Genomic DNA, 55886 nt, shown 5'->3' with positions numbered 1-55886 from the left:
TCAGCTCTTCGTGCGCATCGGCGTCACGCCGCTGGCGCTTGGCACCGCCGACCCGGCCGCCCTTGGTGCGGAGGCCACGCACTGGGGCAGCTACTACGACCATCGACCGGTCGTGCTGGCCGGGCACCTCGGCCAGGCGCTGCACCACATGACGCGTCGCGCTGCAGCGAGGGATGCGCAATGACGGCGCTCGCCCTGGGCGCCACTGCGGCCCTGGAGGACGGCGAGCGCGCCTGGCAGCGCGAGGCGTTGCAGGCCGAGGTCGATGTCCTGCGCGATCGGCTGGTGGCCCAACGCACGCAGGTGCTCGCCACGTTGATGGACAACGGTGCATCCTGGGTCGTCGCAGACCTTGCGGCCGCTGCGGCTGGCGTCGTGCATGTGCCGCTGCCGGTGTTCTTCACGCCCGAGCAGATCGGCCACGCCCTGCAGGCCGCAGGCGTCGACACGGTGTTGACCCTGCCCATGCTGGCCGCCCGATGGGCTGGCGCCCCGACGGTGGACATCGCCGTCGCAGCGCAGCCCCTGGCCATGCTGCGGCTGCCGGGCGCCCCCGTGCCGATGCCCGCCGGCACGGCCAAGATCACCTTCACCTCGGGCACCACCGGCGCGCCGAAGGGCGTGTGCCTCTCTGGCGCGGCGATGCAGCAGGTGGCAGAGGGACTGGTCACGGCCATGGCCCCGCTCGACATTCAACGCCACCTGTGCGCGCTCCCGTTCGCAGTGCTGCTGGAGAACATCGCGGGCCTGATGGCGCCGCTGATGCGCGGCGCCACCTGCGTGGTGCTCCCGCTGGAACAACTCGGCCTGCGCGGATCGTCGAGCTTCGATGCCGTGCAGTTCCAGAGCGTGGTCGCAGCCCGGCAGCCGCACAGCATCATCCTGCTGCCGCAGATGCTGCGCGCCTGGGTCGGCCACCTGCTGCAGAGCGGGCAGCGCGCACCGGCATCGTTGCGCATGGTGGCCGTCGGCGGCGCGGCCGTGGGCGCCAAGCTGCTCGAGGCAGCGCAGGCTGTTGGCATTCCGGCGCACGAAGGCTACGGGCTGTCCGAGGGCGCCTCGGTGCAGACCTTGAACCTGCCGGGCGCGGCGCGCGCCGGCAGTGCCGGGCGTGTGCTGCCCCATGCGCGGCTGCGCATCGCCGCGGACGGCGAAGTCGAAGTCGCCGGCAGCCTCTTCAGCGGCTACCTGGGCCACACGCCAGCACCGCAAGCATCGCAGGCGCCACCGGCCTGGTGGCCGACCGGTGACCTGGGCATGATCGACGCCGACGGCTTCCTGCACATCCAGGGCCGCAAGAAGCACGTGCTGATCACGGCCTTCGGCCGCAACGTGTCGCCCGAATGGGTCGAGACGGCCTTGCGCGGCGAGAACGCCATCGCGCAGGCGGTGGTGTTCGGCGACGGCGAGCCGGCCTTGAGCGCGGTGCTGTGGCCGACGCGGCCCGACCTGCCCGACACCGTCCTTCAGGCGGCGGTCGAAGCGGCCAACGAACTGCTGCCCGACTACGCCCGTATCGAACGTTGGGCGCGCGGCCGGGCCGACTTCAGCGCCGCGTCCGGCCTGGCCACCGCCAACGGTCGCCCGCAGCGCGCGGCCATTCTTCAAATGCACGCGGATGCCCTCGAGACGGCATCGCGTCCCACCCCTTGAACCCTGGAGCCTTCATGACTTTCTACCCACGCCTGGTCCAAGAGACCGCCGACGCACGCATGGGCCTGCTGGGCACGCCCATCATCCAGGGCTGCCTGCGCGGCGAGGTTTCGCTGCCGAGCTACCTGGCCTTTCTGCGTGAGGCCTATCACCATGTGCGCCACACCGTGCCGTTGCTGCATGCCTGCCAGGCCGCACTGCCACCGGCCAATCAATGGCTGCGCGGGCCGCTCGACGAATACATCGAGGAGGAGCAAGGCCACGACCTGTGGATCCTCGACGACATCCGTGCCTGCGGCGGCGATGCCGATGCGGTGCGAAACGGCCCCCCCGGCCACGCGACGGAGGTGATGGTGGCCTATGCCTACGACACCATCGCGCGGCGCAATCCGCTCGGTTTCTTCGGCATGGTGCATGTGCTCGAAGGCACGAGCGTCTCGCTCGCCCTGATGGCTGCCGACCAGATCCAGAAGCCGCTCGGCCTGCCGGATGCGGCCTTCAGCTACCTGCGCTCGCACGGCACGCTCGACCAGGAGCACACGGCGCATTTCGAACTGCTGATGGATCAGGTCGAGTCACCGGCGGACCAGGCCGACATCATCCATGCGGCACAGGCGTTCTACCGGCTCTATGGCGACGTGTTCCGCAGCCTGCCGTTGCCCGTGCCTGCAGCGGTATCGACCACGGCCAAGGCGGTCGCGGCATGAAGGCGAAGGACGCGCGTGTGCTGCTGACGGGGGCCACCGGCGGCATCGGCCAGGCGGCCGCGGCCGCACTGGTCGGCGCGGGGGCCAGCGTCATGCTGCTCGGCCGCTCGCCTGCGCGGCTGGCCGCGCAGGCGCGGGCGCTGGCTCGCACCTGCACCGGTGCTGGTGCCCATGCACCGCCGCCCAGCATCGAGTGGTATGCCGCCGACCTCACCCGCACCTCGAGCCTCGCCGGCATCGCCGAGGTCGCAGCCGGCTGGGGCTGCAACGTCCTGGTCCACAACGCGGGCGTGCCCGCCTTCGGCCGCATCGAGTCCTTCGCCACGAACGAGATGGCCCAGGTGCTGCACCTGAACCTGTTCGCCCCCATGCTGCTGACCCAGGCGCTGCTGCCGCATCTGCGCAGCTGCACCGAGTCGCGCGTCGTCTTCGTCGGCTCGGTGCTCGGGCGCCTGGGCCTGCCGGGCTTCAGCGTGTACAGCGCCAGCAAGTTCGGGCTGCGCGGCTTCGCAGAGTCGCTGCGGCGCGAACTGGGCGGGACGTCGGTCGGCGTCCAGTATCTGGGCCCGCGCAGCACACGGACCGCCTTCAACAGCGACGCCGTCGACGGCTACAACAAGGCCACCGGCACGGCAATGGACGCGCCGGAAGTCGCCGCAAGGGCGCTGTTGCAACTGATCGAGAGTGGCGCGGCCGAGCGCTTCCTGGGCTTTCCCGAAAGTCTGGCGGTCCGCCTGAACGGCGTCGCACCCGGACTGCTCGACGGGTCGTTCCGCAAGCACCGCGAGAGCCTGCCGCCCGTCACGACATCCCCGACGGCGGTGCTGGATGGCACCTTGCCGAGGGACACCCCGGCCGAAGCCGACAGCCATTCGCTGATGCGCAACGCCCTCTGAATTCCCACCACGAAGACAACGAAGACAACGATGACCGCCACCCTGACCGATCTCCACGCCCCTCTGTACGCCTCGCGCTCCCGCTCGCGCCGACGGCTGACCGGATGCCTCGCCGCCAGCCTGGTCACCCTGACGCTGTTCGCTGCGCTGCCGGCCCGAGCCGCCGCCGTCGACGACGCCGTCGCCGAGCTGCAGCACGACTGGGAGGCGATCCGCTACCAGAGCCCCGCCGCCGAACGCGAGAAGGGCTTCGAGGCGCTCACCGCCAAGGCGCACAAGGTGAGCGAGGCCTTCCCCGGCCGCCCCGAACCGCTGGTATGGGAAGGCATCATCGTGAGCTCATGGGCCGGCGAAAAGGGTGGGCTCGGCGCGCTCGGCCTGGTCAAGCAGGCCAAGGCGCTGTACGAATCCGCCATCGCCATCGATGGCGCTGCGCTCGAAGGCTCGGCCTACAACAGCCTGGGCGTTCTCTACTACAAGGTGCCGGGCTGGCCGGTCGGCTTCGGCGACAAGGCCAAGGCGAAGGAACTGCTGACCAAGGCACTCACGCTCAACCCGAAGGGCATCGACCCGAACTTCTTCTACGGCGAATACCTGGTCGAGACCAAGCAGCCGCAGGAGGCGGTGACTTACCTGGAACGGGCGCTGCAGGCGCCGTCGCGGCCCGGCCGCCAGGTCGCGGACACCGGCCGAAGGGAAGAAGCACGGGCGTTGCTCGACAAGGCCAAGGCCGCCAGGTAGTTCACCAGCGTCGCGCTCAGCGGTGGGCGTTGTCGAAGCGCAGCAATGCGCGCACGCCCGTGCCGTCGGCACGGCTGCCGAACACCAGTTCGAGTCCGTGCAGCTGCGCGATGCGGCGCACGATCGATACGCCCAGGCCACTGCCAACCTCCTGCTGGCCGTCGGGCCGGTAGAAGCGCTCGCCCAGGCGGGCCAAATGCTCGGCGGACAACGGTGGACCGGCGTTTTCGACCTCAATGCTTTCTTGCCCGATGCGCAGCGTCACGGCGCTGCCGGCCGGCGCGTAGCGCACTGCGTTGTCCAGCAGGTTGCGCAGCAGCACGGTCAGCAAGTGTTCGTTGCCCAGCAGCGGCATCGGGTGCCTGCCGGGTGGTGGCCAGTCGCAGGCCAGCTCGATGTTGCGACGCTCGGCCAGGGCCAGGCAGTCGCTCATGGCCTGCTCGACGATGGGCGTCCACTGCACCTCGTCGAGCGTCGGTGCAATCCCGGATTCGACACGCGACAGCGCCAGCATCTGGGTGACCAGGCGGTCCATTCGGTCGAGGCCGATGCCGAACTTGGCCTCGGCCGCTGCGCGCTCGGCCGGGCTGCCGGCGTGCTGCACCACGTCCCACTGCGCGCGCAGCACGGCCAGCGGCGTGCGCAGTTCGTGCGCCGCATCGGCAGTGAAGCGACGCTCGCGCACCAGCATCTGCTCGATGCGCGCGAAGAGCCCGTTCATCGCGCCGAGCATGGGCCGCAGCTCGGCCGGTGCACGCTCTTCTGGCAGTGGCTGGAGATCGTTGGCGGGGCGGCGTTGCAGCACGCGTGTCAGCCTTGCCATGGGCGACAGCGCACGCCTGACCGCCCAGGCCATCACGCCCAGCAGGACGGGCAGCACCAACAGCCAGGGGACGACCTGGCTGACCGTCAGGCCATAGACCAGTTCGTCACGTTCGTAGACGCGCTGGCCCGAGGCCACCAGCCACCGGCCGTCGAAGGACTGCAGGTAGTAAACACGCCAGGCATGGCCACGCAACTGCTCGTCGACGAACCCGCCGCGCTCGGGGCGGTAGGGCAGCTGGACGCCTTCACGGTCGGAAATCATCAGTTGGCCGCTGCGGTCCCATACCGCCACTGCCAGGTCGCCCTCATCGGCATCGCCGGTTCGCACGGCACCCCCCTTCGGCGCAGGGGGTGGCGGCACCGCCTCGACCGGCAGGCCGTGGCCCAGCGTGGCCTGCACCTGGCGCGCCAGCCGGATCAGCTCGGCGTCGAAGAGCTCGTTGACCTCGAGCCGCGCACGGCTGAGCGAAAAGTACAGCGCCACGCCCCAGACCAGCGGTGCGCAGATGAGCAGGTACAGCAGGAGCCGCCGCTGCAGGCTCAAGATGCCACCTCGCAGGAACCCAGCGCATAGCCCACGCCGCGTACCGTGCGAACGATGTTCGGATCGATCTTGCGGCGCAGGTGGTGGATGTGCACTTCGAGGGTGTTGCTCTCGGGCTCGGCACCGCTCCAGTCGTAGAGCTTGTCCAGCAGGTGCGCCTTCGAAAGCACGCGCTGCGGCTGGCTCAGGAAAGCTTCGAGCAGGGCCAGTTCGCGGCCGGTGAGATCGACCTGCGCGCCCCGCCATCGGACCACCTTCGCTGCCGGGTCGTACGCCAGGGCGCCATGCTGCCAGGACGCCTGTGCCTGGCCCGCGGAACGGCGGACCAGCGCGCGCAGCCGCGCCGCGAGTTCGTCGATCGTGATCGGCTTGACCAGGTAGTCGTCGGCGCCGGCGTCCAGTCCCTCGATGCGCTGCTCGATGCCGTCGCGCGCGGTCAGGATCAGCAGCGGCAGCGTGAGCCCGCGCTCACGCCAGCGCCTCAGCCACATCATGCCGTCGCCGCGCGGCAGGCCGAGATCGAGCACGACGGCGTCGAACGCGGCGCCTGCGAGGGCGACGTCGGCCTGGGCGCCATCGCCGAACCCGTCGACCGCATGGCCGCGCTGGCGCAGGCCCGTGGCCAGGGCATCGCCCAGCAGGACATCGTCTTCAACGATCAGCAAACGCATGGTCGGTCTCTCCGCGCGGTCGGATCGAGCGCGCCAGACGCATTATGGACAGCCGCACAGGCCAGGCCTGCGCAGATTGAAGCGACCCGCTGTGCGTATCTCAGGCGCGCGGTGGCGCCTTGTGATTTTCAGCTCCGTCTTGCGCGGCAATGACGGCTTCGTCGGCAGCGTCGGCGAGGCTTGCGACGCGAATGAGGCTGTAACCCGTGAAGCCGCCACTGCACATGACGATGGTGACGATGGACCAGAAATGTCGAAACATGGCTTTCTCCCGTTGGCTCAAGGGACGCGAGTTTGCGGGCCCCAAGCTGAGGTGAAACTGAATGCGCGGCACCGCAATTGCAACAGCAAGAACAAAAAAGGTAAGGAGCGACCTCGGTCATCGCCGAGGGCGCCGTGCTTTGGCATGCCGTCCGTTCAGCGCAGACGCAGGCGCCGCATCATCCGGTCGAAACCCGCCACTTCCGTCTTGCCGGATGGCAGTCTGGCCCCTTGTGCGGCGGACGGGTCAGTTGCCGCCGGGGTGGCCGAAGGCGCGGGCAGCACGTGCTGAACCGATTTCGCCACGCGCACGCAGTCCTTGATATGCATCTCTCCGAGCGCGCGCATGGCGGTGTACCCCAGCGCAGCGGATACCACCTGGCCGGCGATCGGCACGTACTTGGTGGCCTGCTTGGCTGTCAATCGCATGCCCGCGTGGCGCGCCAGCGTGAGGATCAGATCCCGCGTGACCAGCCGTCCCACGAGCACGGCGCCCAGTGTCGAGGCGGCCTTCTGAATGCGCTCGCGTTTGTGCGGCGCCAGGTGCTCGACCTGTGTGACAGACAGGCCGAATTCCGCGCTGATCTGCGGCACCAGCCGAGTAAGGAGGGCCGCGTCGGCCGCCCAGTCGATGCCCGGCAGGGGCACGGCGCTGGCGGCCGCTGCCATGAGTGCCTTGCGGCCAATGAGTCGGCGTGCCCGCAGCACGGCGGCGACGAGGGCCGGGTCACCTTCGGCGAGTTCGAGGGCAGAGGCCATGCGCGGGGTCCTTTCTAGGCGGTCAGTGTCTCGAGTTGATCCGACAAGGCCAGCCAACGTTCCTCGAGCTGGGCTATATGGTCGTTGACCAGTTTAAGGCGCTTGCCGGCTTCGGCGATTTCCGCGGCTGGCAGCGGCTGGGCCAGCCGCGTTTCGAGTGTGGCTTTCTCGGCGCCGGCTGCCGAGAGCTGTTCGTCGATCTGGGCGATCTCTCGCTTGATCGGCTTGAGCTGTTCGTTGCGCTGCTGGCGGTCCTGGGCGCCTTGCTTGCGCTGGTCGCGGCCTGCGGGCGGGGCGGCCGTGGGCCCTGCCGCCGCCGTTGCCGCCGTCACGGAGGCAGCAGGAGCAGCCACGGGCACAGGAGCGGCCGCCGCCGCCGCGACCGCCTGGGCGGCTGCGTTCTTGACCGATTCCTTGGCCTCCTCGCGCAGGCGCTTGGCTTCTTCGAGCAGGTAACGCTGGTAGTCGTCAAGGTCGCCGTCGAAGTCGGTCACGCCGCCGCGGCCCACCATCCAGAACTCGTCGCAGACGGAACGCAGCAGGGCGCGGTCATGGCTCACCAGCATCAGCGTGCCTTCGAACTCGTTCAAGGCGACGGCCAGGGCTTCGCGGGTGGCGAGGTCCAGGTGGTTGGTGGGTTCGTCCAGCAGCAGCAGGTTGGGGCGCTGCCAGACCATCATGGCCAGCACCAGCCGCGCCTTTTCGCCGCCGCTCATGGTGCCGACCGGTTGCTTGACCATGTCGCCGTTGAAGTTGAAGCTGCCCAGGAAGCCGCGCAGCGCCTGCTCGCCGGTCGGTTCCTTGGCGGCGGCACCGAGCTCCCGCGCCATGCGCACCATGTGTTCGAGCGGCGTGTCCTGCGGACGCAGCACGTCGAGTTCCTGCTGCGCGAAGTAGCCGATGTTCAAGCCCTTGCCTTCGGTCACCGTGCCGGCCAGCGCGCCCATTTCGCGCGCAATGGTCTTCACCAGCGTGGACTTGCCCTGGCCGTTGGCACCCAGGATGCCGATGCGCTGGCCTGCCTGCACCGACTTGCTGACGTTGGTCAGGATGGTCTTGGGCGTGTCGTCGACGATGTAGCCGAAGCTGGCATGCGTGATCGACAGCATCGGGTTCGGAATGTTGCCCGGCTCCTTGAATTCGAAGGTGAAGTCGGCCTCGGCCAGCAGCGGAGCGACTTTCTCCATGCGCTCGAGTGCCTTCACGCGGCTCTGTGCCTGCTTGGCCTTGCTGGCCTTGGCCTTGAAGCGATCGATGAACTTCTGCAGGTGTGCGATCTTTTCCTGCTGCTTGCCGAAGGCGGCCTGCTGCTGCTCCATGTGCAGCGCGCGCATCTCTTCGAACTTGCTGTAGTTGCCGCCGTAGCGCGTCAGTTGCGCATTCGCAATGTGCAGCGTCACGGTGGTCACCGCATCGAGAAATTCGCGGTCGTGGCTGATGACGATCATCGTGCCTTCGTACTTCTGCAGCCAGGCTTCCAGCCAGACGAGTGCGTCCAGGTCCAAGTGATTGGTGGGTTCGTCGAGCAGCAGCAGGTCGCTCGGGCACATGAGCGCGCGTGCGAGTTGCAGCCGCATGCGCCAGCCACCGGAAAAGCTCGTCACCGGATGGTCGAGTTCGTGGCTCTTGAAGCCCAGGCCGAGGATCAGGGCCTGGGCGCGCGGCACGGCGTCGTGCTCGCCGGCGTCGGCCAGGTCGGTGTAGGCGTGGGCCAGTGCCATGCCGAGGTCACCGTCGTCCGGGTTGGCTTCGTAGGCTTTTTCGACGCGGGCAAGGGCCTCGCGCTGCTCGACCAGCCGCGTGTCGCCGCCCACCACGAATTCGGTCGCGCCTTCCTCGGTTTCGGGCATGTCCTGGGCCACCTGCGACATGCGCCACTGCTTGGGCAACGTGAAGTCGCCGCCGTCTTCGTGCAGCGTGCGGTTGAACAGGGCGAACAGCGTCGACTTGCCCGCACCATTGCGGCCCACGAGGCCCACGCGCTCGCCGGGGTTGATGGTGGCGTTGGCGCCATCGAGCAGCAGTTTGGCGCTGCGGCGCAGGACGACGTTCTTCAGAGTAATCATTGGCTTGGCGAAATGAGGCCCGGGGCTGCGATGGCCGACCGCACGGTCGCGGCTCGGGTGCCGTGGGCAAAGGTAAAGGGTGGCCGTCGATCACTCGTCCGTAGACGGATGCATCGGCGCCCGGGCGGCTACCGGACGGCCGATCGCGCTTCGATCATGCGGGCCTCACCGTGGACGACCTTGGAGGAAAGATCGCCGGGCCCGCCATTGTAGCGGGCGCGCCGTTTTTCAGGCGTGGTCGCGGGCCAGCGCTTCGCGCGTGAGCAGCAGGACCTGGTCTTCGCCAGCCGAGGTTTCGAGCCAGATGGCCTCTTGCGCCAGCCAGGGGAAGGCGGCCTCGAAGTAGTCGCGCTCGTTGCCGATTTCCAGCACCAGCACCGCGCGTTCGCTCATCACGGCCGGCGCGTCGCGCAGCAGGCCGCGCACGAAATCCATGCCGTCGTCGCCGCCAGCGAGCGCAAGTTCCGGCTCGGCGAGGTACTCGGCAGGCAATGCGGCCATGCTGGCCGCATTGACATAGGGCGGGTTGCACAGGATCAGGTCCCACGGGCCCGGCAGCGCGTCCAGGCCATCGGATTCGCACAAGGTGACGCGGCTGTCGAGCTGGTGGCGCGTCACGTTGATGGCGGCCACTTCGAGTGCGGTGCGCGAGATGTCGGCTCCCGTCACCTCGACATCGGGATACGTCATGGCGGCAAGCACCGCCAGGCTGCCATTGCCGGTGCACAGGTCGAGCACGCGCTGCGTCCAGGCGCCCAGCCAGTGGTCGATGCCGCCGTCGGCCAGCAACTCGGCGATGAAGCTGCGCGGCACGATGGTGCGTTCGTCGACGTAGAAGGGCACGCCCTGCAGCCACGCTTCCTTGGTGAGGTAGGCCGCGGGCTTGCGGGTGTCGATGCGGGTGGTCAACAGTGCGTCCACGCGCGCGGCGTCGGCCGGCGAGACGGGCAGGTCGGCGACCGTATCGAGGTCGTCGATTGGCAGGCGAAGTTGCCACAGCACGAGCCAGGCGGCTTCGTCGAAGGCGTTGGCCGTGCCGTGGCCGAACGCCACACCGGCATCGGCCAGGCGCGTGGCGCTCGCTTCGATGAGTTCGATGACGCTGCTCATGCGGCAGCCAGGCGGGCTTCGAGCCCTTCGATGGTGCGGCGATAGATGTTCTTGAGCGGATCGATGTCGGCCACCGCGATGTGCTCGTCAATCTTGTGGATGCTGGCGTTGACCGGTCCCAGCTCGATGACCTGCTTGCAGATCTTCGCGATGAAGCGCGCGTCGCTGGTGCCGCCGCTGGTCGACAGCTCGGTGGCCATGCCGGTTTCGGCCAGGATGGCCTCCTGCACCGTTTCCACCAGCTCGCCCGGCTGCGTGAGGAAGGGCAGGCCGCCGACCGTCCAGGCCAGCGTGAAATCGAGGCCGTGGGCATCCAGCACGGCCTGCACGCGCTGCTGCAGCGACTCGACCGTCGATTCGGTCGAGAAGCGGAAGTTGAAGTCGATCACCGCCGTGCCAGGAATCACGTTGCCTGCGCCGGTGCCCGAATGGAAGTTGCTGATCTGCCAGCTCGTCGGCTGGAAGAAGGCGTTGCCCGCGTCCCAGCCGCCCGCCGCGTTGATTGCGACCAGGTCGGCCAGCGCGGGCGCAAAGGCATGCACCGGGTTCCTGGCCAGGTGCGGGTAGGCGATATGGCCCTGCACGCCCCGGACCGTGAGCTTGCCGCTCATGGTGCCGCGGCGGCCGTTCTTGATCATGTCGCCGCAGCGCTCGACCGAAGTCGGCTCGCCGACGATGCAGTAGTCGATCGCTTCGCCGCGCGCGGCCAGCGTGTTGCAGACGATGACCGTGCCGTCCACCCCCGGCCCTTCCTCGTCGCTGGTCAGCAGCAGGGCGAGCGTGAGCTGTGGTTCGGGCGTCGTCGCCAGGAACTCCTCGCATGCCACCACGAAGGCGGCAATGGAGGTCTTCATGTCGCAGGCGCCGCGGCCGTACAGCTTGCCGTCGCGGTGCGTCGGCGCGAAGGGATGGCTGGTCCACTGCTCGACCGGGCCGGTCGGCACCACGTCGGTGTGGCCGGCAAAGGCCAGCGTCTTCGTTGCACCACGGCCCGTGCGCACCGCCCAGAGATTGGTCACCCGGAACTCCGCCGGCCCGCTTTCGATGGTCTCCAGCCGGAAGCCCAGCGCGGCCAGGCGCTCACCGAGCAGGGGTTGGCAGCCACCGTCGTCGGGGGTGACCGAAGGCAGCGAGATCAGTTGTTCGGCGAGCAGCAGCGTGCGGGACATGGGGTGGGCGTGATGCGTGGGGCTGGCGGGCGGGGAATCGAAACGGATCAGTCGCGCAGCAGGTCGTTCAGGCTGGTGGTCGAGCGCGTCTTGGCGTCGACCTTCTTCATGATGATGGCGGCGTAGGTGCTGTACTTGCCGCCGGGCTTGGGCAGGTTGCCGGCCACGACGACCGAGCCTGCAGGCACGCGGCCGTAGCTGACGGAGTCGGTCGCGCGGTCGTAGATCGGCGTGCTCTGGCCGATGAACACGCCCATCGACAGCACCGAGTTCTCTTCGACCACCACGCCTTCGACCACTTCGGAGCGCGCGCCGATGAAGCAGTTGTCCTCGATGATGGTCGGGCCGGCCTGCAGCGGCTCCAGCACGCCGCCGATGCCCACGCCGCCCGACAGGTGGCAGTTGGCGCCGATCTGTGCGCACGAGCCCACCGTGGCCCAGGTGTCGACCATGGTGCCTTCGCCCACGTAGGCGCCGATGTTCACGTAGCTGGGCATCAGGATCGCGCCCTTGGCGATGTAGCTGCCGCGGCGGGCCACGGCCGGCGGCACGATGCGCACGCCGGCTTCCTTGAGTTCAGCGGCCGACAGGTGCGAGAACTTGGTCTGCACCTTGTCGTAGAAGCCGAGCGAGCCGGCCTGGATCTGCTCGTTGTCCTTCAGGCGGAAGGACAGCAGCACCGCCTTCTTGATCCACTGGTGCACGGTCCACTGGCCGACCGATTCGCGGGTGGCCACGCGCAGCTTGCCGTTGTTGAGTTCGCAGATCACGTGCTCGACCGCTTCGCGCACCTCGGCGGAGGCCTGGGCGGGCGACAGGTTGGCGCGGTCTTCCCACGCGGCGTCGATGGTCTGCTGGAGTTGCTGTGTCATGACTGGGTCTCTGAATTGAAAGGTAAGGGGGACGGACGGTGGCGTGCGCTGCGCCTCAGCGAGGCGCTTTCCGAACGAAATCGACAATGCGGCGGGCCGCCTCGAGGCATTCCTCGGTTTCGGCCACGAGGGCCATGCGGATACGGCCGCGGCCGGGGTTGCTGCCCTGCGCGTCGCGCGCCAGATAGCTGCCCGGTAGCACTGTGACATTGTATTGAGCGTAGAGAGCGCGCGCGAAGGCCGCGTCGTCGCCGTCCCACTGCGCGGGGATACCGGCCCAAAGGTAGAAGCTCGCGTCGGGCAGCCGCACGTCCAGCACCTGTTCGAGCAGGGGCGTGACGGCCGCGAACTTGGCGCGGTATTGCGCGCGGTTGTCCACGACGTGCGCCTCGTCGCCCCAGGCTGCGATGCTCGCTGCCGCCACGGTGCCGCTCATCGCGCTGCCGTGGTAGGTCCGATAGAGCAGGAAGCTCTTGATGATGCCCGCATCGCCTGCGACGAAGCCGCTGCGCAGCCCCGGCACGTTGCTGCGCTTGGACAGCGAAGTCAGGGAGATCAGGTTCTTGAAGTCGTGGCGGCCGAGGCGGGCTGCGGCTTCGAGCCCGCCCAGCGGAGGCTCGTCGCGAAAGTAGATTTCGCTGTAGCACTCGTCGGAGGCGATGACGAAGCCGTGCCGGTCGGACAGATCGAAGAGCTTCTGCCATTCGTCCAGCGGCATCACCGCGCCGGTCGGGTTGCCGGGCGAACACACGAACACCAGTTGGGTGCGCGCCCACACGTCGGCCGGCACGCTGTCCCAGTCGACGGCGAAGTTGCGCGCGGCCACGCTGGGCGCGTAGTACACGTCGGCGCCCGACAGCAGGGCGGCGCCCTCGTAGATTTGATAGAACGGGTTGGGCGACACGACCACCGGCTTGAAGCCGGCGCTCGGGTCGATCACGGTCTGAGCGAGTGCAAACAGCGCCTCGCGCGAGCCGTTGACCGGCAGGACCTGCGTGGCGGGGTCCAGCGTCAGGTCGTAACGGGTCTTGAGCCAGTCCGTGAAGGCGGCACGCAGCCGGGGTTCGCCGGCGGTCGCCGGATAGGCTGCCAGCGCGCCCAGGCCGGCGGTCAGCGCTTCCTTGATGAAGGCCGGCGTCGGATGCTTGGGCTCGCCGATGCCCAGGCTGATGGCGCGCAGGTCGGCAGGGGGCGTGACGCCCGCGAAGAGTTGCCGCAGCCGTTCGAAAGGATAGGGCTGCAACCGGGCGAGCAAGGGATTCATGGCGTCGGATTATCCGTGAGTCCGGCGCCCCGGCGCACCGCCTCAGTTCAGCTTCTTGACCAGCACCTGGCTGCGGCGGTCCCAGTTGTACTTGCGCTTGCGCGCCTCGGGCAGCCAGTCGGGCTCCACCGGCGTGAAGCCGCGCTTGATGAACCAGTGCATGGTGCGCGTGGTGAGCACGAAGATGCTGTCGAACCCCATGGCCTTGGCGCGCTGCTCGATGCGCTTGAGGATGCGCTCGCCGTCGCCCACCGACTGCGCCTGTGGCGACACCGTCAGCGCCGCCATTTCCGCGGTGCGCTCCTCGGGAAAGGGATAGAGCGCCGCGCAGCCGAAGATCACGCCGTCATGCTCGATGACGGTGTATTGGTTGATGTCGCGTTCGATCTCGGTGCGGCTGCGCTTGACCAGCGTGCCATCACGCTCGAAGGGCTCGATCAGCTGCAGGATGCCGCCGATGTCGTCGACCGTGGCTTCGCGCAGCGATTCGAGCTTCTCGTCGATCACCATGGTGCCGATGCCGTCGTGCACGTAGATCTCCAGCAGCAGGGCACCATCGACCGCAAAGGGCAGGATGTGGCTGCGCTCCACACCGGCTTCGCAGGCCTTCACGCAATGCTGCAGGTAGAAGGCCGTGTCGGTCGGCCGCTGCGCCGGCGCCAGGGTGGCGAGCAGTTTTCTGGCGGCATCGAGCGGCAACTCGGTATCGATCGGGTTGTCTTCGCTCTCGGGCAGTTCGCTGTCGACGCGGATGCCGGGGATTTCGGTGAGGAAAATCAGCTTGTCGGCCTGGATGGACGTGGCCACGCTGGTGGCGACTTCTTCCATCGTGAGGTTGAAGGCTTCACCCGTCGGCGAAAAACCGAAGGGCGAGATCAGCACCATCGCGCCGAAGTCGAGTGTGCGGCGGATGCCCGAGCCGTCGACCTTGCGCACCAGGCCCGAATGCTTGAAATCGACGCCATCGACCACGCCCACGGGCCGGGCCGTGATGAAGTTGCCGGAAATCACGCGCACCGTGGAGCCGGCCATGGGCGTGTTCGGCAGGCCCTGGCTGAACGCCGCCTCGATTTCGTAGCGCAGCTGGCCCGCGGCCTCCTGCGCGCAGTCGAGCGCCACCGCGTCGGTGATCCGCATGCCGTGCGAATACTTGGCTTCGTGGCCCTTGGCGCGCAGCTGTTCATTGACCTGCGGCCGAAAGCCGTGCACCAGCACGATCTTCACGCCCATCGACTGGATCAGCGCCAGGTCCTGTGCGATGTTCTGCAGCTTGCCTGCTGCGATGGCTTCGCCGGCCACGGCCACCACGAAGGTCTTGCCCCGGTGCGTGTGGATGTAGGGCGCGACCGAGCGGAACCAGGGCACGAAGGTGAAATTGAAGACTGCGGACATGCGGGCGGGGCGAAAAGGCTTGGGAAAGGGCTTGGTTGGGGCGGGGCGCAGCCGCCGGGGCGGACTGGGATAATCCGCGATTCTCTCCGATGTCCCGGTCTTCGACCCGTTCCCGAACTGTCCGCCTTGTCTGCCGCTGCCGCACCCTCTCCGCTGAAGATCGAATTCCCCGAATCCTTGCCCGTTTCCGCACGGCGCCAGGAGATCGCCGACGCCATTTCGGCGAACCAGGTCGTCATCGTCTGCGGCGAGACCGGCTCTGGCAAGACCACCCAGTTGCCCAAGATCGCGCTGCTGCTGGGCCGTGGCAAGCTCAACGCGCCGCCGGGGCAGGGCCGGCTGATCGGCCACACGCAACCGCGCCGCATTGCGGCCAGTTCGGTCGCCAAGCGCATTGCCGAAGAGTTGAAGACGCCGCTGGGCGAAGTGGTCGGCTTCAAGGTGCGCTTCCAGGACCGCCTTTCCCGCGACGCCTCGGTCAAGCTCATGACCGACGGCATCCTGCTGGCCGAGACGCAGACCGATCCGCTGCTGAAGGCCTACGACACCATCATCATCGACGAGGCGCACGAGCGCTCGCTGAACATCGACTTCCTGTTGGGCTACCTGCGCGAGATATTGCCGCGCCGGCCCGACCTCAAGATCATCGTGACCTCGGCGACCATCGATGCCGACCGCTTCGCCAAGCACTTCGCGTCGCGCCAGGGCCCGGCCCCGGTCATCTATGTGTCCGGCCGTACCTTCCCGGTCGAGCAGCGTTACCGACCGTTCGAGGAGTCGCGCGAATACGACCTCAACCATGCGATTGCCGACGGCGTGGACGAACTCTGGCGCGACCCGCGCCAGGGCGGCGACATTCTGGTCTTCCTGCCCGGCGAGCGCGAGATCCGCGAGGCTGCCGACCACCTGCGCAAGCACCTGGCGCACCAGCCCGTGATGCGCAATGCCGAGGTGCTGCCGCTCTTTGCGCGCCTGTCGCCCGCCGAGCAGGACCGCATTTTCGACGGCCACACCGGCCGGCGCATCGTGCTGGCCACCAATGTGGCCGAAACCTCGCTGACGGTGCCGGGCACGCGCTACGTGATCGACACCGGCACGGCGCGCGTCAAACGTTATTCGTTTCGCAGCAAGGTCGAGCAGTTGCTGGTCGAGCCGATCAGCCAGGCGGCGGCCAACCAGCGCGCGGGCCGTTGCGGCCGCGTGGCCGACGGCATCTGCATCCGGCTCTACGACGAGAAGGATTTTCTCGGCCGACCGCGCTTCACCGACCCGGAAATCCTGCGCTCCTCGCTGGCTGGCGTGATCCTGCGCATGAAGTCGCTGCGCCTGGGCGACGTCGCGCGCTTCCCCTTCCTGGAAGCACCTGCGCCGCGCGCCATTGCCGATGGCTACCAGTTGCTCAACGAACTGGGCGCAGTCGACGATGCGAACGAGCTCACGCCCATCGGCCATGAGCTGGCCAAGCTGCCGCTCGATCCGCGCGTCGGCCGTATGATCCTGGAGGCGCGCTCGCGCGGTGCGCTGGAAGAGGTTCTGGTCATTGCCTCGGCGCTGTCGGTGCAGGACGTGCGCGACCGCCCGATGGAAGCGCAGCAGCAAGCCGACCAGGCCCATGCCAAGTTCGACGACGACAAGAGCGAATTCAGTGGCTACCTCACGCTGTGGAAGTGGATCGCCGACGCGCGGGGGGGCAACGCCCCACAGACGCGGCGTGAACTGCACGGCGACCCCGTGCGACGCGCCAGTGCCGCCGTGCTGCCGATTGGCCAGCGCACCGTGGCGCCGATCGCGCCACCCGTAGCCGAAGCGCTGCCCACGCACAAGATCAGCAACCGCCAGTACGAGCAACTGCTGCGGCAGAACTTCGTCAACATCCGGCGCCTGCGTGAATGGCGCGACATCCATTCGCAGCTGCTGACGGTGGTCACCGAGCACAAGTGGCAGCTCAACCGCCAGCCGGCCAGCTACGAGGCGCTGCACCTGTCGATGCTCGCCGGCCTGCTGGGTAACGTCGGCTGGAAGATGGAAGACCCGGCGGCCGGGCCGGGCGGTGCGCCTCCTGGCGGCGGCGGTGGCGGCGGGCGCAACAGCGAATACCTGGGCGCGCGCGGCATCAAGTTCTTCCCGCATCCGGGGGCCCATCTGCGCAAGCGCCCCGGCCGGTGGATCGTCGCCGCCGAGCTGGTCGAAACGACGCGCCTGTTCGGCCGTGGCATCGCCAACATCGAGCCGCAGTGGCTCGAACAGATTGCCGGCCATCTGCTGAAAAAGCAGTTGCTTGACCCGCATTGGGAGAAGAAGGGCGCCCAGGTCACGGCGCTGGAACGCGCCACGCTGTACGGGCTGGTGGTGTACAGCGGGCGGCGTGTCGACTTCACGCGGGTCGACCCGGTGGCCGCGCGGGAGATCTTCATCCGCGAGGCGCTGGTGGGCAACCAATGGGAAAGCAAGCTGCCTTTCCTGGCGGCCAACCGCAAGCTCATCAAGGAAGTCGAAGGGCTGGAGCACAAGTCGCGCCGCCAGGACGTGCTGGTCGACGACGAACTCATCTACGCCTTCTACGACGCACAACTGCCGCCCGACGTGGCCAGCGGTGCGTCGTTCGAGCACTGGTACCGCGAGCACTCCCGCGCCGAGCCGCGGCTGCTCTACCTGTCGCGCGAAGAGCTCATGCGCCACCAGGCAGCGGGCATCACCACGCTCTCTTTCCCGGCCACGGTCCGCCTGGGTGGCGTTGATTGCGCGGCGAGCTACCTGCATGCGCCGGGCGATGCGCGCGACGGCCTGACCGTGACGGTGCCGCTGTTCGTGCTCAATCAGGTGAGCGAGGAGCGCTGCGAATGGCTGGTGACCGGCATGCTCAAGGACAAGATCCAGGCGCTGCTGAAAAGCCTGCCGCAGCGCCCGCGCTCACGGCTCGTGCCGCTGCCCGAATCCGCCGCCCGGCTGACCGAGGTGCTGGCCGCGCCCGATGTGTTCGGTGCCGGCTCGCTCACCGACGCACTGCTCAAGCGCGTGCGCGAGCAGACCAGCATCGACGTCAAGCGTGCCGACTTCAAGCTCGACATGCTGCCGCCCCATCTGTTCATGAACCTGCTGGTGGTCGACGAGCATGGGCGCCAGCTGGGCATCGGCCGCAACCTCGGCGCGCTGAAGGCAGAACTGGGTTCGCAGGCGCGCGGTGCCTTCCAGGCGCTGGCAGGGCTGAACGTCAAGGCTTCGAAGCCGCCTGCGGTGTCCGGTGACGCGCCGGCGGCGCGAGGGGAGCGCGGCGCGGCGGCCGACCGGCCCGACAACGCGAAGCCCGCCACGCCGGCCCTGCCCGCTGGTGCGCGCTACACAGCCTGGACCTTCGGCGAACTGCCCGAGCTGATGGAAGTACGCCGTGGTGCGCAATCGCTCATCGGCTTTCCAGCGCTCATCGACCATGGCGACGGCGTGAGCATCGAGGTGTTCGATGAGCCAGCCGTGGCCGCCACCCGGCACCGCGCCGGGCTGCGCCGGCTCTTTGCGCTGCAGCTCAAGGACGCGTTGAAGTACCTGGAAAAGAACATCCCCGATCTGCAGAAGATGGCGGTCGCCTACATGCCGTTGGGCACCTCGGAAGAACTCCGCGCGCAGATCATCGACGTGGCGCTCGACCGCGCTTTCCTGCAGGAGCCGTTGCCGGAAGACGAACCCGCCTTCAAGCGCCGCATCGAGGAAGGCCGCGGGCGCCTGACGCTCATTGCCAACGAGGTGGCACGGCTGGCCAGCGCCATCCTCACGGACTATGCGGTGGCCGTACGCAAGATCAAGGACACGAAGATCCAGCCCGACGCCACAGCCGATGCGGCGCAGCAGCTTCAGCGCCTGATGGGCAAGCGCTTCATCGCTGACGCGCCATGGAGCCAGTTGCAGCATTTCTCGCGCTACCTGAAGGCGATCACGGCGCGGCTGGACAAGCTGCGCGCCGACCCGGCACGCGACGCGGCCAAGCTCGCAGAGTTCCGGCCGCAGGAGCAGCGCTATTGGCGGCTGGTGGCCGAACGCAAGGGGGCGGTCGACGACCGCATGCTGGAATTCCGTTGGCTGCTCGAAGAGCTTCGGGTGAGCTTCTTTGCACAGGAACTGCGCACGCCGCAGCCGGTGAGCGTGAAGCGCCTCGATAAGGCGTGGGCACAACTGCAGGCTTGAGAGCCCGGGTCAGTTCACACGCAGTCCTCGCTGCCTCGACTCCAGAACCGGCAACTGCAGCGGCCGTGCCTGGTCAACATCGTCCGAGAGCACGTCGAGAAAGTTGTTGTCCAGCGGCGCGCTCATCGGGCATGTGCCGGTCAGTCCGGTTGCCTGAGCACGATGCGGTCGCCGCCGATCACGCCGACCTCGACATCGTTCGCCACGAACTCCAGCAGCGCACCCGCCGCGTTGTAGGCGAAGCGCACTTCACCGCCGTTCGCGAACCTCAGGAAGTGCGACACCGAACCAAATGCGCGGGTGATCTGGTGCGTCTCCAGATCGGTGATGCCGTGAACGTCGACGCAGCGGATGCTGCGCAGTGTCACCTTGATACGACCTTCGGAAAGCAGGTGCAATTTGCCGGCTTCCCTGTGAGAGGTCAGTTGCTGGTCGGGTTCGACGCGGATGCGCCCGGGCTCGTTGGACATGGGGTGAAGTCTTTTGCGGTGCGCTCGGCTTCTCAACCAAGCCACCGGCCGTCGCCCACGAGAAAACGTACAAAGGCGTACAAGCAGCCAATAACCACAGCAATCACCGCGACGACCACCCACAACACCCAGCGCCAGAGCGTCCGGTCGAACTCTTCCTTTTCCGTCCGAAGTTTCAAGTCAGTCCTTCTTTTGCCCATTTCATCTTCATCCATGTTCGACAACGCCTTTCGTATCATGCAAGTCGCTCAATTTCACCTCGACGGTGCTGGCTTCGACCACCACAGGTTGAGCTTGCCGCCGCAGCACGTGGCCTTGGGGGATGTGGGCTCGGCCGGTGCGCTGCGCGCCGGGGGTGGGTTTCTCGGCAGGTTTGGCGACCAGGGGCTTGGCGGCGTTCAGCAGGGTCTCGCGCTTGCCGTCCCACATGGGCAAGGCGGCGGGGGGCAACGGCAGCACCTTGTCGAGGTTGGGGAAGCGCAGGTCGGGGTTGAGTTCGAGGGCTTCGTAAAGGACGGCGTAGCGCTCGTCACGGGCCTTGTCGATCACGTTGCCCGTCATGGGCCTTACAAGGCCAAAACTGACGGACAGAGCGCGCGCGCAATCCTTGCAGCCCAGTTTCACACCTTCGTGATAAACACGGAGTGCCCGGGCGTTGTCTTCGCCAAGTGAAGGATCGCTCCCAGTGATGGTCAGGGCCAACGTGTAGGCTGCATCGCCATTACTCTGCGCAAAACTGCATTCGAGCATCTTCAGCGCCACCTCCCGGTTGCCCCAGAAGCCCTGATCGGGATTGTCGTAAGTGCCTTTCAGTTTGGCGCCCAAATACGCCTGCGCCGCCGAACTCCCCATGTCCGCGGCCAGTTGCCAGAACGCATAGGCCCGGCTTGCATCGCCCTTCACGCCGATGCCGCGCTGGTGGTAGGTGCCCATCTTGTCGAAGGCGGCGGGCACGCCCTGCTTCATCAGCCCTTCGACCAGCAGCACGGCCTGTTCGCTGTCCTGGGCCACGCCCAGGCCGCTTTCATAAAGACCGGCCAGGTTCATGGCGGCCTTCCAGTGGCCCATGCCCGCGGCCTGCTTCCACAACTGCGCCGCCTTGGCGTAGTCGCGCTGCTCGAACATGAGGTCGTAGGTGGTAACCGCCATGCCTTGCTGGAACAGCGCGTCGGCCTCGGCCGTGAAGGGTGGGTTGGCATCGGCCTCGTACTTGCAGGTGAAGTCGGCCCGGTGCGGGTCGAAGGCCTTCAGGTTCATGTTGCGGGGCAGGTGGTTCATAGGGCAGGCCGTCAGATTCAATAGAACGAAGACGGCCGCCAGCAACAACGGCAACGCAGGCCCGCGACGACCTTCGTCAGCTTGATCAGCTTGCCGTCTGCGCATCATGCAAGTCGCTCAAGGTCACCTCGACGATGCCCGAGCGCTGGGGCTGGTTGGCGTTGTCCAGCCACAGCCACTTCACCTCATGCGGCGCGATGGGGATGTGCTGATGCCGGGGATCGGGGAAGGACTGGCCCTTCTCGACATAGGCGAAGCGGTCCCAGCGGTTGTAGAGCCGGGCCATCGGATGGTCCCTGGGCACCTGGCCACCCCAAACGCCCGTGCGCGGACAGGGCAACATGCCTTTGCAGTGCAGCAGAGGCACGGGCACACGGGTGCTGCGGGCGATGCCCTGCGCCACCCGGGGATGCGTGGGCACGTGCACGGGCGAGGCTTCGCCCAGGTAGTGCCAGACGGTGCGGGGCGCGTAGTTGGCGTACGCGCCCAGGCTGCGGCGGTCTGCGGCCTCGAAGGTTTCGCCCTGGGCGTAGCGCTGCGGGACCTGGGCATCTTCCCAGGCCTGCTCGTGATCGCGGTAGACCTTGGCCAGGCGGGCAAGCCAGTAGCCACTGTGGGGCACGAGGGTGCTGGCTTCGACCACCAGAGCTTGCGCTTGCCGCCGCAGCACGTGGCCTTGCGGGATGTGGGCTCGGCCGGTGCGTTGCGCGCCGGGGGTGGGTTTCTCGGCGGGTTTGGCGACCAGGGGCTTGGCGGCGTCCAGGAGGGTTTCGCGTTTGCCGTCCCAGAGGGGCAGTGCGGCAGGCGGCAGCGGCAGCACCTTGTCGAGATTGGGGAAGCGCAGGTCGGGGTTGAGTTCGAGGGCTTCCCTCAGCAGGCGGTAGCGATCCGACCGGGCCGTGTCGATCGTATTGCCCGTCATAGGCCTCACAAGATCAAAACTGACGGACAGATCGCGTGCGCAATCCTTGCAGCCCAGTTTTACGCCTTCGTGATAAACGCGGAGTGCACGGGCATTGTCTTCGCCAAGCGATGCGTCATCTCCTGTGATGGTCAGAGCCAGCGTATAGGCGGCATCGCCGTTACCCTGTGCAAAACTGCATTCGAGCATCTTCAGCGCCACCTCCCGGTTGCCCCAGAAACCCTGATCGGGATTGTCGTAAGTCCCTTGCAGCTTGTAGCCTAGGTGAGCCTGGGCCGCCGAACTCCCCATGTCCGCCGCGAGTTGCCAGAACGCATAGGCGCGGCTCGCATCGCCCTTCACGCCGATGCCGCGCTGGTGGTAGGTGCCCATCTTGTCGAAGGCGGCGGGCACGCCCTGTTTCATCAGGCCTTCGACCAGCAGCACGGCCTGTTCGCTGTCCTGCGGCAGGCCCAGGCCGCTCTCATAAAGACCGGCAAGGTTCATCGCGGCCTTCCAGTGGCCCATGCCCGCGGCCTGCTGCCACAACTGCGCCGCCTTGGCGTAGTCGCGCTGCTCGAACACCAGGTCGTAGCTGGTCACCGCCATGCCCTGCTGGAAGAGTGCGTCGGCCTCGGCCGTGAAGGGCGGGTTGGCATCGGCCTCGTACTTGCAAGTGAAGTCGGCCCGGTGCGGGTCGAACGCCTTCAGGTTCATGTTGCGGGGCAGGTGGTTCATGGGGCAGGCCGTCAAACTCAATAGGACGAGAACAAGGACCAGCAGCAAGGCCGGCCAGCGAAATGGATGGATGCGCAGGGCAGGAAGTGGCGCGTTCATGCGAGCCGGATGGTGCTGGTGCGCTCGTCGAGGAACTTGACGAGGAAGCTGGAAAGCGACTGCCCTTTGAACTTCTGAACGAGGTTGGCACTAGCCTCTTTTTCCCACTTGTCAAATGTCTTTGACATCGCAACCTGATCCGTCGCATCCCCACCCCCATCGAACTGCCCCTTCGTGTGCTGATGCCACACTCGCTGTCTCAGGTCCTTCGCCTTGAGCGCGTCGTCGCTGGCGATGTTGATCTCGCTGTCCACCGCGAAGCTGCGCAGGTTCAGGTTGGCGCTGCCCAGCGTGAACATGCTGTCGTCGATGATCATCAGCTTGCTGTGGATGTAGACCTCGCGGTAGCGCTGGGCGGTCGCGTTTCGGAGCTCCTTGCTGCGGTCGGGCGGCGGCAACGGCGGAACGCGCGTATCGGTCGAAGTGCCCCAGCCGCCGGCATGGATGCTGTCGGCCCTTGCCTGGTTCTGGGCGGCCTGGTAGCGGTCCCACTCCTTCTTCTGCTGCGCATAGCGCTGCTTTTCTTGGTCGATGCGCTGCGCGACGGGCAGCTTCGAGACGCGCCATTCGTCGTCATAGGTCCACAGGCTGGCGACCAGCGTGCGCATGCGCAGCGCCTGGCTGAGCATGTCGCGCACGTCCCGTCCGCTTTTGCCTTCGCTGGCTGCCTTGTGGGCCTGGGCCAGTTCGGACAAGGGCTGAGGCACCCCGGGAAACGCGGGCGGCTGGAGTTCCTTGCTTTGCCCCGATTCGTAGGCTTGGCGCCGCCGCTTGAACTCCGCCATGTCGCGCTCGGCCCGGGCATGACGATCCAGACCTCCGCGTCGGATTGGCCGGTGGGGCGCGGGTCCTTGCGGCTCTGCGTCAGGTCGGCTTTGGGGCGGGTGTAATCGCAGTCGCGGCTGGTGTACTGGCCGCTGGTCAGGCTGCTCGTGGGGACGAAGCTGCTCAGGTATTCGGCATCGGTCTTCCACCCCGGCGCGTGGTATTCCACCTCCTGGTAGGCGGCGCTGTCGTTGGGCTTGTACGCCCCCATGTTGTCGATGAGAACGAGCCGGTGCGCACCCTCGCTGTGCTCGAAGAAGTAGCTGATGCCCCATTCCTGGCACAGGCGGCTGAAGAAGTCGAAGTCGCTCTCGTTGTACTGACACTGATAATCGCGAAGGGGGTAGAGCTGGCCCTCGATACCGTCCAGGCCCATGAGGCGCTTGTCGACGGGGAAGGCATAGTCGGCCAGCAGTTCGTCCAGGATATGCACCACGCTCTGGTTCTGGAAGATGCGGCAGTTGGTGCGCAGCGTGGCCTTGTGCAGCCAGGGGCGCAAGGTGAGCTTGTACTGCAGGTGGCGGCCTTCCTCGCCCCAGAAGCAGGCCTCGGCGATGAGGGCGTTTATCTGGCGCACGCCGATGCCCACATGGTCAACCGAGGCGCCGACCGCGCCAGGGAGGAACTGGCCCATGCCGTCCAACTGGATCGTGCAGCTGATCTCGCGACCCACGAAGCTGTCGAGGTCCCAGTCGGCTGCACCGCTGGCACCGGGGTTCAGACCCTCGGGGGTCTTGAGCAGGAGCTCGTATTCGAACGGCGAATTGAGGCCTTCGCGGCCCGAGAGGCGAACCCGCTCAAGGGCAGGGCGGCCCAGGAACTCGGGGATGGCGGGGCTGCTGATTTCGAGCGTGTGCGTGCGCGCAGCACTGAATGCGGACATGGCGTTTTCTCCTTTGGTGACTCTGTGGTCTGGCGCTGTTCGATCCGAGCTTTCGAAATCTGAATGCCACGGAAGACAGCGGCTGCATGGCCGGATTCTGGGCGTGCAAAGCCACAAAATTCGTCAACAAGGGTCAAATCGCGCGATTTACACCTTAAGTGCCAGATACTTCACGCGCGGCAGCTTGATGATGGGTGCTTCGGCTTGCGATCGGTGCAATCGGCTGCGGGTCGATTGAACTTTCCTTTCCATGGACGCAGCAGGACAAAAAAAAGCCCGCAAATGCGGGCTTTTCATTTCAGCGTGGTCAGGTCTATATCCGACCCATCACCAGAAGCACGATCACGACGATCAGCACCAGTCCGAGGCCACCGCTCGGGCCATAGCCCCAGCTTCGGCTGTGCCCCCAGGTCGGCAGCACCCCGATGAGCAACAGAATCAGGATTACCAACAAAATCAACGACATGAACTTCTCCTAAGGGCTTGTGTTTGAAGCCCTCATGTTCGTCGGCTGCAGCGTCATGCCCTAGAGAGAACGGCGCCTTCGGCGGTCAGGACAATCCTACGGTGGGTGTCAGAGCTTCGCCAGCCGGTCGATCGCGTGGCGCAAGGTTTCATCCTTCTTGGCGAAGCAGAAGCGCACCACGCGCTGGTCGAATCCGTTGCCGTAGAAGGCCGACAGCGGAATGGCAGCGACGCCGATCTCGCGCGTGAGCCACTGGCAGAAGTCCGCCTCGCCGAGGTCGCTCACCTCGCTGATGTCCACGCACTGGAAGTAGGTGCCGCCGCTGGGCAGCAGCTTCAAGCGCGTGCGAGCCAGGCCTTCTGCAAACAGGTCGCGCTTGCGCTGATAGAACGCGCTCAGGTCGAGGTAGGGGGCCGGATCTGCCATGTAGCTGGCCAGCGCGTGCTGCATGGGCGTGTTCACCGTGAACACATTGAACTGGTGAACCTTGCGGAACTCGGCCGTCAGCGACGCAGGCGCCGCTACGTAGCCGACCTTCCAGCCCGTGACGTGGTAGGTCTTGCCGAAGCTGCTCACGATGAAGCTGCGTGCCGCCAGGCCCGGAAAACGTGCAGCGCTCTCATGGCGCGCACCGTCATAGACCATGTGCTCGTAGACCTCGTCGCTGATGACGAATACATCGGTGGGCGCAAGCAGCGCTTCGAGCTGGCGCATCTCGGCTTCGGTCCACACCGTGGCGCTCGGGTTGTGGGGCGTGTTGACGATGATGGCGCGTGTGCGCGGCGACAGCGCCGCACCGATCTTGTCGAAGTCAGGCCGGAAGGTGCCCGGCGTGAGCGGCACGCGCACGACCGTGCCGCCTGCCAGTTCGATGTTGGGCACATAGCTGTCGTAGCAGGGCTCCAGCACGATCACCTCGTCGCCTGGACGCACGATCGCCAGCACGGCGGTGATGATCGCCTGCGTGGCGCCGGCGGTCAGCGTGATCTCGGTGGCTGCACTGTAGCTGCGGCCATACAGTGCGGCGATCTTGGCTGCCACGGCTTCGCGCAAGGCCGGTATGCCCGGCATCGGTGGATACTGGTTGTGGCCCGCGGCCATGGCGGCGGTCACGGCATCGAGCAGCTTCGGGTCGCAGTGAAAGTCCGGAAAGCCCTGGCCCAGGTTGACGGCCTGCGTCTCTGCGGCGAGCGCCGACATCACGGTGAAGATGGTGGTGCCGACGGCAGGCAGCTTGGTGCCGACTTCGGGCGTGCGGGGCGAAGAAAGAACAGTGCTCATGGTGTGCGCGAAGACAGGAAGGGAAATCAGAGTTCGTAGTCCTGCTGTTGGCCGCTGAGGGCCTTGGCAATCAGGTTGCGGTCGAGCCGGTCGCTGAGCAGCTCGGCGAACTTGAAGACGAAATTGCGCAGGTAGGCGCTGCGCTTGAAGGCCACGCGCGCAATGTTCTGGCCGAAGATGTGGCCCATGGGTTTGACCACGAGGTCGGCGTTGGTGTCGTCGCGCACGGCCATCTCGGCCACGATGCCCACGCCCAGGCCCAGCCGCACGTAGGTCTTGATCACGTCCGAGTCGATGGCTTCGAGCGCGATGCGCGGCGTCAGTTTCTTCTGCGCAAACGCATGGTCGATGCGGGTGCGACCGGTAAAGGAGGGGTGGTAGGTGATGATCGGCTCGTGCGCGAGGTCTTCGAGCGACACGCGATCCTTGTTCGCCAGTGGATGGTCTTTCGGCAGGACCAGCACGTGCTGCCATTCGTAGCAGGGCATGGTCACCAGTTCGGCGTAGCCGTCGAGCGATTCGGTGGCGATACCGATCTCGGCGATCTCGTCGATCACCATGCGCGCCACCTGGTCGGGCGATCCCTGATGCAGGCTGACGTTGACCTTGGGATAGGCCTCGCGCAATCTGGCCACCGGCACGGGCAGCACGTAGCGCGCCTGCGTGTGCGTGGTCGCGATGGAGAGCGTGCCGCTGTCCTGCGCGCTGAACTGCTCGCCGATGCGCTTGAGGTTGCCAACCTCGCGCATGATGAGTTCGATGCTGGCGATGACGTGCTGGCCCGGCTCGGTCACGCGCTTGAGGCGCTTGCCGTGGCGCGCAAAAATCTCGACGCCCAGCTCCTCCTCCAGCTCGATGATCGCTTTGGACACGCCGGGTTGCGAGGTATGCAGCGCCTTGGCCGCTTCCGTCAGGTTCAGGTTGCGTCGCACCGCTTCCTGGACGAACTTGAACTGGTGAAGATTCATAACAAATTCCGTCTCATTGCGGATTTCATTATGCCTTCTGAATCTATCGATTGACTGCGTCGATCAGTTTTTCAACGCCATGCGGGCGAGCAGTGCGATGACTTCGGGGGCTTCGCCAACCGCCGGGGCGAGGGAGAAATCGACCGCAGGATGGGCCGTGCGCAGTTGCTCGATCAGCAGCGGCAGGTCTTCGCGCACATGCTTGCCCATGCCGAGGAACAGAGGCACCACCCGGATCGAGCGCGCGCCATGCGCGATAAGCGCGCCGGCGGCGGTGGGCAGGTCGGGCTCGACCAGTTCGAGGTAGGCGCAGGCCACGCGCGCGGTCGGGTCTTGTGCGATCACGCTGCGCGCGACGGCTTCGACCGGTTCGCGCCAGCGTGCATCGCGCGAACCGTGGGCGAACAGGAGAATGCCGCGCGCGCTGGGGGGTGTATTGGAAATCGTCATTTTTTGCGTCATCGCCTCAACACCAGCCAGCCGAAGGCCGCCAGTGACACCACTGAATAAATCAACCCCGGCGCGGCCGCAGTGAGCCAGGGCAACCAGTTGCTCAGGTTGCCGATGTAGCCGAACACGTTGTTCAGAAGGAAAAAACTGATCCCGATGAGCACACCACCGAACACATAGGTGGTGATGCCGCTTTGCCGGAAGTGCAGGTAGGCGAAGGGCAGGGCAAGCACCACCATCACCAGGCACGACAGCGGGTAGAACACCTTGCGCCAGAACTGGATCTCATAGCGCTGCGCAGTCTGGCCGTTGGCGTCCAGGTGGCGGATGTACTCGAACAGGTCGATCGTCGGCATGCGGTCCGGCTTGAGCAGTGCGACCGAGACCATCTCCTGGGTGAGCGTGGTCGGCCAGCGCAACTCCGGCGACATCGTCGTGAAGACGCGTGCCTTGTCGCCGGCATTGCGCGTTTCGTAGTGCTGGCGCTCGGCCTCGTACAGCACCCAGGCGCCGTCCACGGCACGCGCGGAACTCGCTGAAATCTGGTCCGAGACGAAGCCTTGCGCATCGAAGACGAAGATCCGCGGCGAGCGCAGGCTGCCGTCGCGGTTCATCGAATTCACATTCACCGCATAGGACTTGTCGTCCTGCTTTTCCTTGAGCCAGGCGCCGGTGGTGCCGATGGTGGCAAACACATCGCCCTGGAAGCGCGCCTTGAGCAGTTGCGCTGCGCGGTCGGCCGCAGGCGCCACGTAGTCACCGATGGCAAAGGTCAGCACCACGAAGCCCGCGCCCAGCACCAGCAGCGAACGCAGTGCGCGCCACGGGCCCAGACCGCTGGTGCGCAGAATGGTGTATTCCGAACTCTGCGCCAGGCGCGCCATCACGAAGATGGTGCCGATGAGCACGGCGATCGGCAGCAGTTCGTAGAGGTGGCTCGGGATCAGCAAGGCGACGTAGGCCAGCGCCTGGGGCGCGCCGTAGCCGAGCGTGTCCGGCTTGCCGATATCGCCCAGCTCGTCGACGAAGTCGAAAAAGAAGAACAGGCTCAAAAAGCCGAGCGCGACAAAAGCGACAGCCTTCAGCACCTCGGTATAGATCAGGCGGCGGATGGTTTTCACGCGGTCGTCGAAGAAGGGGTGGAGGGCGCTGCGCGACGGCTGCGTCGGGCCCAGTTGTTGTTGCGCTTGGCCAGCCAGGCCACGGCGATGAGGAACACGCCGCCGTGCAGGCCAATCAGAAAGCCGGCCAGGCCGAAGCGCCCGGAGCCTACCCAACTCTGGCCGATGTTGAGCAGGTTGTAATAGACGAGGAAGGCGAACAGCGCAAACAGCAGGTTGCCGCTTCGGCCCACACGCGGGTTCACACTCGACAGCGTGAGCGCGAGCAGCACGAAGTTGATGCCCGCGAAGAGCATGCCGATGCGCCAGCCGAATTCGCCCATGTTGGGCGCATTGCGCTCGGCCAGCAGCCGCATGGTCGTGCGGGCCCGCAAGGGGGCGTCGTCGAGCGACGTCGGTACGCTCGAGCCGATGCGTGCGCCGTAGGTCTGGAACTCGCTGATCTTGATGCCGGCGGCCGGGTCGACCGGGCGCTCGATCCGCTGGCCGTTGCTGAGCATCAGATAGCGTGCCTCGCCAATGCTCTCGACGCGCCCGCTGCGCGCGGAAGTCACGATCTGCAGGCCGCGCTCGACCGACGAGATGAACACGTTGGTTGCGGTGGCCGCATCGGGCGCGTCCTTGTCGATGAAGAAGACGCGATTGTGGGCCGACGATTCGCGGAACTCGCCGGGCGCAATGCGTTCGAGGTCGCTGCGGCGCTCGTACTGGTCGCGCATGCCCTGGGTCTGCGAGTTGGACCAGGGCCAGCCGAAGAGCGACAGTGCCGCGATCAAGACCAGCACCGGCCACGCGAAGCCGAACAGCGGCCGCACGAAATCGACCAGCCCGCGCCCGCTGGAAAACCAGATGACCATCTCGCTGTCGCGGTACATGCGAGAAAGCGTGCCGACGATCGAGACGAACAGGCTCAGGCTGAGGATGGTTGGCATGTAGCCGAGCACGGTGTAGCCCATCACGAGCATCACGTCGGACGGGTTCACACTGCCCTTGGATGCCAATCCGAGCGTGCGGATCAGCATCATGGTCATCACGATCGTGACCAATACCACCAGCGTGGCACCGAAGCTGCGGGACAGCTCCTTACGTAGAGAGGAATGGAATAACATCGTCGAGGGAAAAAAAGGATTATGGACTTTCAACTCAAGACCCTCACCACCGCACAGGCAGCCAACGAGAAGACGGACGCACTGATCGTCCTCGTCGGCAGCACTGTCTCCGATCCTGCCAGCGCCTCCAAGGACGTGCTGGCCCCGTTGATCGCCGCTGCCCGCCAGGCGGGCGATCTGCCCGACAAGCCCGGCAAGCTGCTGGCGCTGTACCGCCCAGGCGGCATTGCAGCGCCTCGCGTCGTGCTCGCCGCCATCGGTGACGGCACGCCAGCGTCGGTGCGCAGCGCCGTGGGGGCGGCCATTCAGTCGGTCAAGGCGGCCAGCCCCAAGCGGGTCGCGCTGGTGTTCGCCCAGGCGGCCGATGGCGCCGCCGTGCGTGCGGCCGTTCTGGCCGCGGCCGACGCGAGCTACGTCTACACCACGACGAAGTCGAAGGCCAAGGCCGAGCCGCGCTGCATCACGCAGGTCACGCTCGGGTTGCCGGGTTCGGCTGCCGTGGCGGAGGCTTTCCGCATGGCCACGGCCACGGTCACCGGCATCGAGTTCGCCAAGGAATGGGGCAACCGGCCTGCCAACTTCGCGACGCCCACGCTGCTGGCCACCGCCGCCCAGTCCATCGGCGCCATGCCGCGCATGAAGTGCGAAGTGCTGGGCCCCAAGGAAGTCGCCAAGCTGGGCATGGGCTCCTTCGCCGCTGTCGCGCAGGGCTCAAGCGAGCCCCTGCGCTTCATTGTTCTGCATTACCAGGGCGCACCCAAGGCGCAAGCCCCCGTGGTGCTGGTTGGCAAGGGCATCACCTTCGACACCGGCGGCGTGTCGATCAAGCCGGCAGCGGACATGGACGAAATGAAGTTCGACATGTGCGGTGCAGCCAGCGTGCTGGGCGTGTTTCGTGCGCTGGCCGAGATCAAGCCGTCGATCAACGTCGTGGGCCTGATTCCGGCAGCAGAAAACATGAACGATGGCCGTGCGCTCAAGCCGGGCGACGTGGTCACCAGCATGAGCGGCCAGACCATCGAGGTACTCAATACCGATGCCGAGGGTCGGCTGGTGCTGTGCGACGCGCTCACCTATGCCGAGCGCTTTTCCCCGGCGGCCGTGATCGACATCGCCACCCTGACGGGTGCTTGCGTGGTGGCGCTGGGCGGCGTGCGCAGTGGCATGTTCTCGGCCGATGACGCCCTGGCCCGGGCACTCGAACAGGCCGGTGAAACGGCACAGGACCGCTGCTGGCGTCTTCCTCTGGACGACGAGTACGCCGACGGACTCAAGAGCAACTTCGCCGACGTGGCCAATATCGGCGGGCGGGCGGGCGGGGCCATCACAGCGGCCAAGTTCCTGCAGCGCTTCACGGCCAAATTCCCCTGGGCCCACCTCGACATCGCCGGCACAGCGTGGAAAAGCGGCGCAGCCAAAGGCTCGACCGGGCGCCCGGTCGGCCTGCTGCTGAGCTACTTGCTGGCGCGTGCCGAAGAGGCTGCGCAGACACCGGCGGCTTCGACTGCACCCCGCAAGGCCGCGCGCAAAACGCGCACCGCGACGTGACGGGCATCGACTTTCATTTCAACATGCCCGACAAGGTGGGCTATGCCTGCCGCCTGTTGCGCAAGGCCGTGAGCAGCAAGGGCGCCCGGGTCGTCGTGGTGGCCGAGACGCCGGTACTCGACGCCATCGACCTGGCGCTCTGGCAATTCTCGGCGGTCGATTTCATTGCTCACTGCCGTGCCGATGCGGAGCCGGCCGTGCTGGCGCGCTCGCCGGTGGTGCTTGCCGCCAGTTGCGGTGCGCCGCTGCCGCACCAGCAGGTGGTCGTCAATCTGGGCGCGCAGGTGCCCACCGGGTTCGAGCGCTTCGAGCGACTGGTCGATATCGTGAGCAACGACGAGGACGAGCGCCAGAGCGCACGCGCGCGCTGGCGCCACTATGCCGACCGGGGCTACGCGATCACCCGGCACGATCTCGCGGGGAGCCGGCCATGAGCAACCCACCGCGCAGGCCGCCGTCTTTCGTGCCGACGCTCACGGATGTTGTTGCGCCTGGTATGTCATCCACTGCGGCGCGAGACCCAAACGGGGAGGGGCCCGAGCTCGAAGAGCTCGTGGTCCAGCGCGTCATGGAGCGTGTGGCACTGACGTTGGAAGATCAATTGAGCGACGCGGTGTCAGCTGCGGTTCAGCTTCACCTGGATGCTATGAGCGCGCAATTGCGGGTCGAAATTGAAGGCGTCGTGCGGCGTTTGACAACAGACGCCCTGGCACGGGAACTTTCTGAAACTACAGGGTCTGCGCGGATTTCCCGAGCCTGATCCTCGGCTAAACTGCGCCGGGTTAGAGGGCGCCGGGGTGCCTGAAGACTCGACACGGCGCGGAATTTGCTGTGGTGTCGTACCGATTCAGAAGAACGGTTTTTTTACTCATCAATGTTCTGGAGGTTCCCATGCAATTGAAATGGACTGCGGTCGCTTTGGCGGCTCTTACGCTCGTGGCTTGCGGCAAGAAAGAAGAAGCTGCTGCACCTGCCGCCGCGCCAGCGCCGACGGCGGCTGCACCCGCTGCTGCACCTCCTGCGGATGCACTGGTCGTGAAAATCGGTCACGTGGCACCTACCAGCGGCGCCATTGCCCACCTCGGCAAGGACAACGAACTCGGTGCCAAAATGGCCATCGACGACCTGAATGCCCAAGGCCTGAAAATCGGTGACAAGGTCGCCAAGTTCGAACTGCTGTCCGAAGACGACGCTGCCGATCCGAAGCAAGGCACCGCTGTGGCCCAGAAGCTGGTCGACAGCAAGGTCAACGGCGTGGTGGGTCACTTGAATTCGGGCACCACCATCCCGGCTTCCAAGCTCTACAGCGATGCTGGCATTCCGCAGATCTCGCCGTCGGCAACCAACCCCAAGTACACGCGCCAAGGCTTCAAGACCACGTTCCGCGTGGTGGCTGACGACACCCAGCTGGGTGGCACGCTCGGCAAGTACGCGGTCGAAACGCTCAAGGGCAAGAACATTGCCGTGATCGACGACCGCACCGCTTACGGCCAAGGCGTCGCAGAAGAGTTCGAAAAGGCCGTCAAGGCTGCTGGCGGCACCGTCGTCGGCCACGAATTCACCACCGACAAGTCCACCGACTTCAATGCCATCCTGACCAAGCTCAAGGGCGCCAAGCCCGACGTGCTGTTCTTCGGTGGCATGGACGCCGTCGGCGGCCCGATGCTCAAGCAGGTCAAGCAACTGGGCATGAACGTCAAGTTCATGGGTGGCGACGGCCTGTGCACCGGCGAACTGGCCAAGCTGGCTGGCGATGCCATCGGCGAAGACATGGTGGTGTGCGCCGAAGCCGGTGGTGTGGACGGTGATTTCAAGGCGCCGCTGGACGCCTGGAAGGCCAAGTTCAAGGAAAAGAATGGCGTCGATGTGCAGATTTATGCGCCTTACGTCTACGACGCCGTGAACGTGCTCGCAGCCGCCATGGTCAAGGCCGGTTCTTCCGACCCTGCCAAGTACCTGCCGGAAGTCAGCAAGATCGAATACAAGGGCCTGACCGGTCCGATCGCATTCGACGAAAAGGGCGACATCAAGAACGGTGCCCTGACGCTGTACACCTACAAGGGTGGTGCGCGCACGCAGATCGCCGTGGTGCGTTGATCGCGGCGGATTTTCCGCTGAATAAAAAAAGGGCCCTCGGGCCCTTTTTTTATTGCCGCTGATTGATGGCTCGCGGTGCGACGGTCCCGCGGACGTGCCCTCAGTTCTGCGCCTGGCGGTCGTCGACGTCGGATTGCAGCTTTTCAACCAAAGCCCGGCTTTGGTCGCGCTGCTCGGTGACCTCGATCCGGCGCTTGATTTCCTTGGAGAGGATTTCGTTGACTTCGGTCAGTTTTTCGGCGGATTGGGCCAGCTTCTTTTCGAGTTCGCTGGTGTGCGCAATGGCCTGCGCGACGTCTCCCACCTGAATTTCATCAGGAATTTCCTGTTCGAGCACGGTGCTGACGATGGACAGGTCGTCGGACGCTTGCTGCACTTGCGCCGCAACTTCGACGTTCTGCGCGAGCGTCTGATGCAGCGGAGATGAATCCGAGGTGGAGGGACTGTTTTCTTCGGCCATTTGAATTCCATGGGGGCGGCAACAGGCCACCTTGATATCGTAACGCATGCGACCTTGTCCTACAAAAGACGCGGAAACTGACGGCCGATAAAACATCAGAGACGTATACCGTCTGGCGCTACAGACGTGAAAGCGTGGTAGGTTGAATCTGACCTCATAGCGCGACGACGCACCGACAGGATGATGGGGCAAACCCCCAAAAATGGAGCCATGAGCAATCGCCATCACTTCCTGGCCGGAATCATCCAGCAGCTCTCGAAGGACGAGGGTACGCGCCAACCTTCGGCCGCCGAGTGGCTCATGGCGCAGGACGAGCAGGCGAAGCGGCGTCGGGCAAAAGGATTCCCGGGGGATGCCCACTACCAGAGTCTTGCAGAGGAGTCGCAAGGCGTTCCGACAGGTGACGCCAGCCCAGGCGAGGTTTCCAAATAGGTCGTTGCCTCGATCAGTTCAAACCTTGGCGACTGTCGCTGCACGCTGGCGCGCAGCGCGGATAGATTGATGGTTCGTGTCGGCCCATCGCATCATTTCCTTGAGCGGTTCCAGCAGAGACCGCCCCAGATCGGTCAGCGAATATTCGACCTTCGGGGGGATGGTCGGAAACACCTCGCGCGTGAGCAGGCCGTCCTCCTCGAGTCGCCGAAGCGTTTGAGACAGCATGCGCTGAGAGATGTCCGGGATGGCTCTGCCAAGGGCGGAGAACCGAAGGGTTCCGGCCTCGAGGAACAGCATCACGAGCATGCTCCAGCGGTCCGATACGCGCGACAGGACGTCGCGTACAGGGCAGTCTTCAAGTTGCGGTCTGGCCGACAGGTCCATAGTTGCTCGAATCTTGGATGGGACGGTTACGCGCGGGTAACCAGCGCACTGTGCACTCCGTTCTTGTGCACGATTTGCTGCTTGCGCATACTCAAACGTACCAACTCTCTTTCAGGAAGTACAGACGTTTATGAATGCAAGTTTATCTCTCTCGCCCGCTCGTGTGGCGGACAGTCCCATTGATGACGTATTCCTTGCGCGCTGGTCTCCGCGCGCGTTCGATGACACGTCGATCACGCAGGAGCAGGTCATGGGCCTGCTCGAGGCGGCGCGCTGGGCACCCTCCGGCCTCAATGTCCAGCCTTGGCGCTTTGTCTACGCGCTGCGCGGCGATGATCATTGGGCGCGGCTGGTCGCCAGCCTGTGGCCGGGAAATCAGGTCTGGGCTTCCAACGCGGCGGCCCTGGTTGCCATCACGACACACACCTTGTTCACGCCGCCGGGCGCACCGGCGCCGATGGTCAATCCGTCGCACGCGTTCGACGCCGGGTCGGCCTGGGCGCATCTCGCGCTCCAGGCCACGATGTCCGGCTGGAACGTCCATGCGATGGGTGGCTTCGACGCAGCCGCGGCTGCCGCCGCCATCCATCTGCCTTCTGACCATGCCCTGCATGCCATCGTGGCCATCGGCAAGCGTGGCGATGCGCAACAGTTGCCTGAGGCGCTCCAGGCCCGGGAGACGCCATCACTGCGCCGTCCGTTGGCCGAATCGGTTTTCCACGGTGCCTATCCGGCGGTGGCTTGAAAGAAAGGGCCGGCGTGACGCTGCAAATTGAGAAAGCCATCGTTCGCCGACTGGTCGACGAAGTCCAGACGGGGGGAGATTTCGCCGTGTTCGACGAACTCATGGACCCCGCCTTCGTCGATCACACGCCGGCGCCTGGATTCCCGCCGACGCGAGATGGCGCCCGTCATCTCTATCAAGTCTTTCGCAACGCGTTTCCCGACATGGTGGCGACCATCGAATTTCAAACGGGAGAGGGAGACCTGGTGACGACGCGCAAGACGTACAAGGGAACCCACCAGGGCGAATTCCTGGGTGTCCCTGCGATCGGCCGTACCGTCCACTTCGATGTCATCGATGTCTTGCGTGTGCGTGACGGGCGAATCACCGATCACTGGGGCGTGATGAACATCGCTTCGCTGATGCAGCAACTCTCGGCGGCTTAGGGCCGCCAAGTAGTTGGACGGTCTAAGCTGACAGCGTCAGGATCGCTGGGCTCGTCGGCGAGCGCTCCTGGGGCGTCGCCGCCGGCTCGGTGATTGGCGCGGCCGTGGTTGCGGAGATGGCCGACTCTGAAATCTCTTCTTCACGGCTGCAGAGGCTTGCCATGCGGAGGAGGGCGAAAACGCCAAGGGCGCCGACGGAGGCGACGACCGCTGCGAATGTGAGAAGGATGTGGGCCATGATGTCTTCCGGCGACTTGCGATGTAGGTGTGCAAGCAACGGAGCACCCAGAACGGCCGTGCACAGGGTTTCTATCGGGTTTGGCTATCGGGTGGATAGGGCTTGTCCTACTGGGAAACACCCTGAGTCAACTTGGGGCCGGTGCTTGTCCATGGGCGCAATCCCATATTCAAAAAGTGCCCCAGCGCCTCCAGCGCGCCATAGCGAAAACGTAGGATAGGCGGATGGGTTCCCTGGCGACATCATCAGAGGCCAATCACGGCCTGGAGAAGAACAACATGAAGATGATGCTCGTTTGGGTGACTGCACTCGCGCTCTCGGCGCCTGCATTTGCGCGCGGGGGTGGAGGGCACGGCGGCGGACACACCCGCAGCGCGGGCTCGCACTCGAGCTCTCACGCATCCAGTGCGAGCCATTCGGCGAAGCCAGCACGCACCAGCGGCGTGACGCGAGCAGTGGCAAAGTCCTTCGCGACGAGTAAAAGCACGCGTTCTCGGTCGACCGGAGGCTACGCAGGCACCGGCGGAGCGGGCGCAGGCCAGGCAGGTACAGCAAATTCAACCGCAGGCGAGTCTGCTGGTCGGCCGGCTACGTCATCGACCCGCTTGGCACCCGCAACGTCGACCGGCGGGCAGACGTGCTACACAGGGCCGCGAGGCGGGACGTACACGATCACGGCCAGCGGGCGGAAGAACTACAACGGCTGTTGAACAAGGAGGGGTGACGAGTCACCGCAAGGCGCGCGCAATGATCGTGGGCCGAGAGCGGCACACCCTCCGGAACAAGGGCTATGGCGCACGGCGAAAAACTCAGACTCCTGAATGCGAGCATGATTTCCCGTGAGGTCGGCGCGGCCTTGGAATATTTAAGGCCTGCGCCAGACGGTGGACTGAGAGGGGAAGTCGTTGATTTCTCACGACTTCCCTCTAGTTCCTTGGCGGAGCAGGCGGGATTCGAACCCGCGGAGGGTTTTACCCCTCACACGCTTTCCAGGCGTGCGACTTAAACCGCTCATCCACCGCTCCAAGCCTCTGATTGTAGCAGTGCTTCAGGCCGTGTTCGTCGTCTTGCCAGTCTGCACCATGCGCATGGCGGACGCGATCAGCGCGGCGGTTTCGCTCATGTTGCTGGGCACGATCAGCGTGGTGGTGGCGTCCGCGGCAACCTTGGCGTAGGCGTCCACGGCGCGTTCGGCGACCTTCAATTGCACCGCCTGTTCGCCGCCGGGCTGGCGAATGGCCGCGGCAACGCGTTCGATGGCGCCGGCGGTGGCGTTGGCCAGTGCGGTGATGGCGGCCGCCTCGCCTTCGGCATTGTTGATCTGCGCCTGCTTTTCGCCTTCGGAGCGCGCGATGAAGGCCTCGCGCTCACCGGTGGCGATATTGATCTGCTCCTGGCGCCGGCCTTCGGACGCCGCGATCAACGCGCGCTTGCCGCGCTCGGCGGTGATCTGCGCCTGCATGGCCAACAGGATTTCCTTGGGCGGCGTCAGGTCCTTGATCTCGTAGCGCAGCACCTTCACGCCCCAGTTGAGTGCCGCCTCGTCGATGGCGGCGACGATCTGTGCGTTGATGATGTCTCGCTCTTCAAAGGTCTTGTCGAGTTCGAGCTTGCCGACCACGCTGCGCAGGGAGGTTTGCGCCAGCTGCGTCACCGCCATGATGTAGTTCGATGAGCCGTAGCTCGCGCGCATGGGATCCGTCACCTGGAAGTAGAGGATGCCGTCGACCTGCAACTGCGTGTTGTCGCGCGTGATGCAGATCTGGCTGGGGACGTCGAGCGGGATTTCCTTCAGACTGTGCTTGTAGGCCACCTTGTCGATGAACGGAATCAGGAAGTTGGCGCCGGGCGTCATCGTGCTGTGGTACTTGCCCAGCCGTTCCCTCACCCAGGCATTCTGTTGGGGAACGAACTTGACTGACTGACTGATGAAGATGACGGCGATGGCAAGAATGACGAGAGGCAGGGCGAAATCCATGGGGGGGAAGTCCTTGTAGGTTGTGTGTTTTCAGAGCCGGTCGACGACCAGGCGGCTACCGACCATTTCGACGACGCGATGCTCGCCAGGGGCCATGTCGAGACCTTCGCGCGGCAGCACGGTCCATTGCGCGCCACGGTAGCGGACCGTGGCGGTGCCATCGGGTTGCCAGGCGTCGACATGGATGCGCTCGCCGATGTCGAGGTTCACGTTGCGGTTGGAACGGCTGGGTGCCTCGGCAGCTCTGCCTCTGCGCACCAGGTACCAAGCCGCCACAGCGCCCACGCCGACCACTGCTGCGACGATGATCTGCGTCGCGAGCTCCGCGCCCAGATGCGCAGCCACGGCGGCAGCCGCGAAGCCGGTGCCCAGCAGCAGGAGGTAGATGGTGCCTGAGACCAGTTCGAGCGCAACGGCCGCGCCCGCGATCAGCCACCATAGCGTGGAATTTGCCAAAGCGTCTCCTCTTTGTGGATGACCATGCATTCTGAATCAAAAGCGCCATGGGACTTTCACTCAAATTCCGTACACTTCGCGCCTATTTGCCCGTTCGGAGCCCCCTGAATGAAATTCCGCTTCCCCATCGTCGTCATCGACGAGGACTTCCGCTCCGAGAACAGCTCGGGTCTTGGCATCCGTGCGCTCGCCGAGGCCTTCGAGAGCGAAGGCTTCGAGGTGCTGGGCGTCACCAGCTATGGCGACCTGAGCCAGTTCGCCCAGCAGCAAAGCCGTGCCAGTGCCTTCATCCTTTCGATCGACGACGAAGAGTTCAGCGTCGGTCCGGACCTCGATCCGGCCGTGCTGAACCTGCGCACCTTCATCGGCGAAGTGCGCCGCAAGAATGCCGACGTGCCGATCTACATCTATGGTGAGACCAAGACCGCACGGCACATTCCCAACGACATCCTGCGCGAACTGCATGGGTTCATCCACATGTTCGAAGACACGCCCGAATTCGTGGCGCGTCACATCATCCGCGAGGCCAAGAGCTACCTCGAAGGCGTGCAGCCGCCTTTCTTCAAGGCGCTGATCGACTACGCCGAGGACGGTTCTTACTCCTGGCACTGCCCGGGCCATTCCGGTGGCGTGGCCTTCCTCAAGAGCCCCGTCGGACGCATGTTCCACCAGTTCTTCGGCGAGAACATGCTGCGCGCCGACGTGTGCAACGCGGTCGAAGAGCTGGGTCAGCTGCTCGATCACACAGGTCCTGTGGCGGCCAGCGAACGCAATGCGGCGCGCATCTTCAATGCCGACCACTGCTTCTTCGTGACCAATGGCACGAGCACCAGCAACAAGATGGTGTGGCACCACACGGTGGCGCCCGATGACGTGGTGGTGGTCGACCGCAACTGCCACAAGTCGATCCTGCACGCCATCATCATGACGGGCGCGATTCCCGTCTTCATGAAGCCCACGCGCAACCACTTCGGCATCATCGGCCCGATCCCCAAGAGCGAGTTCGAGATGAGCGCGATCAAGGCGAAGATCAAAGCCAATCCGCTGCTCAAGGACCGCGACCCCGAGACGGTCAAGCCGCGCGTGATGACGCTCACCCAGTCGACCTACGACGGTGTGATCTACAACACCGAGACCATCAAGGGCATGCTCGACGGCTACGTCGACACGCTGCATTTCGACGAGGCCTGGCTGCCGCACGCGGCCTTCCACCCGTTCTACGGCGCCTACCACGCGATGGGCAAGCGCCGCGTGCGGCCCAAGGAATCGCTGGTGTTCGCCACGCAGTCCACGCACAAGCTGCTCGCCGGCATCAGCCAGGCCAGCCACGTGCTCGTGCAGGACTCGCAGAACCGCGCGCTCGACCGCGACCTGTTCAACGAGGCCTACCTGATGCACTCGTCGACCAGCCCGCAGTACGCGATCATCGCGAGCTGCGACGTGGCCGCCGCCATGATGGAGCCGCCCGGCGGCACCGCACTGGTGGAAGAGAGCATCCTGGAAGCGCTCGACTTCCGCCGCGCCATGCGCAAGGTGGAAGAAGAGTTCGGCAAGGACGAGTGGTGGTTCAAGGTCTGGGGCCCCGAGAAGCTGGTCGAGGAAGGCATTGGCCGCGCCGAAGACTGGATCATGAAGGGCGAGGGCAGCACCGACAGCAAGGCCAAGAGCGCCAAGCGCAACTGGCACGGCTTCGGCAAGCTGGCCGACGGCTTCAACATGCTCGACCCGATCAAGTCGACCGTGGTCACCCCGGGCCTGGACCTGCAGGGCAAGTTCGCCGACACCGGCATCCCGGCCAGCGTCGTGACCAAGTTCCTCGCCGAACATGGCGTGATCGTCGAGAAGACCGGCCTCTACAGCTTCTTCATCATGTTCACCATCGGCATCACCAAGGGCCGCTGGAACACGCTGTTGACCGCGCTGCAGCAGTTCAAGGACGACTACGCCCGCAACCAGCCGATGTGGCGCATCCTGCCTGAGTTCTGCCAGCAGCATCCAGGCTACGAGAAGCTCGGGTTGCGTGACCTCTGCCAGCACATCCACAAGCTCTATGCGCGCTATGACGTGGCACGCCTGACCACCGAGATGTACCTGAGCGATCTGACGCCGGCGATGAAGCCCAGTGATGCGTTCGCGCACATTGCGCACCGCAAGACCGAGCGCGTGGAGATCGACGAGCTCGAAGGCCGCATCACCACCAGCCTGATCACGCCGTACCCGCCAGGCATTCCGCTGCTGATTCCGGGCGAGGTCTTCAACAAGAAGATCGTCGACTACCTGAAGTTCGCGCGCGAATTCAACAAGGAGTGCCCGGGTTTCGAGACCGACATTCACGGCCTGGTGGCCCGCGTGGACGAGACCGGCAAGAAGCGCTACTACGCCGACTGCGTGCGCGGCAATCCGGCGGCTTGAAGCCACCGGCCAGACGGTCTTGCGAAAGGACTTCCTTTTGGCCCGTCTGGACCCCCGCAACAGTTCGCGCTACTGGCACGCCCCCGACCTGCCGGGGATGGATCTGCTGCAGGCCGATTTCACGACACACGACTACGCGCCGCACGTGCACGACTCGCTTGTCGTTGCGGTCACGGAATTCGGCGGTTCGGAATTCAAGAGCCGTGGCCGCACGGAGGTCGCCCATCCGCGCGCGCTGCTGGTCTTCAACCCGTCCGAGCCGCATTCGGGCCGCATGGCGGGCAGCGCGCGTTGGCGCTACCGATCGTTCTATCTGGCCGAGCCGGCCATCCAGGACATCCTGAAGGCCGTCGGCATCGATCGGCCGGGGTACTTCACGTCGAACGTCGTGTCCGACCAGGACCTCGTCACACGGTTCATGGCGCTCCACCATGCACTGGAGGGAGGCGCACAGGACGCGTCCTTTCATCGCGAGTCGCTCGTCCTCACCTTCGGCGACCTGCTCCATCGGCATGGGCAGGCGGCCAAGCGCATTCCCCAAGCGCCCCGTGACGCGACCGCACTGGCACCCGCGCTGGAACTCGTGCGAGACGGTTATGCGGATAACCTGACGCTCGAACAGCTGGGCGCGGCCGCGGGTCTGACGCCGTTCCAGCTGATCGTTGCGTTCAAGCGAACGCTGGGCCTGACGCCGCATGCGTACCTGACCCAATGGCGTCTCCGGCGCGCGCTCCGGCATCTGCGGGAGGGGCAGTGCGTCGCCGAGGCGGCGCTCGCTTCCGGCTTCTATGACCAGAGTGCCTTGAACAAGCACTTCAAGCGCACCTTCGGCATGACGCCGCTGCAGTACGTGCGCGCGGGTGCATCCTGACGGTCCGCACGACGCTCAATTTCGACCAATAGCATTTCGCGCCGTCCTGCCATGCTGTGCCCCATCAGCAAGGCAACCCATGACGCGACTCTTCTGCCAAGACAACCCTGAGATCCTGACGCTGGACGCCACGGTCGTTCGGACCCGACCCGGCGCGGTGCTTCTGTCCCGGCATCCGCTCTATCCCGGCGGCGGCGGGCAGCTCCCGGACCGAGGCGTCATCCGGTGGCAGGGTGGCGAAGCCGCGGTCACGGGGTTCCGCGAGGAGAGCGGCGCGGTCTGGATCGAAGTGGCCGGCGGCGTCGAGATCGGGGGCGACGTCCAGGTGGCGGCCGACCCGGCGTTTCGCCAGCGCATGCGGGAGCTCCACACCGACCTGCACGTCCTGAATGCGCTCGTCTATCGGGACTTCGACGGTGCGCTGGTGACTGGCGTCCAGATGAACGACGACGGGACGGCGCGCATCGACTTCGACCTGCCGGATGCCGACAACGACCGGCTACGCGCCCTGGAGCCGGAACTCAACGATGTCATCGCCCAGGACCTCGCGGTCGAGACAAGCTACGTCTCCATGACCGCTGCCCACACCGAAAAAGGCCTGCTGCGTTCTCGCTCGGTGGCGCCGCCCCCCTCCCCGGAAGGCCTGATCCGCATCGTCGAGATCGCCGGGCTGGATCGTCAGGCCTGCGGCGGAACGCATCTGGCCTCGACAGGCGCATCGCGTCCGATCCGAATCCTCAAGATCGAGAACAAGGGCCGTTCGAACCGCCGGGTGCGCATCGCCTTGCAGGGCCTGTGATGCGCGACGCATTGCTCGCCTTGTGGGCCCGACCGGTCTGGCTGCTGTGGCTGCCGCCCGCCTTCTGGGCCGGCAACCTCGTGCTGGGCCGCGCACTCGGGCCTGTCTTTCCGCCGGTATCCCTGGCGGTCGGCCGATGGGTGGTAGCACTGCTCGTCTTGGCCCCCTTCGTCTGGCGGCAGGCCTGGCGTGAACGGGGCCTGCTGACCAGGCACTGGGCATTGATCGCCGCCTGCGGCGCCTTCGGCATCGCCGGCTACAACGCGCTCGGCTACCTCGCCTTGCAGACCGTGCCTGCGGCCAGCGTCGCTTTCCTCAACTCGACGCTGCCGCTCATGGTGCCGCTGGCGGCCGTGGTCCTCGGCGTCGAGCGCATCACGGGCAGGGCGCTGATCGGCATCGCCATTTCGTTCGCGGGCGTCGCCTGGATCGTGGCCCGCGGCGACATGGCCAGCCTCGCTGCACTGCGCGTCGACGGCGGCGAACTGCTGGTGCTCCTGGCGGTTGCCAACTACGCGATCTACTCCGTCCTGCTGCGACGCAAGCCGGCGGCGATCAGCCCATTGGTGTTCCTGGCGGGGACCATGGCGGCAGGGTTGGTCGTGCTGATGCCGTTCTGGGCTGCCGAGCTTGCGCGGGGTGCGCGTATCCCGACAGACCTGGCCTCGCTCGGCGCTGTGCTCTACATCGGCGTCTTTGCGTCGCTGTTCGCCTTCATCCTCTGGAACCGCTGCGTTGCAACGCTCGGTGCGACGGTGACCGGCGTTTCGTTCCACCTCGTCGCCCTGTTCACAGCGCTTCTTGCCTTCATCGTGCTGGGAGAGCCGGTGCGCGCCTTCCACGTCGCGGGCATGGTGCTGATCCTGCTCGGATTCTTCGTGGCGACACGCCGGACCGCGGGGCGCGCCGCGATGCCCGCGACGTCGTCACGACCTTGAGCCGCGCGATATCGATCCGCAGCCGCCATCATGGACACAGTCGACATTCTCCGGACGCTGTGCGCCTTCGACACGACCTCCTGCCGGTCCAACCTCGATCTCATCCGCTGGGTGGCCGCGTACCTCGACGAGCATCGCATCGCAGCGCGGCTGGTCCACAGCGATGATGGTACGAAGGCCAATCTGCTGGCGACGATCGGCCCCGACGTGGCGGGCGGCATCGTCCTGTCCGGCCACACCGACGTGGTCCCGGTCGACGATCAGGACTGGGATTCCGATCCGTTCATGCTGGTCGAACGCGATGGACGGTTCTACGGGCGCGGATCGGCGGACATGAAAGGGTTCGTCGCCGCATGTCTGGCCGCCGTGCCGCGCTGGCGTCGCCTGGGCCTGCGCCGCCCTGTCCATCTGGCGCTCTCCTACGACGAGGAGGTCGGCTGTTTCGGCGTTCCGCACCTCATCGCCGATCTGCAGGCGCATGTTCAACCACCGACGCTGGCCATCATCGGCGAACCGACCGAGATGCGCATCGGTCGGGCCCATCGCGGCTTCTACGGGCAGCGCACCGTCTTTCGCGGCTGTCCGGCGCATTCCAGCCATCCGGCCCTGGGCGCCAGTGCCATCGAGCCGGCGGCGCTGTGGATCGCGGCGTTGGCGAAGTACGGGCGCGCGCTGTCCCTGCGCGGCAACCGCACGACCTTGAACATCGGGTGCCTCCGTGGGGGCACCGCGATCAACATCGTGCCCGGATGCTGCGAGGTGCTGTGGGAGTTCCGTCCACCGGATGCGTCCAGCACGGCCGCCGTGAAGGCCGAGGTCGAGCGCCTGCTGTGCGGGCTGCCGACGGGCGTGGCCGTGGAGACGGCCCAGATCGCGGAAGTGCCCGCGCTCGTGGCGAAGAACGCTGGCGAGGCGGCCGCCATCGCCCGGTCGTTCGGCGCGCGGTGGCCACCGGCCGAGCTTCCCTTCGGAACCGAGGCCGGCTTCTTCGAGCGGGCGGGCATCCCTTCGCTGGTCTGTGGGCCGGGCGCCATCGCGCAGGCGCATCAGCCCAACGAATGGATCGCGGCCAGCGAGCTCGGTGCCGCCGATCGATTTCTCGATGGGGTCGGGACGTGGCTCGCTGCGGACCGGCCCTAGCCGAAGCGCAGCGCCATCACGCCCGCCACCACCACCGCCGTTCCGGCGGCGCGCTGCCACCCGAAGGGTTCGCGCAGCAGCAGGGTGCCGATGACGGCTGCGAACAGCACGGAGGTCTCGCGCAGCGCCGCCACCAGCGCGACGGGCGCGCGCGTCATCGCCCACAGCGCGATCGCGTAGCTGCCCATCGAGGCGAGTGTGCCGAAGGCGGCGATCTTCCAGCGCCCGACCATGTAGCGGACCGCGGCGCCGCGTTGGTCGCCGCGCTGCCACATCACCAGCAGCAGGTAAGGAATGCCGTCGAACAGGAAGAGCGCGGCCACGTAGGCCAATGCGTCGCCCGAGGCGCGCACGCCCAGGCCGTCGACCACCGTGTAGAGTGCGATGATCGCGGCATTGCCGAAAGCGAAGCGCAGCGCCTTGCGTCGCTGTGCTTCGCCACCGGCATGCAGCGACGAACGCGACAGTCCGAGCGTAAGCACGCCGGCACACACCACGGCCACACCGGCCCACGAGACGGCCGACAGGTGCTCGCCGATGAAGGCCACGCTGCCGATCGCCACGAGCAGCGGCGCGCTGCCGCGCATCACGGGGTAGGTCAGTCCGAGGTCGCCATGCCGATACGCACCGGCCAGCGCGATGTAGTAGCCGACATGGATGACGGTCGACACGAAGATGTACGGCCATGACGCGGCAGCCGGCGAGCCGGTCCACAGCAGAACGGGCACGGCGACGATGACGCCCAGGCTGTGGATGAGCGCGGTGTCGAGCTGCTTGTCGCGGCCGGACTTGATGAGCGCATTCCAGCCGGCGTGCAGCAGCGCGCCGAACAGCACGGCCAGCAGGACGGGGCCGCTGATGCTCACGTGTGCGCCAGCATGCAGCGCTGCGCACGTCCCAGGTAGTGCGCGAGTGGCTGCGTGGGGCGGTGGGGCGATTTCGCCTGGTCGTCCCACAGGCGCAGCGCGACGGCATCGGCCGCGTGGTCCTGCGCGATGAAGGCCTCGGCCTGCGCCGGCGAGAAGATGCCGCCCTGCAGTTCGAGGCTGCGTTTGGAATCGTCCGACAAACGTTGCCAGTAGTCGGCACGCGTCGCGCACAGGTAGCGCTTGGCGTCGACATGCCACTGGATGGCAGCCAGCACGCGTTCGCCGAACACACCGCGCAGGAAGGGCAGGGCGAAGTACTGGTGCACGTCGTCGACGCCGCGCAGCGTGGGTGTCTCACCCTGGTCGTTGAGCAGGTGGCCGAGGTCGTGCAGCAGCGCCGCCGTGACCAGTTCGTCGTCGGCGCCGGCCTCTTCGGCGAGCAGCGCGGTCTGCAGGGCGTGTTCGAGCTGAGTGACTGGTTCACCGCTGTACTGTGCGGCGCCATGGCGGGCGAAGAGTCCCTCGATGTCAGTCAGGCTCAGGGGCATGGTGTCAGGCCTCCACGGCCGCAACGGGCTTGCCCGCAGACGCGCGCTCTGCCGCCTGCTTCTGTTCGTAGTTACGCAACGTGCGCTCGCGGCTGTTCATCACGTGCTGGTACATCGCCTGGCCAGCGGCTTCGGGGTCGCCTGCGGCGATGGCCTTGACGATCTGGCGGTGCTCGCGCGAATAGGCCGTCATCGACTCGTTGGTGAGGTTCTGGCGCCGGAACAGCGAAAGTTCGTTGACCAGCTTGCGGTAGGTGGCCGTGAGCTTGGCATTGCCGGCGAGTTCCAGCAGCCGGTCGTGGAACTTGAGGTTGAAGCGGTGGTAGTCCCGGGCGTTGTCGGCCTTGACGGCCTGCTCCATGGCGTCGGCGAGCTGGCGCAGTTCGCGGATCGCGCTGGTGCTCAGTCCGGCGGCGAGCTTTCTGCCGACGTACAGGTCCATGACGGCGCGCAGTTCGAAGATCTCCAGGGCTTCTTCGATCGGCACGTGCCGCACGAAGACGCCGCGGTTCTTCTCGGTGTACACCAGGCCGGCTTCTTCGAGCATCCGGAACGCTTCGCGCACCGGGCCGCGAGACACGCCGAGCTGATCGGCCAGGGTGGATTCGGTGAGCTTGGCACCGGAGTCGAGCTCACCGTCCAGGATCATGCGTTCGATTTCCACCTGCACCAGATTGGCCAGCGAGTTGCGCTGAAGTTGTGCGATGGCGGGGTGAGAGGAGAGCGTCTTGGCCATGCCAGATGGTAGGTCGTTCACTGCAGATTGTCTACGATTTACAAAAAACAATAAACGATCTGTCAGTGCAGGCCCCGATTTTGCTTGAGCGTTGTGTCACGAAGATGTCGTTTCGTGCCGCCACAGTTCCTTTCTTTCGAAACAGGAGTCCGTTCATGAAGTACGCGAAATCTCTGGTGGCCGCCGTTCTCGGCCTGGCTGTTGCAACCGGTGCGCTGGCGCAGAAGACGCAGCTCACGGTCTACACGGCGCTGGAGACCGATCAGCTCAAGGCCTATCAGGAGGCCTTCAACAAGGTCAACCCGAACATCGAGATCAAGTGGGTGCGCGATTCGACCGGCGTGGTCACGGCCAAGTTGCTTGCCGAACAGGCCAACCCGCAGGCCGATGTGATCTGGGGTGTGGCTGCCACCAGCCTCGCGCTGTTCGAGCGCAACGGCATGCTCGAGCCTTATGCGCCGCTCAATCTCGACGCGATCATGACCCAGTACCGCGACAAGAAGAGCCCACCGGCCTGGTGGGGCATGGACGTGTTCGGCGCAGTCGTGTGCTTCAACACGGTGGAGGCCAAGAAGAAGAACATCCCGATCCCGGCGACCTGGAAGGACCTGACCAAGCCCGAGTTCAAGGGCCAGGTCGTGATGCCCAACCCGGCTTCGTCGGGCACAGGCTACCTCGACGTTGTGTCCTGGCTGCAGATGTGGGGCGACGACGGCGGCAAGGGCGGCGGCTGGAAGTACATGGACGCGCTGCACGAGAACATCGGCCAGTACACGCACTCGGGTTCCAAGCCCTGCAACATGGCCGCTGCCGGCGAATACGTGGCTGGTGTTTCCTTCGAATACCGCGGCCACACCAACAAGGCCAAGGGCGCGCCGATCGAGCTGGTGTTCCCCAAGGAAGGCCTGGGCTGGGACCTCGAAGGCTTTGCGATCTACAAGGGCACCAAGAAACTCGACGCGGCGAAGAAGCTGGCCGACTGGGCATCGTCGAAGGACGCGATGATTCTGTACGGCAAGAACTTCGCCATCACCGCGCAGCCGGGCGTGGCGCCCAAGCTGGCCAATATTCCCGATGACTACGAGTCGCGCCTCATCAAGCTCGATTTCGACAAGGCCGCTGCCGGCCGCGAGCGCACCCTCGCCGAATGGTCGCGGCGCTACGACGCCAAGAGCGAAAAGCGCTGAGGCGGCGCGGGGCTGCGATGGACATGACGAGCGACGCCACGTACCTCGAACTCAGGGGCATCCAGAAGCGCTTTGGTGCCTTCTCGGCACTCGACGACATCGACCTGTCGATCCGGCGTGGCGAGTTCGTCTGCTTCCTCGGCCCCTCGGGTTGCGGCAAGACCACCCTGCTTCGCATCATCGCGGGGCTGGAAACGCAGACGGCCGGCACGATCCTGCAGGCAGGCCGTGACATTTCGGTGCTGCCGCCTGCGGCGCGCGACTACGGGATCATGTTCCAGTCGTACGCGCTGTTTCCCAACCTGAGCGTGGCGGACAACGTGGCCTATGGCCTGGTGAATCGCAGCCATTCGAAGGCCCAGGCTCGCCCCAGGGTCGACGAGTTGCTGCAGTTGGTCGGGCTGCCGGGCAGTGGCGGCAAGTACCCCGCCCAGTTGTCGGGCGGTCAGCAGCAGCGCATTGCGCTGGCGCGGGCGCTGGCCACCTCGCCGGGCCTACTGCTGCTCGACGAGCCTTTGTCTGCGCTGGACGCGATCGTGCGCGTGCATCTGCGCAACGAGATTCGTGCGTTGCAGCGCAAGCTGGGCGTGACCACCATCATGGTCACGCACGACCAGGAAGAGGCGCTGTCGGTCGCCGACCGCATCGTGGTCATGAACCACGGCGTCATCGAGCAGGTCGGCACACCGATGCAGGTGTACCGCGAGCCTGCTTCGCCCTTCGTCGCCGACTTTGTGGGCAAGGTGAATCGCCTGCAGGCGGTGGCCGAGGGCGATCACTGGTTCCGCTGCGGCGACATGCGCCTTCAGTGCTCGCCCGGTGCGGGCGCCGATTTCCGGGCCGGCCGCGAGGTGGCGCTCTACCTGCGCCCCGAAGACCGCGTGGTCGATGGTGTGCGCGACGACGATCCGATGCGGTGCACGGGTACCGTTCGTCAGGTCGAATTTCTCGGTAGCAACTGCCTGGCCGAAATCGATGTGCACGGGATTCCGGGTCAGCCGATCCAGCTGCAGTTCTCGCTCAACCAGATGGACGAGTTCGATGTGCGCGAGGGCAGCAGCCTGCGGTTCGCGCTGCGCGCCGACCGGTTGCGCGTGTTTCCGGCCGCCGCTGCCTGAGCGATCCATGTCAGGTCTCGAAGTTTCACCCCCACTGCCCATGCCCGCAACCCTGCTAGTGCCCGCGCTCAAGCAGCGCATCCACTGGAGCGACCGCTTCGCACACCTGGGCCTGCTGGGTGTGGCGGCGCTGCTGTTCGTTGGCCTGGTGCTGCCGCTGTGGCTGATCCTGTCGAAGGCGCTCGACGGCGCCGACGGCACTGCGAGCGGCCTCGGCGCCTTCGCGGCCTACCTGGCATCGCCGGCATTGCTGCAGAGCCTCTGGCATAGCGTGTGGGTGTCGCTGCTGGTCACTGCCGTCGTGGTGCCACTGGCGTTCACTTTCGCGTACGCGCTCACGCGCAGTTGCATGCCGTGCAAGGGCCTGTTCCGTACGATCACGCTGATTCCGCTGCTGGCGCCTTCGCTGCTGTCGGCCATCTCGCTGATCTACTGGTTCGGCAACCAGGGCGTTGCCAAGTCGTTCTGGCTGGCGTTGGGCTTCGACAGCATCTACGGACCCTCGGGGATCGTGTTGGCGGAATGCTTCGCCGCATTTCCACACGCCCTCATGATCATCGTCACCGCGCTCACTCTGGCTGATGCGAGGCTCTACGAAGCCGCCGATGCGATGGGCACCCGCACCCTGCGCAAGTTCTTCACCATCACGCTGCCGGGCGCAAAGTACGGACTCATTTCGGCCGCGCTGGTCACCTTCACCCTCGTCATCACCGACTTCGGCGTGCCCAAGGTGGTCGGTGGCAACTTCAACGTGCTGGCCACCGATGTGTTCAAGCTCGTGATCGGTCAGCAGGACTTCCAGCGCGGGGCGGTGGTGGCGTTGTTGCTGCTTACGCCGGCGGCTTTCACTTTTGCGATCGACTACCTGGTCCAGCGCAAGCAGACCGCCACGCTCAGCGCCCGTGCCGTCGCCCTCGTGCCGCGGCCCGCACGCGGCTTCGACCTGGCGATGACGCTGTATTGCCTGCTCATTGCGGCGCTGATGCTCGCCATGTTCGCCATGGCGGTGTTCGCCTCCTTCGCGACGCTGTGGCCTTACAACCTGAAGCCCAGCTTCGTGCACTACGTGGCGGGACTGGTGGATGCCGAACTCGGTGACGCCATGCTCAACAGCCTGAAGTTGGCAGCCTGCACGGCTGTCTTCGGCACGGTCGTCGTTTTCATTGGCGCCTACCTTCTGGAGAAGACCCGCGGCCTGGATGGGGTGCGTCCCGTGATCCGCCTGATGGCGATGCTGCCGATGGCCGTGCCGGGCCTCGTGCTCGGCCTGGGCTACATCTTCTTCTTCAACGCACCGTCGAACCCGCTGAACTTTCTCTACCAGTCGACGGCGCTGCTGGTGTTGTGCACCATCGTCCATTTCTACACGACCGGCCATCTGACGATGGTCACTGCGCTGAAGTCGATCGACCCCGAATTCGAGGCGGTGTCGGCGTCGCTCAAGGTGCCCTTCTACAAGACCTTCTGGCGCGTCACGTTGCCGATCTGCCTGCCGACCCTGCTGGATGTGTCGCGCTACTTCTTCATCAATGCGATGACCACCATCTCGGCGGTCGTCTTCCTCTACTCGCCCGACACCAAGGTGGCTGCAGTTGCGATCCTGAACCTCGACGAAGCCGGCGACAGCGGTCCGGCTGCGGCGATGGCCGTGCTGATCGCGGCCACGTCGACGCTCGTCATCCTGCTCTATATGGCGCTCGGCCGGCTGGTCGAGCGGCGCACGCAACGATGGCGTGCGCCGGCGCGCTGAGTTCCTGCCTGTCTGTCGCGATGTACCCATTTCCTCAAACCCTGAATCCATGACCCAGAATTTCGATGTCATCGTCGTTGGTGCCGGCATCGTCGGCCTTGCGCATGCGTACACCGCCGCGCGTCGCGGCCTGAAGGTCTGCGTGATCGAGCGCGACGCGGCCTGCGTCGGTGCATCCATCCGCAACTTCGGCTTCATCACCGTCACGGGGCAGGGTGCTGGCGACACCTGGCGGCGCGCGCGGCGAGCCCGCGAAATCTGGGGCGACGTCGCGCCACAGGCGGGCATCGCGACGCTGCACCAGGGCCTCTGGCTCACGGCATCGCGGCCCAAGGCGCTGGATGTGCTCGAGGCCTTCATGGCAACGCCGATGGCCGAAGGCTGTGAATTGCTGGAGCCGGCAGAGGCCGCACGCCGCGCGCCCACGCTGCAGCTCGACGGTGCGCAAGGCGTGCTCTACAGCCCGCACGAGATGCGGGTCGAGTCACGCACGGCCATCGGGGCGCTCGCCCAATGGCTGGCCGATGCCATGGGTGTGGTGTTCCGATTCGGCGAAGCGGTGCTGCACGTGGCTGCACCGGCGGTGCGCACGGCGCGCGCGACGCTGCACGCCGAACGGGTGGTCGTCTGCACCCACACCGACCTGCACGGCATGTTCGCCGACCGGCTTGCGCCGCACCGGTTGCAGTTGTGCCAGTTGCATATGCTGCGCGTGCAGCCTCCGCCAGGCTTTCGCTTGCCCGGCGCGGTGATGGCCGACCTGAGTCTCGTGCGATACCACGGCTACAGCAAGTTGCCCGAGGCGGCGGCGCTGCTGGCGCAGTTGCAGCAGGAGGAAGCCGAGTCCCTGGCGCACGGAATTCACCTCATCGTGGTGCAGAGCGCCGATGGTTCACTGGTGGTGGGCGATTCGCACCACTACGGGCCGGTGCTGGAGCCCTTTGCCGACCAGCGCGTGGATGAACTCATCCTGGCGCACCTGGATCGCGCGCTCAAGCTACCTCGGTCACGCGTGACCGAACGCTGGGTCGGCACCTACGTTTCGTCGGCCACCACCGATTGCCTGATCGACCAGCCCGATGAAGCCACGCGCCTGGTGATCGTCACCAGTGGCACCGGCGCGAGCACCGCGTTCGGCATCGCCGAAGAAGTGTTCGACGCCTGGTGAGCGTCGACGACATCGACAGCCAAGAGATCTCTTCCATGACTCCTTCCGCATCCCGCCTGAGCGCCGTCGTCTTCGACTGGGCAGGCACCATCCTCGATTTCGGATCCTGCGCGCCCATGGGGGCCTTCGTCCGGCTGTTCGAGAAGTTCGGCATCGCGCTGACCATCGACGAAGCGCGGGGCCCCATGGGCATGGCCAAGTGGGACCACATCCACGCGCTGGGACAGTTGCCGCGCATCGCGGCACAGTGGCAGCAGCGCTACGGCAAACCCTTGACATCGGCTGACGTCGACCATCTCTACGAGGTCTTCACGCCCATGAATGCGGCCGTGGTGGCCGACTTCGCGGCGTTCATCCCGGGGGCGGTGCAGGTCGTCGATGCGCTGCGCGCGCGGGGCTTGAAGATTGGCTCCACCACCGGCTATAACCGGCCGATCATGGACATCGTCACGCCGATTGCGGCCGCCGGTGGCTACGTGCCGGACAACTTGGTGTGTGCGGGCGACCTCGCCGCCGGCCGGCCTTCGCCGCTCATGATGTACCGCACCTTCGCTGACCTGGGCGTGTGGCCCCCCTCGGGCGTGGTGAAGGTCGACGACACCGGCGTCGGCATCGAGGAAGGCCTTCATGCCGGCACCTGGACCGTGGGCCTCGCCGTGAGTGGCAATGCGGTCGGGCTGCCGCTGGCGCAGTGGCAGGCGCTGAGCACCGAGCGGCAAGACGCGCTGCGCCAGGCGGCCACCGAAAAGCTGCTGGCGTCGGGCGCGCACTATGTGATCGACAGCGTGGCCGACCTGCTGCCGGTGATCGACGCCATCGAAGCACGGCTCGCGAACGGCGAGGTGCCCTGAACGTCCCCGCGGAATACGGGGCCTCAGGGCTATCTCAAGAGGGCATGTCCTCGCGCACCCGAAGGAAGCGAGCGAATCGGGGCAGCCCGCCCGGGTTTGTTCCGTTGTACCGATAGGTCACCCAGCTGCCCACCGGGGGCGGTGCGGCGCGTTCGGTATCGGTGAACCCGCTGCCCAGCTTGAAGCGCTGGCCGTCGGGCATCTCGACCCAGAGCGCACCCATGCGCCCGGCATGGCGGCCTTTGCCGGGCACATGCGCGATGACGCGCGCCTCCGCATCGTCATGGGGCTTGAGCTTCAGCAGGTCGGCCGTGCGTTCCGCGCGGTAGAGCGAAGTGCCACGGTGCAGCATCAGCCCTTCGCCCCCCATCTTCACGGTCTTTTCCATGAGCGCCTGGAGTGCCGCATGCGTGGTGGCACGCTGCTGCGGCACGGCAACGATCCACGGCGCGGCAGTCAACGGCAGCAACCGCTGCAGGGCGGCCAGGCGCGTCGTGAAGTCACCGGGCTTTGCGGGCAGGTCGAAGACCATGAAGCGCATTTCGCGCCATGCGGCATCGCCGGCGGTCTGGCTGCGCACCGTGGACATGGCATGCGCGAAGCGGCCGCGGCCGGCCCACAGTTCGCCGTCCATCGGCGTGCGGGGCAAGGATTCGGTGAACCAGGCCGGAGCCGTCACGGGTTCTCCGCCGCGCGTCCACAGCCGCTGTCCGTCCCAGTAGCCGCGTACACCGTCGTATTTTTCGCTGACCCAGTAGTCGGCGAGCGGCACGCCTTCCTTGTAGACGTCGGCGAGCATCAGCGCAGGCCGTGCGGCCCATGCGGGCACCGTCACGGCAGCCAGCAGGCCTGCGAGAAGAAGACGTCGATTCAGCATACGCACGTGGCAACGGGCCGGCGCACGACGCACAGCCCGTGGTGGATCGAAAGTTACTCGGCCATGCCGCCCACGACGTTGCTGAAGCCGCCGTCGACGTAGGTGATCTCGGCGGTCACGCCGCTGGCGAGGTCGCTCAACAGAAAGGCCGCGACGTTGCCGACTTCCTCGATCGTCACGTTGCGGCGGATCGGCGATGCCTCGGCCACGGCGCCCAGCATCTTGCTGAAGCCCTTGATGCCGCTGGCCGCCAGCGTCTTGATCGGGCCGGCGCTGATGCCGTTGACGCGCATGCCCTTCGGCCCGAGCGACGCCGCGGTGTAGCGCACCGAGGCTTCCAGCGACGCCTTGGCCAGGCCCATGGTGTTGTAGTTGGGCAGCGCGCGTTCGGCGCCCAGGTAGGTCAGCGTCAGCAGCGCGGCCTTGTCGTTGAGGTAGGGCAGTGCCGCCTTGGCCATCGCCGGAAAGCTGTAGGCGCTGATGTCGTGCGCGATCTTGAAACCTTCTCGCGACAACCCTTCGAGGAAGTCCCCCGAGATCGCTTCGCGCGTGGCGAAGCCGATGCTGTGCACGAAGCCGTCGAACTTGGGCCAAACCTGAGCCAGGTCCGCGAAGAGCTTGTCGATCTGCGCGTCGTCGCCCACGTCGCAATCAAAAATGAGCTTGGAATCGAAGTCGGCAGCGAATTCGGTGATACGGTCCTTGAATCGGTCACCCACGTAGCTGAAGGCGAGCTCGGCGCCTTGCTCGTGGCAAGCCTTGGCGATGCCATAGGCGATCGAGCGATTGCTCAACACGCCGGTGATCAACAGTTTTTTGCCGGAAAGAAAGCCCATGAAGTTGCCTCGTGAAAATCTTGGGCACAATTCTCGCATGCGAGGTTGTCTGCTTTCGGTTGTGTTGGCTCTGTCGGCGGCTCCCTCATGGGCCGCGCACGGTTACGCACTTTGGGACGATCTGAAGTACCCCCCGGGCTTCAAGGCTTTCGATTACGTAAATGTCGACGCGCCCAAGGGCGGCGAACTGCGGCTGGTGAGCAACCAGCGCTACTCCACGTTCGACAAGTACAACCCCTTCACCATCAAGGGAGCGCCCCCTGCATACCTCGACAGCATGCTGTTCGAGTCGCTGCTGGCCGGGTCGATGGACGAAACAGGCTCAGGCTATGGCCTGCTGGCCGAAGACGTCGCTGTCGCGCCCGACCGCCTGAGCGTCACTTTCAAACTCCGGCCCGAGGCGCGCTTCCACAATGGCATGCCGGTGGAGGCCGCCGATGTGAAGCACAGCTACGACACGCTGATCGGCCCTTACGCCTCGCCGGGCTACAAGACGCTGCTCCAGGAGGTGGACGGCTGTGATGTGATCGACGCGCGCACCGTGCGCTTCCGTTTCAAGACACCGAACCGCGAGCTGCCGTTGACGGTGGGCGGCCTGCCTGTCTTCAGCCGTGCGTGGGGCGTGGAGAACGGCAAGGCCAAGCCTTTCGACCAGGTGGTGATGGACATACCGATTGGCAGCGGGGCGTACAAGATCGGGCCCGTCGTGTTCGGCCGCGACATCACCTATGTGCGCGACCCCAACTACTGGGGACGCGATCTGGCGGTGAATGCCGGCTCGCATAACTTCGACCGCATCACCGTCAAGATCTACAAGGACAACACAGCGCGACTCGAGGCGCTGAAGGCGGGCGAGTTCGACATCATGAGCTTCTACTCGGCGGGCGACTGGGCGCGTCGAGTGAATGGCAAGCGCTTCGACAGCGGTGAGCTGATCAAGCGCGAGTTTCCACACAAGAAGCCCGCGGGTTTTCAGAGCTACGTGCTCAACAGCCGACGCGACAAGCTCTCTGATCCGCGCGTGCGCGAGGCGTTGGGCCTGGCGCTCGACTACGAGTGGATGAACCGGCAGATGTTTTATGGCGGCTATCCGCGCGTGCGGGACCTGTTCGGCAACACCGACTGTGCCGCCGAAGGGCTGCCTTCGGCCGACGAGAAAAAGCTGCTCGACCCGTTGCGCGGCAAGATACCGGACGCGGCCTTGGGTCCGATGTACCAGCCGCCCGTGACCGAGGGTAATGGCCATTCGTTGCGCGACAACCTGCGCCAAGCGCGCGACCTGCTCAAGCAGGCCGGCTGGGAATACCGGGATGGCGCTCTGCGCA

Annotated in this window: 54 protein-coding genes, 1 tRNA gene and 2 pseudogenes (2 of these 57 cut by a window edge); 24 read left to right on the top strand and 33 right to left on the bottom strand. The window is 65.9% G+C overall.

Annotation, left to right across the window (positions count from 1 at the left end):
* The 5 genes in view from J2W36_RS20445 to J2W36_RS20425 are tightly spaced (at most 30 nt apart) and all read left to right on the top strand, a layout consistent with a single transcriptional unit that may run on beyond the window.
* Positions 1–184, top strand: the final stretch of a protein-coding gene (locus J2W36_RS20445; RefSeq protein ID WP_307691611.1) for a thermostable hemolysin. 452 nt of this gene lie to the left of the window's left edge; only the last 184 of its 636 coding nucleotides appear in the window; its start codon lies beyond the left edge, outside the window; the stop codon is at positions 182–184.
* On the top strand, positions 181–1653 hold the full coding sequence (locus tag J2W36_RS20440) for an AMP-binding protein (RefSeq protein ID WP_307691610.1): 1473 nt from the start codon (positions 181–183) through the stop codon (positions 1651–1653). The genes J2W36_RS20445 and J2W36_RS20440 overlap by 4 nt, the downstream gene beginning before the upstream one ends.
* Before the next feature lie 14 nt (positions 1654–1667).
* Positions 1668–2360: an iron-containing redox enzyme family protein gene (locus tag J2W36_RS20435; protein ID WP_307691609.1), complete on the top strand. Its 693-nt coding sequence runs from the start codon at positions 1668–1670 to the stop codon at positions 2358–2360.
* Positions 2357–3256 carry an SDR family oxidoreductase gene (locus tag J2W36_RS20430; protein ID WP_307691608.1) on the top strand — a complete coding sequence of 300 codons (900 nt, stop codon included), beginning with the start codon at positions 2357–2359 and terminating at the stop codon, positions 3254–3256. Before J2W36_RS20435 ends, J2W36_RS20430 begins: the two co-directional genes overlap by 4 nt.
* A gap of 30 nt (positions 3257–3286) precedes the next feature.
* Positions 3287–3997, top strand: coding sequence for a tetratricopeptide repeat protein (locus J2W36_RS20425; RefSeq protein WP_307691607.1), 711 nt, complete (start codon positions 3287–3289; stop codon positions 3995–3997).
* A gap of 16 nt (positions 3998–4013) precedes the next feature.
* On the opposite strand, the gene J2W36_RS20420 is transcribed toward J2W36_RS20425, so the two are convergent.
* The 10 genes and pseudogenes from J2W36_RS20420 to argA all read right to left on the bottom strand — a co-directional run bounded on the left by J2W36_RS20420 (position 4014) and on the right by argA (position 14930).
* Entirely contained in the window at positions 4014–5366 is a 1353-nt protein-coding gene (locus tag J2W36_RS20420; protein WP_307691606.1) for an ATP-binding protein, read from the bottom strand.
* Entirely contained in the window at positions 5363–6037 is a 675-nt protein-coding gene (locus J2W36_RS20415) for a response regulator (protein WP_307691605.1), read from the bottom strand. The genes J2W36_RS20420 and J2W36_RS20415 overlap by 4 nt, the downstream gene beginning before the upstream one ends.
* A 100-nt stretch (positions 6038–6137) precedes the next feature.
* The gene (locus J2W36_RS20410) at positions 6138–6299 is read right to left on the bottom strand and encodes a hypothetical protein (protein WP_307691604.1); all 162 of its coding nucleotides are present in this window, start codon (positions 6297–6299) and stop codon (positions 6138–6140) included.
* Between the two features lie 263 nt (positions 6300–6562).
* Positions 6563–7057 (bottom strand): annotated as a pseudogene (locus J2W36_RS20405) (hypothetical protein); the annotation flags it as partial.
* Positions 7058–7071: 14 nt separating this feature from the next.
* Positions 7072–9123 carry an ABC-F family ATP-binding cassette domain-containing protein gene (locus J2W36_RS20400; protein ID WP_307691603.1) on the bottom strand — a complete coding sequence of 684 codons (2052 nt, stop codon included), beginning with the start codon at positions 9121–9123 and terminating at the stop codon, positions 7072–7074.
* Positions 9124–9351: 228 nt separating this feature from the next.
* Positions 9352–10233 carry a 50S ribosomal protein L3 N(5)-glutamine methyltransferase gene (gene prmB / locus J2W36_RS20395; protein WP_307691602.1) on the bottom strand — a complete coding sequence of 294 codons (882 nt, stop codon included), beginning with the start codon at positions 10231–10233 and terminating at the stop codon, positions 9352–9354.
* Positions 10230–11402 carry a succinyl-diaminopimelate desuccinylase gene (gene dapE / locus J2W36_RS20390; protein WP_307691601.1) on the bottom strand — a complete coding sequence of 391 codons (1173 nt, stop codon included), beginning with the start codon at positions 11400–11402 and terminating at the stop codon, positions 10230–10232. Before dapE ends, prmB begins: the two co-directional genes overlap by 4 nt.
* Before the next feature lie 47 nt (positions 11403–11449).
* On the bottom strand, positions 11450–12274 hold the full coding sequence (gene dapD / locus J2W36_RS20385) for a 2,3,4,5-tetrahydropyridine-2,6-dicarboxylate N-succinyltransferase (protein ID WP_307691600.1): 825 nt from the start codon (positions 12272–12274) through the stop codon (positions 11450–11452).
* A gap of 55 nt (positions 12275–12329) precedes the next feature.
* Entirely contained in the window at positions 12330–13538 is a 1209-nt protein-coding gene (gene dapC / locus J2W36_RS20380; protein ID WP_307691599.1) for a succinyldiaminopimelate transaminase, read from the bottom strand.
* 42 nt (positions 13539–13580) lie between these two features.
* Complete coding sequence (argA, locus tag J2W36_RS20375) at positions 13581–14930, bottom strand: amino-acid N-acetyltransferase (protein WP_307691598.1); 1350 nt, start codon at positions 14928–14930, stop codon at positions 13581–13583.
* A gap of 117 nt (positions 14931–15047) precedes the next feature.
* On the opposite strand from argA, the gene hrpA reads away from it, so the two are divergent.
* The gene (gene hrpA, locus J2W36_RS20370; protein ID WP_442478271.1) at positions 15048–19106 is read left to right on the top strand and encodes an ATP-dependent RNA helicase HrpA; all 4059 of its coding nucleotides are present in this window, start codon (positions 15048–15050) and stop codon (positions 19104–19106) included.
* 140 nt (positions 19107–19246) lie between these two features.
* On the opposite strand, the gene J2W36_RS20365 is transcribed toward hrpA, so the two are convergent.
* The 12 genes and pseudogenes from J2W36_RS20365 to lptF all read right to left on the bottom strand — a co-directional run bounded on the left by J2W36_RS20365 (position 19247) and on the right by lptF (position 29695).
* Positions 19247–19576, bottom strand: a complete 330-nt coding sequence (locus J2W36_RS20365) for a hypothetical protein (protein ID WP_307691596.1) — start codon at positions 19574–19576, stop codon at positions 19247–19249.
* Between the two features lie 32 nt (positions 19577–19608).
* Complete coding sequence (locus J2W36_RS20360) at positions 19609–19791, bottom strand: hypothetical protein (RefSeq protein WP_307691595.1); 183 nt, start codon at positions 19789–19791, stop codon at positions 19609–19611.
* On the bottom strand, positions 19784–20962 hold the full coding sequence (locus J2W36_RS20355; RefSeq protein WP_307691594.1) for an SEL1-like repeat protein: 1179 nt from the start codon (positions 20960–20962) through the stop codon (positions 19784–19786). The genes J2W36_RS20360 and J2W36_RS20355 overlap by 8 nt, the downstream gene beginning before the upstream one ends.
* The gene (locus tag J2W36_RS20350) at positions 20940–22493 is read right to left on the bottom strand and encodes a tetratricopeptide repeat protein (protein WP_307691593.1); all 1554 of its coding nucleotides are present in this window, start codon (positions 22491–22493) and stop codon (positions 20940–20942) included. The genes J2W36_RS20355 and J2W36_RS20350 overlap by 23 nt, the downstream gene beginning before the upstream one ends.
* A gap of 95 nt (positions 22494–22588) precedes the next feature.
* Positions 22589–23200, bottom strand: coding sequence for a phospholipase D-like domain-containing protein (locus tag J2W36_RS20345; protein ID WP_307691592.1), 612 nt, complete (start codon positions 23198–23200; stop codon positions 22589–22591).
* 269 nt (positions 23201–23469) lie between these two features.
* Positions 23470–24300 (bottom strand): annotated as a pseudogene (locus tag J2W36_RS20340) (type VI secretion system Vgr family protein); the annotation flags it as partial.
* A gap of 313 nt (positions 24301–24613) precedes the next feature.
* Positions 24614–24766 carry a DUF3309 family protein gene (locus J2W36_RS20335; protein WP_307691591.1) on the bottom strand — a complete coding sequence of 51 codons (153 nt, stop codon included), beginning with the start codon at positions 24764–24766 and terminating at the stop codon, positions 24614–24616.
* 108 nt (positions 24767–24874) lie between these two features.
* Positions 24875–26047 (bottom strand): pyridoxal phosphate-dependent aminotransferase, encoded by a 1173-nt coding sequence (locus J2W36_RS20330; protein WP_307691590.1) that lies wholly within the window; start codon positions 26045–26047, stop codon positions 24875–24877.
* A gap of 26 nt (positions 26048–26073) precedes the next feature.
* Entirely contained in the window at positions 26074–27015 is a 942-nt protein-coding gene (locus J2W36_RS20325) for a CysB family HTH-type transcriptional regulator (RefSeq protein WP_307691589.1), read from the bottom strand.
* A 63-nt stretch (positions 27016–27078) separates the two neighbouring features.
* Positions 27079–27465 (bottom strand): sirohydrochlorin chelatase, encoded by a 387-nt coding sequence (locus J2W36_RS20320; RefSeq protein WP_307691588.1) that lies wholly within the window; start codon positions 27463–27465, stop codon positions 27079–27081.
* Between the two features lie 8 nt (positions 27466–27473).
* Positions 27474–28586, bottom strand: a complete 1113-nt coding sequence (gene lptG, locus J2W36_RS20315; RefSeq protein ID WP_307691587.1) for an LPS export ABC transporter permease LptG — start codon at positions 28584–28586, stop codon at positions 27474–27476.
* Complete coding sequence (gene lptF / locus J2W36_RS20310) at positions 28583–29695, bottom strand: LPS export ABC transporter permease LptF (RefSeq protein WP_307691586.1); 1113 nt, start codon at positions 29693–29695, stop codon at positions 28583–28585. The genes lptG and lptF overlap by 4 nt, the downstream gene beginning before the upstream one ends.
* Positions 29696–29716: 21 nt before the next feature.
* Between lptF and J2W36_RS20305 the strand changes: the two genes are divergently transcribed.
* From J2W36_RS20305 to J2W36_RS20290, 4 genes are all read left to right on the top strand, one after another.
* A complete protein-coding gene (locus J2W36_RS20305; protein WP_307691585.1) occupies positions 29717–31243 on the top strand; it encodes a leucyl aminopeptidase in 1527 nt (508 codons plus the stop codon).
* Positions 31240–31677 (top strand): DNA polymerase III subunit chi, encoded by a 438-nt coding sequence (locus J2W36_RS20300; RefSeq protein WP_307691584.1) that lies wholly within the window; start codon positions 31240–31242, stop codon positions 31675–31677. Before J2W36_RS20305 ends, J2W36_RS20300 begins: the two co-directional genes overlap by 4 nt.
* On the top strand, positions 31674–32003 hold the full coding sequence (locus J2W36_RS20295) for a hypothetical protein (protein ID WP_307691583.1): 330 nt from the start codon (positions 31674–31676) through the stop codon (positions 32001–32003). Before J2W36_RS20300 ends, J2W36_RS20295 begins: the two co-directional genes overlap by 4 nt.
* A 131-nt stretch (positions 32004–32134) precedes the next feature.
* Positions 32135–33340 carry a branched-chain amino acid ABC transporter substrate-binding protein gene (locus J2W36_RS20290; RefSeq protein WP_307691582.1) on the top strand — a complete coding sequence of 402 codons (1206 nt, stop codon included), beginning with the start codon at positions 32135–32137 and terminating at the stop codon, positions 33338–33340.
* Between the two features lie 100 nt (positions 33341–33440).
* Here J2W36_RS20290 and J2W36_RS20285 read toward each other — a convergent pair whose 3' ends face one another.
* Positions 33441–33848, bottom strand: coding sequence for a hypothetical protein (locus tag J2W36_RS20285; protein WP_307691581.1), 408 nt, complete (start codon positions 33846–33848; stop codon positions 33441–33443).
* 162 nt (positions 33849–34010) lie between these two features.
* Here J2W36_RS20285 and J2W36_RS20280 point away from each other — a divergent pair, with 162 nt between their 5' ends.
* Positions 34011–34232, top strand: coding sequence for a hypothetical protein (locus tag J2W36_RS20280; RefSeq protein WP_307691580.1), 222 nt, complete (start codon positions 34011–34013; stop codon positions 34230–34232).
* Between the two features lie 18 nt (positions 34233–34250).
* On the opposite strand, the gene J2W36_RS20275 is transcribed toward J2W36_RS20280, so the two are convergent.
* Positions 34251–34619 (bottom strand): winged helix-turn-helix transcriptional regulator, encoded by a 369-nt coding sequence (locus J2W36_RS20275; protein WP_307691579.1) that lies wholly within the window; start codon positions 34617–34619, stop codon positions 34251–34253.
* A gap of 130 nt (positions 34620–34749) precedes the next feature.
* Here J2W36_RS20275 and J2W36_RS20270 point away from each other — a divergent pair, with 130 nt between their 5' ends.
* On the top strand, positions 34750–35364 hold the full coding sequence (locus J2W36_RS20270; protein ID WP_307691578.1) for a nitroreductase family protein: 615 nt from the start codon (positions 34750–34752) through the stop codon (positions 35362–35364).
* A gap of 14 nt (positions 35365–35378) precedes the next feature.
* Entirely contained in the window at positions 35379–35789 is a 411-nt protein-coding gene (locus J2W36_RS20265; protein ID WP_307691577.1) for an ester cyclase, read from the top strand.
* A gap of 22 nt (positions 35790–35811) precedes the next feature.
* On the opposite strand, the gene J2W36_RS20260 is transcribed toward J2W36_RS20265, so the two are convergent.
* The 4 genes from J2W36_RS20260 to J2W36_RS20245 form a co-directional block, all read right to left on the bottom strand.
* Positions 35812–36027, bottom strand: coding sequence for a hypothetical protein (locus J2W36_RS20260; RefSeq protein WP_307691576.1), 216 nt, complete (start codon positions 36025–36027; stop codon positions 35812–35814).
* A 935-nt stretch (positions 36028–36962) separates the two neighbouring features.
* Positions 36963–37052: transfer RNA gene (locus J2W36_RS20255), tRNA-Ser, on the bottom strand.
* 23 nt (positions 37053–37075) lie between these two features.
* Positions 37076–38005, bottom strand: coding sequence for an SPFH domain-containing protein (locus J2W36_RS20250; protein WP_307691575.1), 930 nt, complete (start codon positions 38003–38005; stop codon positions 37076–37078).
* Positions 38006–38035: 30 nt separating this feature from the next.
* Complete coding sequence (locus J2W36_RS20245) at positions 38036–38461, bottom strand: NfeD family protein (RefSeq protein WP_307691574.1); 426 nt, start codon at positions 38459–38461, stop codon at positions 38036–38038.
* Between the two features lie 108 nt (positions 38462–38569).
* On the opposite strand from J2W36_RS20245, the gene J2W36_RS20240 reads away from it, so the two are divergent.
* From J2W36_RS20240 to argE, 5 genes are all read left to right on the top strand, one after another.
* Positions 38570–40873, top strand: a complete 2304-nt coding sequence (locus tag J2W36_RS20240; RefSeq protein WP_307691573.1) for an arginine/lysine/ornithine decarboxylase — start codon at positions 38570–38572, stop codon at positions 40871–40873.
* 37 nt (positions 40874–40910) lie between these two features.
* Positions 40911–41744: an AraC family transcriptional regulator gene (locus J2W36_RS20235; protein WP_307691572.1), complete on the top strand. Its 834-nt coding sequence runs from the start codon at positions 40911–40913 to the stop codon at positions 41742–41744.
* 79 nt (positions 41745–41823) lie between these two features.
* Positions 41824–42543 (top strand): alanyl-tRNA editing protein, encoded by a 720-nt coding sequence (locus tag J2W36_RS20230; protein ID WP_307691571.1) that lies wholly within the window; start codon positions 41824–41826, stop codon positions 42541–42543.
* Positions 42543–43481, top strand: coding sequence for a DMT family transporter (locus J2W36_RS20225; protein ID WP_307691570.1), 939 nt, complete (start codon positions 42543–42545; stop codon positions 43479–43481). The genes J2W36_RS20230 and J2W36_RS20225 overlap by 1 nt, the downstream gene beginning before the upstream one ends.
* A gap of 30 nt (positions 43482–43511) precedes the next feature.
* Positions 43512–44621, top strand: coding sequence for an acetylornithine deacetylase (gene argE, locus J2W36_RS20220; protein WP_307691569.1), 1110 nt, complete (start codon positions 43512–43514; stop codon positions 44619–44621).
* On the opposite strand, the gene J2W36_RS20215 is transcribed toward argE, so the two are convergent.
* The 3 genes from J2W36_RS20215 to J2W36_RS20205 are packed head-to-tail and all read right to left on the bottom strand — an operon-like array spanning position 44618 to position 46774.
* Positions 44618–45487, bottom strand: coding sequence for an EamA family transporter (locus J2W36_RS20215; RefSeq protein ID WP_307691568.1), 870 nt, complete (start codon positions 45485–45487; stop codon positions 44618–44620). The two genes, argE and J2W36_RS20215, sit on opposite strands and share 4 nt — an antisense overlap.
* On the bottom strand, positions 45484–46038 hold the full coding sequence (locus J2W36_RS20210; RefSeq protein ID WP_307691567.1) for a phosphonate degradation HD-domain oxygenase: 555 nt from the start codon (positions 46036–46038) through the stop codon (positions 45484–45486). Before J2W36_RS20210 ends, J2W36_RS20215 begins: the two co-directional genes overlap by 4 nt.
* 4 nt (positions 46039–46042) lie before the next feature.
* Positions 46043–46774, bottom strand: coding sequence for a phosphonate utilization associated transcriptional regulator (locus J2W36_RS20205; RefSeq protein ID WP_307691566.1), 732 nt, complete (start codon positions 46772–46774; stop codon positions 46043–46045).
* A 155-nt stretch (positions 46775–46929) separates the two neighbouring features.
* Between J2W36_RS20205 and J2W36_RS20200 the strand changes: the two genes are divergently transcribed.
* From J2W36_RS20200 to phnX, 5 genes are read left to right on the top strand one after another with little or no spacing between them, the layout of a single operon-like run.
* On the top strand, positions 46930–47961 hold the full coding sequence (locus tag J2W36_RS20200; RefSeq protein ID WP_307691565.1) for a putative 2-aminoethylphosphonate ABC transporter substrate-binding protein: 1032 nt from the start codon (positions 46930–46932) through the stop codon (positions 47959–47961).
* A gap of 23 nt (positions 47962–47984) precedes the next feature.
* Positions 47985–49079 (top strand): putative 2-aminoethylphosphonate ABC transporter ATP-binding protein, encoded by a 1095-nt coding sequence (locus J2W36_RS20195; protein ID WP_307691564.1) that lies wholly within the window; start codon positions 47985–47987, stop codon positions 49077–49079.
* A gap of 40 nt (positions 49080–49119) precedes the next feature.
* Positions 49120–50829, top strand: a complete 1710-nt coding sequence (locus J2W36_RS20190; RefSeq protein WP_307691563.1) for a putative 2-aminoethylphosphonate ABC transporter permease subunit — start codon at positions 49120–49122, stop codon at positions 50827–50829.
* A 49-nt stretch (positions 50830–50878) separates the two neighbouring features.
* Positions 50879–51997: a TIGR03364 family FAD-dependent oxidoreductase gene (locus tag J2W36_RS20185; protein WP_307691562.1), complete on the top strand. Its 1119-nt coding sequence runs from the start codon at positions 50879–50881 to the stop codon at positions 51995–51997.
* A gap of 35 nt (positions 51998–52032) precedes the next feature.
* Entirely contained in the window at positions 52033–52848 is an 816-nt protein-coding gene (gene phnX, locus J2W36_RS20180; protein WP_307691561.1) for a phosphonoacetaldehyde hydrolase, read from the top strand.
* Positions 52849–52882: 34 nt separating this feature from the next.
* Here phnX and J2W36_RS20175 read toward each other — a convergent pair whose 3' ends face one another.
* Together J2W36_RS20175 and fabI are read right to left on the bottom strand one after the other, a co-directional pair.
* Positions 52883–53725: a DNA ligase gene (locus J2W36_RS20175; RefSeq protein ID WP_307691560.1), complete on the bottom strand. Its 843-nt coding sequence runs from the start codon at positions 53723–53725 to the stop codon at positions 52883–52885.
* A gap of 53 nt (positions 53726–53778) precedes the next feature.
* Complete coding sequence (gene fabI, locus J2W36_RS20170) at positions 53779–54561, bottom strand: enoyl-ACP reductase FabI (RefSeq protein ID WP_307691559.1); 783 nt, start codon at positions 54559–54561, stop codon at positions 53779–53781.
* 37 nt (positions 54562–54598) lie between these two features.
* On the opposite strand from fabI, the gene J2W36_RS20165 reads away from it, so the two are divergent.
* On the top strand, positions 54599–55886 hold the 5' portion of the coding sequence (locus tag J2W36_RS20165) for an extracellular solute-binding protein (RefSeq protein ID WP_307691558.1). The gene runs 530 nt beyond the window's last position; the window shows 1288 of its 1818 coding nt (coding positions 1–1288); its start codon is at positions 54599–54601; its stop codon lies beyond the right edge, outside the window.

The organism is Variovorax ginsengisoli (assembly GCF_030811835.1).
Classification (GTDB): Bacteria; Pseudomonadota; Gammaproteobacteria; order Burkholderiales; family Burkholderiaceae_C; genus Variovorax; species Variovorax ginsengisoli_C.
Note: the sequence above shows the minus strand (reverse complement) of the source record. Positions and strands in the feature narration are given on the sequence as shown.

Bases quoted from the DNA above. Each gene is read 5' to 3' on its own strand.
- phnX (WP_307691561.1), top strand. From the start codon at position 52,033: ATGACTCCTTCCGCATCCCGCCTGAGCGCCGTCGTCTTCGACTGGGCA.
- J2W36_RS20290 (WP_307691582.1), top strand. From the start codon at position 32,135: ATGCAATTGAAATGGACTGCGGTCGCTTTGGCGGCTCTTACGCTCGTG.
- J2W36_RS20240 (WP_307691573.1), top strand. From the start codon at position 38,570: ATGAAATTCCGCTTCCCCATCGTCGTCATCGACGAGGACTTCCGCTCC.
- J2W36_RS20270 (WP_307691578.1), top strand. From the start codon at position 34,750: ATGAATGCAAGTTTATCTCTCTCGCCCGCTCGTGTGGCGGACAGTCCC.
- prmB (WP_307691602.1), bottom strand. From the start codon at position 10,233: ATGAGCAGCGTCATCGAACTCATCGAAGCGAGCGCCACGCGCCTGGCC.
- J2W36_RS20440 (WP_307691610.1), top strand. From the start codon at position 181: ATGACGGCGCTCGCCCTGGGCGCCACTGCGGCCCTGGAGGACGGCGAG.
- J2W36_RS20425 (WP_307691607.1), top strand. From the start codon at position 3,287: ATGACCGCCACCCTGACCGATCTCCACGCCCCTCTGTACGCCTCGCGC.
- dapE (WP_307691601.1), bottom strand. From the start codon at position 11,402: ATGTCCCGCACGCTGCTGCTCGCCGAACAACTGATCTCGCTGCCTTCG.
- J2W36_RS20275 (WP_307691579.1), bottom strand. From the start codon at position 34,619: ATGGACCTGTCGGCCAGACCGCAACTTGAAGACTGCCCTGTACGCGAC.
- J2W36_RS20200 (WP_307691565.1), top strand. From the start codon at position 46,930: ATGAAGTACGCGAAATCTCTGGTGGCCGCCGTTCTCGGCCTGGCTGTT.
- J2W36_RS20185 (WP_307691562.1), top strand. From the start codon at position 50,879: ATGACCCAGAATTTCGATGTCATCGTCGTTGGTGCCGGCATCGTCGGC.
- J2W36_RS20410 (WP_307691604.1), bottom strand. From the start codon at position 6,299: ATGTTTCGACATTTCTGGTCCATCGTCACCATCGTCATGTGCAGTGGC.
- J2W36_RS20415 (WP_307691605.1), bottom strand. From the start codon at position 6,037: ATGCGTTTGCTGATCGTTGAAGACGATGTCCTGCTGGGCGATGCCCTG.
- fabI (WP_307691559.1), bottom strand. From the start codon at position 54,561: ATGGGCTTTCTTTCCGGCAAAAAACTGTTGATCACCGGCGTGTTGAGC.
- dapC (WP_307691599.1), bottom strand. From the start codon at position 13,538: ATGAATCCCTTGCTCGCCCGGTTGCAGCCCTATCCTTTCGAACGGCTG.
- J2W36_RS20350 (WP_307691593.1), bottom strand. From the start codon at position 22,493: ATGAACCACCTGCCCCGCAACATGAACCTGAAGGCGTTCGACCCGCAC.
- J2W36_RS20210 (WP_307691567.1), bottom strand. From the start codon at position 46,038: ATGCCCCTGAGCCTGACTGACATCGAGGGACTCTTCGCCCGCCATGGC.
- J2W36_RS20335 (WP_307691591.1), bottom strand. From the start codon at position 24,766: ATGTCGTTGATTTTGTTGGTAATCCTGATTCTGTTGCTCATCGGGGTG.
- J2W36_RS20435 (WP_307691609.1), top strand. From the start codon at position 1,668: ATGACTTTCTACCCACGCCTGGTCCAAGAGACCGCCGACGCACGCATG.
- J2W36_RS20230 (WP_307691571.1), top strand. From the start codon at position 41,824: ATGACGCGACTCTTCTGCCAAGACAACCCTGAGATCCTGACGCTGGAC.
- argA (WP_307691598.1), bottom strand. From the start codon at position 14,930: ATGTCCGCAGTCTTCAATTTCACCTTCGTGCCCTGGTTCCGCTCGGTC.
- J2W36_RS20305 (WP_307691585.1), top strand. From the start codon at position 29,717: ATGGACTTTCAACTCAAGACCCTCACCACCGCACAGGCAGCCAACGAG.
- J2W36_RS20195 (WP_307691564.1), top strand. From the start codon at position 47,985: ATGACGAGCGACGCCACGTACCTCGAACTCAGGGGCATCCAGAAGCGC.
- J2W36_RS20360 (WP_307691595.1), bottom strand. From the start codon at position 19,791: ATGGATGAAGATGAAATGGGCAAAAGAAGGACTGACTTGAAACTTCGG.
- J2W36_RS20355 (WP_307691594.1), bottom strand. From the start codon at position 20,962: ATGATGCGCAGACGGCAAGCTGATCAAGCTGACGAAGGTCGTCGCGGG.
- J2W36_RS20280 (WP_307691580.1), top strand. From the start codon at position 34,011: ATGAGCAATCGCCATCACTTCCTGGCCGGAATCATCCAGCAGCTCTCG.
- J2W36_RS20345 (WP_307691592.1), bottom strand. From the start codon at position 23,200: ATGCGCACGCTGGTCGCCAGCCTGTGGACCTATGACGACGAATGGCGC.
- J2W36_RS20325 (WP_307691589.1), bottom strand. From the start codon at position 27,015: ATGAATCTTCACCAGTTCAAGTTCGTCCAGGAAGCGGTGCGACGCAAC.
- J2W36_RS20260 (WP_307691576.1), bottom strand. From the start codon at position 36,027: ATGGCCCACATCCTTCTCACATTCGCAGCGGTCGTCGCCTCCGTCGGC.
- lptF (WP_307691586.1), bottom strand. From the start codon at position 29,695: ATGTTATTCCATTCCTCTCTACGTAAGGAGCTGTCCCGCAGCTTCGGT.
- J2W36_RS20400 (WP_307691603.1), bottom strand. From the start codon at position 9,123: ATGATTACTCTGAAGAACGTCGTCCTGCGCCGCAGCGCCAAACTGCTG.
- J2W36_RS20320 (WP_307691588.1), bottom strand. From the start codon at position 27,465: ATGACGATTTCCAATACACCCCCCAGCGCGCGCGGCATTCTCCTGTTC.
- argE (WP_307691569.1), top strand. From the start codon at position 43,512: ATGGACACAGTCGACATTCTCCGGACGCTGTGCGCCTTCGACACGACC.
- J2W36_RS20190 (WP_307691563.1), top strand. From the start codon at position 49,120: ATGCCCGCAACCCTGCTAGTGCCCGCGCTCAAGCAGCGCATCCACTGG.
- J2W36_RS20330 (WP_307691590.1), bottom strand. From the start codon at position 26,047: ATGAGCACTGTTCTTTCTTCGCCCCGCACGCCCGAAGTCGGCACCAAG.
- J2W36_RS20205 (WP_307691566.1), bottom strand. From the start codon at position 46,774: ATGGCCAAGACGCTCTCCTCTCACCCCGCCATCGCACAACTTCAGCGC.
- dapD (WP_307691600.1), bottom strand. From the start codon at position 12,274: ATGACACAGCAACTCCAGCAGACCATCGACGCCGCGTGGGAAGACCGC.
- J2W36_RS20250 (WP_307691575.1), bottom strand. From the start codon at position 38,005: ATGGATTTCGCCCTGCCTCTCGTCATTCTTGCCATCGCCGTCATCTTC.
- J2W36_RS20365 (WP_307691596.1), bottom strand. From the start codon at position 19,576: ATGTCCAACGAGCCCGGGCGCATCCGCGTCGAACCCGACCAGCAACTG.
- J2W36_RS20285 (WP_307691581.1), bottom strand. From the start codon at position 33,848: ATGCGTTACGATATCAAGGTGGCCTGTTGCCGCCCCCATGGAATTCAA.
- J2W36_RS20175 (WP_307691560.1), bottom strand. From the start codon at position 53,725: ATGCTGAATCGACGTCTTCTTCTCGCAGGCCTGCTGGCTGCCGTGACG.
- J2W36_RS20295 (WP_307691583.1), top strand. From the start codon at position 31,674: ATGAGCAACCCACCGCGCAGGCCGCCGTCTTTCGTGCCGACGCTCACG.
- J2W36_RS20225 (WP_307691570.1), top strand. From the start codon at position 42,543: ATGCGCGACGCATTGCTCGCCTTGTGGGCCCGACCGGTCTGGCTGCTG.
- J2W36_RS20430 (WP_307691608.1), top strand. From the start codon at position 2,357: ATGAAGGCGAAGGACGCGCGTGTGCTGCTGACGGGGGCCACCGGCGGC.